This window comes from Burkholderia sp. A2 (assembly GCF_001729305.1).
In the GTDB taxonomy this organism is placed as follows: Bacteria; Pseudomonadota; Gammaproteobacteria; order Burkholderiales; family Burkholderiaceae; genus Burkholderia; species Burkholderia sola.
In genome coordinates, this window is record NZ_LZXX01000082.1 from 1 (window position 1) to 57,671 (window position 57,671).

A 57,671-nucleotide genomic window follows, 5' to 3' on the forward strand; every position below is an offset into this window, starting at 1 on the left:
GCGCGCTACAAGGTGCTGGTCGCCGCGAACGCGGTCAGCAAGCAGGACTACGACAACGCGGTCGCCACGCAGGGCCAGGCCGCGGCGGACGTCGCGGCCGGCAAGGCGGCGGTCGACACCGCGCAGATCAACCTCGGCTATACGGACGTCGTGTCGCCGATCAGCGGCCGCGTCGGCATCTCGCAAGTGACGCCGGGCGCATACGTGCAGGCGAGCCAGGCGACGCTGATGTCGACGGTGCAGCAGCTCGATCCGGTGTACGTCGACCTCACGCAGTCGAGCCTCGAAGGGCTGAAGCTGCGTCAGGACGTGCAGAGCGGCCGTCTGAAGACGAGCGGTCCGGGCGCGGCGAAGGTGTCGCTGATCCTGGAAGACGGCAAGACCTATTCGGAAGCCGGCAAGCTGCAGTTCTCGGACGTGACGGTCGACCAGACCACCGGCTCGGTGACGATCCGCGCGGTGTTCCCGAACCCGGGCAAGGTGCTGCTGCCGGGGATGTTCGTGCGTGCGCGGATCGAGGAAGGCGTGAACGAGAACGCGTTCCTGGTGCCGCAGATCGGCGTCACGCACGACCAGAAGGGGCAGGCGATCGCGATGGTGGTGAACGCCAGCAACAAGGTCGAGCCGCGTCCGCTGAAGACCACCGGCATGCAAGGCCAGAACTGGATCGTCGAAGGCGGTCTGCAGGCGGGCGATCACGTGATCGTGCAAGGCGTCGACAAGGTGCGCCCGGGCGCGACCGTGAAGACCGTTGCGGCCCAGCTTGCGCAGGCGCACGGCGCCGTCGCATCGAGTGCTCGTTAACAGGGGGCCTGCTTCATGGCAAAGTTTTTTATCGATCGCCCGATCTTCGCGTGGGTGATCGCGATCGTGCTGATGCTGGCCGGCGTCGCGTCGATCTTCACGCTGCCGATCGCGCAGTATCCGACGATCGCGCCGCCGGCCGTGCAGATCACCGCGAACTATCCGGGCGCTTCCGCGAAGACGGTGGAAGACACGGTGACGCAGGTGATCGAGCAGCAGATGAGCGGTCTCGACAACTTCCTGTACATGTCGTCGACGAGTGACGATTCGGGCAACGCAACGATCACGCTGACCTTCGCGCCGGGCACCAACGCCGACATCGCGCAGGTCCAGGTGCAGAACAAGCTGTCGCTCGCGACGCCGGTTCTGCCGCAGGTCGTGCAGCAGCTCGGCATGTCGGTGACGAAGTCGAGCAGCAGCTTCCTGCTGTGGATTGCGTTCAACTCCGAAGACGGCAGCATGTCGAAGGACGACCTGACGAACTACGTCGCGTCGCACGTCCTCGATTCGATCAGCCGCATCAACGGCGTCGGCCAGACACTGCTGCTCGGTTCGCAATATGCGATGCGCGTGTGGCTCGATGCGACGAAGCTGACGAACTACGGCCTCACGCCGTCCGACGTGACGGCCGCGATCAGCGCGCAGAACGTGCAGGTCGCGGGCGGCCAGATCGGCGGCACGCCGGCGAAACCGGGCACCGTGCTGCAGGCGACCATCACCGAGGCGACGCTGCTGCGCACCCCCGAGCAGTTCGGCAACATCCTGCTGAAGGTCAACCAGGACGGTTCGCAAGTGCGCGTCAAGGATGTCGCCAGGGTATCCCTGGGGACGGAAAACTATAACTTCGACACGAAGTACATGGGGCAACCCACGGCCGGGCTCGGCATCCAGCTCGCGACCGGCGCCAACGCGCTGGCGACCGTGAGTGCGATCCAGGCGAAGGTGGCCGAGCTGTCGCGATACTTCCCGCGCGGGCTGGTCGTCCACTATCCGTTTGATACGACGCCGTTCGTGCGCCTGTCGATCGAGGAAGTGGTCAAGACGCTGCTCGAAGGCATCGTGCTGGTGTTCCTCGTGATGTATCTGTTCCTGCAGAACCTGCGGGCGACGATCATCCCGACGATCGCGGTGCCGGTCGTGCTGCTCGGCACGTTCGCGATCATGGCAGCCGTCGGCTTCTCGATCAACACGCTGTCGATGTTCGGCCTCGTGCTCGCGATCGGCCTGCTGGTCGACGACGCGATCGTGGTGGTGGAGAACGTCGAGCGCGTGATGGTCGAGGAAGGCCTGTCGCCGAAGGAGGCGACCAGGAAGGCGATGGGCCAGATCACCGGCGCACTCGTCGGCGTGGCGCTCGTGCTGTCGGCGGTGTTCGTGCCGGTGGCGTTCTCCGGCGGCTCGGTCGGCGCGATCTATCGTCAGTTCTCGCTGACGGTCGTGTCGGCGATGGTGCTGTCGGTGCTGGCCGCGCTGATCCTGACGCCGGCACTGTGCGCGACGATCCTGAAGCCGATCCCGAAGGGCCACCACGAAGAGAAGAAGGGCTTCTTCGGCTGGTTCAACCGGACCTTCGACAAGAGCCGCGATCGGTACCACGTCGGCGTGCAACACGTGATCAAGCGCTCGGGCCGCTGGCTCATGATCTATCTCGCCGTGCTCGTCGCGGTCGGCCTGCTGTTCGTGCGTCTGCCGAAGTCGTTCCTGCCGGACGAAGACCAGGGCTACATGTTCGTGATCGTGCAGACGCCGTCCGGCTCGACGCAGGAAACGACCGGCAAGACGCTCGACAACATCAACGCGTACCTGACCACCGCGGAGAAGGACGTGGTCGACTCGGTGTTCACGATCAACGGCTTCAGCTTCGCGGGTCGCGGCCAGAACTCGGGTCTCGTGTTCGTGAAGCTGAAGGACTTCTCGGCGCGCCGGCGTTCGGACCAGAAGGTGCAGGCGCTGCTGCGAAGGACCGCCGCGCATTATGCGAAGTACAAGGATGCGATGGTGATTCCGTTCAACCCGCCGTCGATTCGGGAACTCGGCAACGCGTCCGGCTTCGACTTCGAGCTGACGGACAACGCCGGTCTTGGCCACGACGCGCTGATGGCGGCACGCAACCAGCTGCTCGGGATGGCGTCGAGGGACCCCCTGCTCGCGCTGGTGCGCCCGAATGGCCTGAACGACACGCCACAGTACAAGGTGGACATCGACCGCGAGAAGGCGGATGCGCTCGGCGTGACGCCGGATGCAATCGACCAGACGTTCTCGATCGCGTGGGCGTCGAAGTACGTGAACAACTTCCTCGACACCGACAGCCGGATCAAGAAGGTGTACGTGCAGGCCGACGCGCCGTTCCGGATGACGCCGGACGACCTGAACGTCTGGTACGTGCGCAACGGGTCGGGCGGGATGGTGCCGTTCAGTGCGTTCGCGACCGGCCGCTGGACCTACGGTTCGCCGAAGCTGGAGCGCTACAACGGCGTCTCGTCGTTCGAGATCCAGGGGCAGGCCGCGGAAGGCAAGTCGACCGGCCAGGCGATGGCCGCGATGGAAACGCTCGCGAAGAAGCTGCCGGAAGGCGTCGGCTATGCGTGGACGGGTCTGTCGTTCCAGGAAATCCAGTCGGGCTCGCAGGCGCCGATCCTGTACGCGATCTCGATCCTCGTCGTGTTCCTGTGTCTCGCGGCGCTGTATGAAAGCTGGTCGATTCCGTTCTCGGTGATCATGGTCGTGCCGCTCGGCGTGGTCGGCGCGTTGCTCGCGACGACGCTGCGCGGCCTCGAGAACGACGTGTTCTTCCAGGTTGGCCTGCTGACCACCGTGGGCTTGTCCGCGAAGAACGCGATCCTGATCGTCGAGTTCGCGCGCGAGCTACAGGTCGCGGAGAAGATGGGGCCGATCGAGGCCGCGCTGGAAGCGGCGCGCCTGCGGCTGCGTCCGATCATGATGACGTCGCTCGCGTTCATTCTCGGCGTGCTGCCGCTCGCGATCAGCAACGGCGCGGGTTCGGCCAGCCAGCACGCGATCGGCACGGGTGTGATCGGCGGGATGATCACCGCGACGTTCCTCGCGATTTTCATGATCCCGATGTTCTTCGTGAAGGTACGCCAGATCTTCAGCGGTGAGCAGGAAGATGCCGATCTCGCCCTGCGGCTCGCACAGGCGCATTCGCGTCACGAAGAGCGACCGCACGACGACGAAGACGCCGGCAACAACGGACAGTGATGATGCAAAAACACACTTTGAGTGCAAGTGCGATCGCATTTGCCACCGCGCTCTTCGCCACGGGCTGCACGATGGCGCCGCATTACCAGCGGCCGGCTGCGCCTGTTGCACAGGCGTTTCCGTCCGGCGGCGCGTACGCGACGCAGCCGACCGCGAAGGCCGGCGCGCGCAGCGCGAATGGCCAGGCGGCGACTGCCGTCGGCTGGCGCGAGTTCTTCGTCGATCCGCGCCTGCAGCGGCTGATCGAGATCGCGCTGAAAAACAATCGCGACCTGCGCGTATCGGTGCTGAACATCGAGGCGGCGCGCGCGCAGTACCAGATCACGCGCGCGGACTTGTTTCCGACGCTCGACGCGGTGGGCACCGGCAATCGCCAGCGGCTGCCGAACGCGCTGACGGCTGTCCCGGGACGCAACATCATGACGACCTACAACGTCGGGCCGCGGGCGTCATGGGAGCTCGACCTGTTCGGCCGGATCCAGAGCCTGAAGGAGCAGGCGCTCGCGCAATACCTCGCGACCGCGCAGGCCCGCAAGGCATCGGAGATCGCGCTGGTGTCGCAGGTGGCGGAGCAGTACCTGACGGTGCTGTCGACCGACGACCTGCTGAAGGTGACGGACGATACGCTGAGGACCGCACAGGCGTCGTACGACCTGACGAAGCTGAAGTTCGACAACGGCACGGGCTCCGAGCTCGACCTGCGCCAGGCGCAGACGATCGTCGAGACGGCGCTTGCGAACCGGCAGGCGCAGGCGCGCGCCCGCGCGCAGGCGGTGAACGCGCTGGTGCTGCTGATCGGCGAGCCGCTGCCGGGCGATCTGCCGGCCGGCATGCCGCTCGATGCGCAAGACTTCCTGACCGACATCCCGGCCGGGTTGCCGTCGGACCTGCTGACGCGCCGTCCGGACATCATGGAAGCGGAGCAGAACCTGCGCGCGGCCAACGCGAACATCGGCGCGGCGCGCGCGGCGTTCTTCCCGCGCATCTCGCTGACGGCCGCGTTCGGCACCGCGAGCCCGACGCTGGGCGGCCTGTTCAAGGCCGGCACGGCGGCGTGGTCGTTCGCGCCGAACATCGCGCTGCCGATCTTCGAGGGTGGCGCGAACCTTGCGAATCTCGATCTTGCGCACGTGCAGAAGCGCATCGAGATCGCGAACTACGAGAAGGCCATCCAGTCGGCGTTTCGCGAGGTGTCGGACGGGCTCGCCGCACGCGGCACGTACGACCAGCAGATCGCGGCGCTCGAGCGCGACGAGCACGCGCAGCAGCGTCGCTTCGATCTGTCCGACCTGCGCTACAGGAACGGCGTGGACAGCTACCTGACGGTGCTGACCGCGCAGACGGACCTGTACACGGCGCAGACGTCGCTGATCAGCGCACGTCTGGCGCGCTGGACGAACCTGGTCGATCTGTACCGCGCGCTCGGCGGCGGCTGGATCCAGCGCGCCGGCGAAGCGCCGCGCCCGGCCGACCAGCCGGTCGACGACGGCAAGGCGGCCGTACCGTTCGCATCGGCCACGGCGGCGCGCGCTAACTGACCGCGAGCATGACGAAAATGGTTCGCAAGACCAAGGAAGCGGCGCGCTTGACCCGGGAAGCCATTCTCGACGCGAGCGAGCGCCTTTTCGATGCATGCGGCTATGGCGCCGTGTCGCTCGAGGACATTGCCGAGGCGGCCGGAGTCACGCGCGGCGCGGTGTATTGGCACTTCAGGGACAAGAGCGATTTGCTGCTGGCGCTCTTTGTCCGGGTGCGGGAGTCGTTTCGCGACCAGTTGGCGGCACTTGCGCGGCGCGGCAGCCGGCGCGGGAGCATCCAGGCGTTCTGCCGCCTGTTGTTGTCGGGCGGCGCGCGCTGCGCCGAAGCGAAGGCGATCCGCCGACCCGGCGGCAAGCTGCTCCCGCACGACGAGATTTTCCTTGCCGAGCCGTTGACGGCGCATCTCGCGATCGAGCTGTTTCAGGAGATGCATGAGACGCTCGTCGCGATCCTGAACAAACCCGGCGACGCCGACGAAAACGGCGCGACAGTATCGGTGGGCGAAACCGAAACCGACGCCTATTTTCTCCAGGCATTGCTGGTGGGGCACGCGCGTCTGTGCGCATTTCATGCGGCGCCGCGCAAGATGGGCGACGCCACCGCGCAGATCGTCGGGCGCGGCATCGAAGCGGTCTGCACGCGCGCTCGCGCCGCGAATCGGGGCGGCGCGATGCCGATAGCCTGACCGCGGGCGGCGCGCCGGGCCGCCGACACGCAGGTCAGGCGACGATGGCGCGCCGCAGCCGCAGCACGGCATCCTGCATGTTGCCCGGCAGCGTCGCGCCAAAACCGATCACGAGCCCGGCCTCGCCGCCGCCGCGGTAGTGCGCAGACAGCGGCGGCGTCTGCAGTCCGAGCGCCGCCGCAGCTTTCCATACCGCGAGATCCGCGTCCGGTGCGGCCGCGCCACGCAGCTTCGCGACGAGATGCAGGCCGGCATCGGGCGCGTCTCCCCAATCGAGCACGTCCGCGCAATGGCATTCGAGCGCGGCCAGCAGCGCGTCCCGACGCTCCGCATAAAGCATCCGCATGCGGCGCAGGTGCGTCGCGAAATGCCCTTCGCCGATGAATTCCGCGAGCGTGACCTGCAACGGCGTCGGCGATTGCCGGTCAACCAGTGCGCGGGCGTGCGCAAAAGCCCCGGCGAGCCCCGGCGGGGCGATCAGGAAGCCGATCCTCAAGCCGGGCGCCAGGACCTTCGCGAACGTGCCGACGTAGATCACGCGATTCGCGGCCGATTGTCGGCCGAGCGCGCGCAGGGGGTGCAGCGGCCGCCCGGCGTAGCGGTAGTCGCCGTCGCAATCGTCCTCGACGATCCAGGCGTCCGTACGCTCGGCCCAGTCCAGCAGCGCGAGCCGGCGCCGCAGGCTCATCGTCACGCCGAGCGGGTACTGATGCGACGGCGTCACTACCGCGAGGCGCGCGTCCGCGGCCAGCCGTGCACCGGCCTCGACGTCGAGGCCCTCCGCGTCGACCGGCACCGGCACCGCACGTGCGCCCGCGCTTTCGACCGCACTGTGTCCCGCGACGAATCCCGGGTTCTCGATCCACACCGTGTCGCCCGCGTCGATCAGCAGGCGCGCGGCCAGCGCGATCGCGTGCTGCGAGCCGGACGTGATCACCACGTCGTCGGCATCGCACGGCAGGCCGCGCGTCACGCCCAGATGTTCGGCGATCGCCTCGCGCAGCGGGCGGTATCCGGCCGGATCGGCGTAGCCGAGCTGGTCGGCGGTCGGCCGGCTGCGCCAGAAACGGGCGGACAGGCGAGTCCACGTGTCGTACGGGAACGCATCGAACGCGGGGGTGCCCGGCGCGAGCAGGCCCGGCCCGCGCGGCACCGGCGTGACCGGCAGCCCGGCCAGGCGGCGGCCTCGCTCGGACAGCACCGGGTACGCATCGCCGCCCGCGGAGGTCACGGACAGCGGCGCCGTGGCGGCGGGCGGCGCCAGATCTTCCGGCAACACGTCCGGCACGTAGATGCCGGAGCCGCGCTGCCCGCGCGCATAGCCCTCCGCGATGAGCCTGTCGTACGCCAGCACGACGGTCTGCCTCGACACGCCCAGTTCGGCCGCGAACGATCGCGTCGACGGCAGGCGCGCGCCCGGACGCAGGTGACCGCGCAGCACCGCCTCGCGCAGGTGCCGGGCGATCTGCTCCTGAAACGGCAGCGCCGCGGCGGGATCGACAGCGAAAGCGCCCCAGACGGGTGGGGTGGCGCGTTTGCTCATGGCCTGAAAGTGGAGTGATCCGGTTTCCGAAAGTGGGCTTAGATAATAGTGCCACCTGTTGCTATCGTGCAAACCATGTCATTCCTTTACCGATTACGCGCATGACTCTCGAAGCGTCTTCCCTGCGCCGCGGCCTTGCGCTCGCGTCGCTCTATACAGGCGTATTCCTGCCGCCGCTGGATTACTTCATCGTCAATCTGGCGCTGCCTGCGATTCACGTCGGCCTGAAAGCCAGCGACGCGCAGATCCAGCTCACGGTCTCCGCCTACGCGCTCGCCTATGCCGTCGTCCTGATCACCGGCGGGCGCCTCGGCGATCTGTACGGACGCCGGCGAATCTTCATGATCGGCATGGCAGCCTTCGTCGTGGCATCGGCGCTGTGCGGCATGGCGACGAGCGGCGAGGTGCTGGTCGCGAGCCGCGTCGTGCAGGGCATCAGCGCGGCGCTGATCACGCCGCAGGTCCTCGCGTCGATCCGCACCGTCTTTCCGGTGCAGATGCAGCCGCGCCTGATGGGCCTCTACGGGTTCGTGTTCGGGCTCGCGTCGGTGGCAGGGCAGGTCGGCGGCGGCGCGCTGATCGATCTGCATCCCTGGGGACTCGACTGGCGCGTGGTATTTCTCGTGAACGTGCCGATCGGCATGCTCGCGCTGGCGGGAACCTGGCGATATCTGCCCGAGAGCCGCGCGGAGCGCGGCGCGCGCATCGACGTCCCGGGCATGGTCGCGCTGACCGTTGCGCTGATGCTGCTGATCTATCCGCTGACCGTCGGCCGCGAACTGCACTGGCCCGCATGGACGTTCTGGAGTCTCGGCCTGTGCATACCGGCGTTCGTTGCGTTCATCGGGATCGAGCGTCGGGTTGCGCGGCAGGCGCGCGATCCGCTCGTCGATGTGGCAGTGTTGAGCCAGCCGGTCGTGGCAATCGGCTTGCTGCTCGCGTTCCTCTTCTACAGCATCGCGGCGTTCTTTCTCACCTATGGCATCTACCTGCAGGAGGGGCTCGGCTGGACCCCGCTGCAATCGGGCCTCGGCCTCGCTCCCTACGGTGCCGGCTATCTGCTCGGGCCGCTCGCGACGCCATGGCTCGCCCGCCGCATCGGCGAGGGCCTGATGCCGCTCGGGTTCGGTTGCCTCGCCGGCGGCTTCGGGCTCTGCGCACTGCAACTGGGCCACGGCGCGCCGGAACTGCCGTTTTATATCGGTATCCTGATTGCCGGGACTGGACAAGGGCTGGCGCTGCCGTCGCTGCAGCGGATCGTGCTGGCGGACGTAGATGCGCGCCATGCCGGCATGACCGCCGGCGCGATCGTCGCGATGCTCTATATCGGCGCCGCTTTCGCGGCCGCCTGCATCGGCGGTGCGTTCTTCGGCGCGCTCGGCGAGGGTAGCGGCGCGGCAGCGCATGCGCACGCGATGCGCATCGGCCTCGAATGGATGCTCGTGCCGCTCGTCGCGGGGTTCCTGGTCAGCGTCTGGATGGTGCAGCGTCGCGATCGGACGACGAGCGCCGTGCGCGGCATTTGATCCGGGGCGCGGGGCGCATTTGCCCGCGTGCGGCACGGGGCGCTCACATCGTGTCCGCGACGCGATCCTTGCTGCCATACGAAGCGGCGATGACGCGCAGCGCCTGTTTCGCGCGCTCGTCCAGCGAGCCGCTGTGCAACATGACGTCGGAACTCGGCAGCGGCGGCAATCCGAACCGGGCGCCGACCTCGACGGATCCGGCCGGCGCCGCGGGCCGGGCCAGCGCTGCGACGGCCAGGCCCGCGGACACGGCGGCCGCGACCGTATTCACGCCCCCACCCACGAAGACCTCCAGCCAGGGAATGTCCGCGTCGTCGAGCGCCCGCGACGCCATCGCACGCACCCTGCACGTGGCGGGCAACGACGCAACACGCAGCGGCGTTCCCGGCTCGTAATGCAAGCTCGGCGCGGCGTACCAGCCGATCTGTTCGTTGGCGATCACGCAGCCGTCGTCGCGTCCCTCGACGCGCCGGACGATCGCGGCGTCGAGATTGCGGCCATCGAGCTCGGCGAGCAGCCGGCGGGAATTGTCGACGCGCACTTCGATCGTGAGTCCGGGATCGAACACATGAAGCATCGACAGCAATGCCGTCAATTCCGTGCCCACGAGATTGTGGCTCACGCCGAGCATCAGACGCGCGGGCGGCAGCGCCAGCCCACGCAGCGCGCGGTCATGCGCGGCGACGAATTCGCGCGCGGATTCGACGAATGCATTCCCTTCCCGCGACAGTCTCACGCTGCGCGGTGTGCGATCGAGCAACCGGTATCCCAGGCGTTCCTCGAGGCGTTTCAATTTCACGCTGACCACGCCCTGTGTCGTATCGAGAAAATCTGCCGCCTTTGTAAAGCTTTCCAATTCGGCAACCAGCAGAAATGCACGAACAGCATCGACGTCGAGTGTAGCCATGGTCAATCATCCAGAATTGTTGTGATTGAAATAATCATTTCGATATTCAACACATACTCGGGGAACTCCATAATTCTGTCAACTCGCCACACGTGAATAGCGATTCAGAACGGATATTATTGAGAGGGCCACATGAATAACTCCATCTGCGCCGGCATCCGACCGGTTTTATCGCAACCGGGCCTCTTTCGCACCGGGTAAGCCGCCGGCGCGGGTTTGCGCCGGGCATGCCATGCGCACGCCGGCAGCCATAGCGAAGCTGGTCCGGCGACAGGGCGCAGACCGATCTTCCTTCCGGGATCCAGCAATCGAGATCGCGTGATTCACACTGTTCCGGCACTTTGCCAGGACGGCGGGGCGCGCTTTTTGATTACATTCGTTTTTGACGAATTGCATTCAAAAAGCTTTCGAATTGCACTTGCCACTCCATCGAATATTCATGGGGGTGGATTGGTGTGGCCAGAATTTCGCCAAATTACGCATCGGATGGATTTAATCGATCAATAAGCCAGCCGGAATGTATTGCCGGATTTTTGAGAATGCGACGTAACGCGATCCGACTACTTCGGTTCGATAGCCTATTGATCAATTTGCAATACCAATGATTAGCGAGGAAGCCATGAACGAGCAATACGATCCCACCGTGTTCGTCTCCCATCCGGCACGCCTGCGGTGTGAACTGCCGGCCGATCGCGACGAGATGTGCTTCGTCGCCGAATCGCGGGATGCGATCCGCCGCATTCTGGATGGAGACGACGACCGGCTTCTCGTGATCGTTGGCCCCTGCTCGGTGCACGAGCGCACCGCTGCGCTGGACTATGCGGCGCGCCTGTCCGAGGTTCGGCGCACGCTGCATCGCGACCTGGAAATCGTGATGCGCGTCTATTTCGAGAAGCCGAGAACCTGTCTCGGCTGGAAAGGCCTGATCAACGATCCGCATCTGGACGAATCGCACGACATTGATGCAGGGCTGCGGATCGCGCGCCAGCTGATGCTGGACGTCACGTCGCTGCGTTTGCCGGTTGCCACCGAGTTCCTCGACGTCCTGAGCCAGCACTATCTTGCGGACCTCGTATCGTGGGGCGCGATCGGCGCCCGCACGACCGAATCGCAGATCCACCGTGAAATGGCGTCCGGGCTGGCCTGCCCGATCGGATTCAAGAACGGCACCGACGGCGGCCTGAAGGTTGCGATCGACGCGATCCGTTCGGCACGCAGCCGCCATCGTTTTCTCGGCGTCGATGGCGATGGCCGCTTCGTCAGGCAGTCGACGGACGGAAATAGCCACGGCCATCTGGTCCTGCGCGGCGGCAAGGTCCCCAACTACGACGCGCAGAGCGTGGCTGCTGCCTGCGAGTTGCTGGTGGCGCACGGGCTCGCGCCCCGCGTCGTCATAGACGCGAGCCACGGCAACAGCGGCAAGCAGCACGAGAACCAGTTGCCCGTGTGCGCATCGATTGCCGCGCGCGTCGCGGCCGGCGACACCGGTGTCGCTGGCGTGATGATCGAGTCGAACCTCGTCGCCGGCAGCCAGTCGCTCGGCGACAGCGCCGGGCTCGTCTACGGCCAGAGTGTGACCGATGCCTGCATCGGCTGGGACGACACGGTCACGACGCTCGAGCGGCTCGCTGCCGCGACCCGCGCTCGCCGGCGTCCGTCCGACGGCGAGTGCGCCGATCTGGCGCCCCTCTCTTCGACCGCATGATCGATGGTCACCGTCCGTCGCGTCGCTCGGCCGCCGGGCCGGATACGCGCCCGCGGTGCGGCACAACCCGACACACTCTCTTTTCGCTCCATGGACAACCTCACGCACGCACCCCATGAACGCGAGGTCGACCGGCATCGCCGGTCGATCAACGCGATCGACCAGGAATTGCTCCGGTTGCTCAATCGCCGCAGCGAGCATGCGCAACAGATCGGCTTGTCGAAGCGGTGCGCGGGGCTCGCGATTCTGCAGCCGTTGCGAGAGCAACGGATTCTCGACGAACTCAAGCAGCTCAACCCGGGGCCGCTGCGGCCTGCGCAGGTCGAACGGATCTGGGGAGAGATATTCTCCGCATCGAGGAGCCTGCAGCAGGCCGCACCGATTGCCTTCCTCGGGCCCAGCGGGACGTATAGCGAAGACGCGGTGATCCGGTTTTTCGGCGACACGGCCTTGCGCATCGGCTGCGCGACGCTCGGTGACGCATTCGACGCGGTTGCGTCGGGTGCGGCACCCAGCGCAGTCGTGCCGTTCGAGAATTCCGCACACGGCTGCATCGCGGACACGCTCGACCTGCTCGCCCGCACCGGCGTGCCCGCCAGCGGGGAAGTTGTCCTGCCGATCGTGCACTGTCTTCTGTCGCATGCGCGGGATCTGAGCGCGGTGGACTGCGTGCTCGGGCATGCGCAGGCGCTCGCGCAATGCAGGAACTGGCTCGATCGCCACTTGCCCGGCGTCGAGCGACGCGCTGTCTCGAGCAACGCCGCGGCGGCGAAGGCGGCCAGCGAAAACGCCACGTACGCAGCACTCGCCGGCGAGCGCGCCGGGCAGCTATACGGCGTTGCGGTGCTGCAGCGCGCCGTTCAGGACCAGCCGTCGAATCGCACACGGTTCCTGATCATCGGCGACGCGCCGCGCGTCGAGGCGAGCAACGGCAAAACGCTGATACGGGCCGAGATCGAGCATCACGCCGGCAGCCTCGCCCGCTTGCTCGCCCCGCTGCAAGCCCACGGCGTCTCGATCGATTTCCTTGAAACGCGCCCGCTCGGCAACGATGCATGGACGTATTGCTTCTATCTCGAGCTTGCGGGCTTTCCACACGAGGCGCCGGTCGCGGCAGCGCTGGCGGAGATGACGCGACAGGCGTCGGCGGTTGCGGTGCTCGGCTCGTATGGGCGCTCGACCGCGTGCGCGGCACCCGCCGCACCGCTCCCCACCGACCCTGCCAGGGAGCGCGCGCAATGAACTGGCCCGCTGACCATGCAATGCATCGCATCAAGCGGATCTTTGCATCGCTGGACGACCGCCTGATCGTGCTGCTTCGCTGCACGCCACACGTGCTCGCGCGTCGCGACACGGTGAAGTGCCTGCACACGCTGCGCACCGCTTACGAGGACGACCTGGAAATCGTACCGTTTCTCGCGGCGAGTTGCCGGCGCACGTTGCCGGAGGCCGTCGAACGAACGCTCGGCCGCCGGGTGCGCCGCACCGGCTTCTCGCTGGCCGTCGAGCACGACGCCATGAGCGGGTCCGGCTTGCCGACCGCGTGGTGGCTGTGGGACGGCCGCGCGCCGCTGCGAATCCCGTCCGATGCGCCGCTCGTCGCGACGCTGTGTCCGCCTGCTCCCCTGCCGGAACTCGGCTGGGCACTGCCGCTCGCCGAAGGCGATTGCCTGACGGAACGCCTGGCCGCGCTCGACGACGGCGCGCTGCCGGCCGGCGGCCGGCGCGTGCTGGTCGACCTGCGCGCACACGGTGCGAGCGGCGTCGGCATGCTCCGGCATACCCGGCTGGCGGCCGAAACGATCGGCTCGCATCGCGACCTGCTGGGCGGCGCGGTGCTCGATCTGCGCGAATTGGTCGACCTGCGCATGCCGGCCCCGCCCTCATCGCGCGACGCGTGCATCCATCTCGATACTACGAAGGCGCTGCTCGACGAACTGGCGAACGTCGTTACGCACTGCCGCATCGCGACCTACACACGCGCAGGCCGATCGCTATGGCGGCGCTTGTAGTCCCCGGAGGCGGACAGGCGGACACAGATGATCCCGCTGCCGCTCCCTTTCACCTCTCGATTCACGTCTCTATCAAGGATTCGACAACATGACGACGACCAAGGCAAGGGTGAAATTCGATTCGCTCGATCCGCTGCTGCTTGCCCGCGAACTGTCGGACGACGAAAACACGTATCGCACGCGGGTGCGTGCGTTCGCGACCGACGTACTGATGCCGCGCGTGCGCAACGCGTTCCGGCATGAGCATGAGGACCGCGCGATCTTCCGCGAAATGGGCGCGCACGGCCTGTTTGGCTGCATGGTGCCCGAGCAGTACGGCGGCGAAGCGCGCAATGCCGTCTGCTACGGCATTGCCTCGCACGAAATCGAACGCGTGGATTCGGGCTACCGGTCGCTGCTGACGATCCAGGCATCGCTCGTCATCTTCCCGATTCTGCATTTCGGTTCCGACGCCCAGCGGGAGCGGTATCTGCCGAAACTCGTATCCGGCGAATGGGTCGGCTGCTTCGGGATGACCGAGGCGAACCTCGGTTCCGATCCCGGTGCGATGCAGACGCGCGCGGTCAAGGTGCCGGGTGGCTATCGCCTGAGCGGCGAGAAGAACTGGATTACAAACGCACCGATCGCGGATGTGCTGATCGTCTGGGCGAAGGCGGAGGACGGCAGCGTGCTCGGATTTATCGTCGAACGAAATGCCGTTGGGCTGTCGACGCCCGTCATCGAAGGCAAGATGGCACTGCGCGCGTCGACGACAGGCAAGATCGTGCTGGACGACGTTATGATCCCCGATGCACAGGTGCTGCCCGGAGTGAAGCGCTTGTCCGATCTCTTCAGCTGCTTGAATTCCGCACGCTATGGGATCTCCTGGGGCGCACTTGGCGCCGCAGCTGCCTGCTACGAGACCGCGCGCGATTACACGCTCGCCCGCAGCCAGTTCGGCAGGCCGCTCGCCGCCAACCAACTGATCCAGAAGAAGTTCGCCGACATGTTGACCGAAATCTCGCTCGGGATGCTCGGCTGCCTTCGTTTCGGCCGAATGACCGACGACGGCATCGCGAGCGTCGAACTGACGTCGATCCTGAAGCGCAACTCGTGCGGCAAGGCGCTGGACATCGCCCGCGTCGCGCGCGACATGCTCGGCGGCAACGGCATATCCGACGAGTACTGCGTGATCCGTCACTTGCTCAATCTCGAAGTCGTGAATACGTACGAGGGCACGCATGACATCCACGCGCTCGTGCTGGGCAAGGCGATCACCGGCCTGAGCGCATTCGCGAACTGAGCGTCTCGATCCATCCCGACTGGAGATCAACATGCACCCCATGCAAGCGCTGCTCGTCGTCGCCGAACGGATCGGTCGGGTTGCCCATCTGCAACTCAACCGGCCGACGAAGGCGAACGTACTCAACACGGAATTGATGGCGGCCCTGTCTGCTCACCTGACGCACCTCGATGGCGATGATGAAGTCAGCGTGATCGTCATCTCGGGGCATCCGAAGTTCTTCGCCGCCGGCGCGGATGTTGCCGCGATGGTCGAGCTCGACGCCGCGGACGTGGTGCGCGAACGCTTTCTCACCGGCGCGTGGGAATGCGTCGGGCGCGTACGCAAACCGGTCGTCGCCGCGGTGACGGGCTATGCGACCGGAGGCGGGTGCGAACTCGTCCAGGCCTGCGACGCCATCATCGCGGGCGAGTCGGCTCGCTTCGGACAGCCGGAACTGGCTCTCGGCACAATTCCCGGGCTCGGCGGCACGCAACGCCTGCCGCGCTGGATCGGCAGAATGCGCGCGCTGGATTGGTGCCTGCGCGCCCGCATCGTCACGGCACGGGAAGCGCACGACGCCGGCCTCGTCACGCAGGTGGTCGCGGACGAGAACGTCGTCCCGCACGCGATCGCGTACGCCCAGGAGGTGGCGGCCCATTCGCTTCCGGCACTGATCCTGCTGAAGGAAGCGATCAACCGCACGGCCGAGATGCCCTTGTCGGCCGGCCTCGATTTCGAAAAACGCCTGTTCTACTCGACCTTCGCGTTCGAGGACAGGCGAGAAGGCATGGCCGCGTTTCTCGCGAAGCGAGCGCCCGTGTTCCGGCATGCGTGACGCACACGCCATTTCATTTTCACGAGGAGCAGGTCGAGCATCATGACGAAACGCTATTTCACTCAGCAGATCGTCGTCCGCTATTCGGACATCGATTACATGGGGCACGTCAGCAACGCAGTCTATTACCAGTACCTGCAGGACGCGTACGTGAAGTTCATGTACGGGTTGCTCGACGCACCGTTCAGCGAACGCATCTCGCAAATCACCGTGAAGACGGTATGCGAGTACGTCGATCAGGTGCGGCTCGGCGAGGTGCTGAATCTGCGCGCAAGCGTCGTCCGGTTCGGCACGCGGAGTTTCGACATCGAGTATCTGCTGGCGCGCCGGGACAACGACGAGCATGTGGTCGCACGCGGCCTGTCGACCCACGTCACGTTCGATTACGCAAACAACGTATCGATTCCGCTGCCGGGCGACCTGAAGGCGGGCGTGCTCGCCTATCAGGGCAGCCTGTAATCGCAGCCGTCGATTCGGCCGACCTGACTGGCGGTACGCCGGTGTGCGTCCGCCAGACGGTCGGCCGCCGTGCCACGCCGGCTCGATCCCGATCGCTGACGCAGCGTTTCGGAATCGGGCCGCCTTACCGACAAGGCCTGAACATGGCTCACGCTTCCCGGCCGCACGACGGCCTAGCCGCCGCGAACGCGGTGGCGCCGAATCACCCTGGTGTGCCCGGGACGGACCGCGAAAGCGGCCGCCGGTTCTGTCTCGTCGGCCTGATGGGCACCGGCAAGACGACGGTGGGACGGCATTTGGCAGAGCGCCTGTCGATCGACTTCGTCGACGCCGACGCCCTGCTCGAAGCGCGGCTGGGCTACCCGATCCGGGAATGCTTCGCGCGCGACGGTGAACAGGTCTTCCGCGCCCGGGAGTCGGAGGTGATCGAGGAAATCGCCGGCAGGCCCGATGTCGTGCTTTCGACCGGCGGCGGCGCCGTGCTCTGCGCACGCACCCGCTCGACGCTGAAGCGCCGCTTCACGGTCGTGCATCTGACCGCCACCGTCGACGAAATCCACGCCAGAACGCGGCACGACCAATCCCGCCCGCTGCTGCAGACCGACGATCCGGTTGCTACGCTTCAAAGTTTGATACAGCAGCGGCATCCGCTCTACGAAGCCTGTGCTGATCTCACGGTCGACACGACCCACCGCTCCGTCGCAGCAATTGTGACGCATCTGGCCCGCGTGCTGATGCCGGTCGACGTACGTCGCGCGCTTTCGAACCCTTCGCGCTGAAGCACCGTCCAGTTGACGTTCTATCGGTAGGTGCTGGATTGTTACCCAGTTATGTGAGAACGCCAACAATTGGTATTGCCTGTCTTTTGCGCAGCGAGACAGGACGGGAGACGAAAGCGCTACTAAGAAACGGGTTTCAAAAAGACTGTTTTGGGTAGCTAACTTTCACGGCGAGCTGTTAACCTCTGGTAGACGACGAGTACACCTTCAGCGCGGGCGACGGCTACAGGAAGCGCACCGATGGTGGACGTTGATCGACGACGAACAGCAGTCGACCGTGAGTCTTGAGCTCGGAGATGAGGGCTCGCAGCTTGACCTCGTCGTTGGGTAGCGACTTGTTGTACAGGCGATTGCCTTTGGACCAGCGGCGGACATCATCACGGCCGACTCGGAAGAATTCAAGAAATTTTCCAAGTACCGTTATCCGGCTATGTCATCGGATACAACTGGCTCACAGTTGGAGAATCCGCGGATCCGGAAGTATGTCTGCGACATCTTGGAAGGTAGAGAGCGAGCTTTCAAGGAGCGGGCCAAACGCCTGCGAGTTACGATCTAGCCACGGTAGATCGTGCATGGCACGGGTTTCGGGTGAATTTCCGTTTGCCTATATTCGAGCCCATGATGTCGCGAGTAGCACGGCTTTCTTTACAATGAAGCGTCATAACCAAGCCGTCATCACACTGGCACGTCGACGCTGCGACGTCCTGTTCGCCGTGCTGCGCGACGTCGCTATTGACAACCAAAATCAGCCCCTAACAGGCTCACGGTATCCGTTCAATGGAATCACGACGCAAGACAGTGCGCGTTGTCGCGCCCGCAGGTGTGCCCGATCCGCAAGGAATCGAGCGCGGCATCGCGCTCGTCGAAAGCTGGGGCTTCAAGGTCACGACGAGCGCACATCTCGGCAGCCGGTACCGCTATTTCGCCGGTATCGCCGAGGAGCGCGCGGACGATCTGCGGTGCGCGTTGATGGATCCGTCAATCGATATTGTCTGGCTCGCGCGAGGGGGATTCGGTTGCGCGCATCTGCTCGAGCACCTGCCCGACGAGATCGCGACGCCGAAGACGATCGTCGGTTTTTCCGACGCGACGTCGCTATTCTGCGCGCTTGCAGACCGGCCCGGCGTGCGTTTGTTGCACGGTCCGACATTCCACAGCCTGGCGACCAAGGTCGACGACGCGACGCGTGCCGACATACGCGCCGTGCTGACCGGCGGCAAACGCGCCCCGCTGAGCCTGCGGCATTTGTCCGGCGCCGCTGGTGCGGTGCGGGGACGTCTGTGCGGCGGCAACGTGACGGTGCTCGCGAGCGTCGCGGGTACACGCTGGTCGCTTCGCTCACGCGACGCGATCGTACTGCTGGAGGACGTGACGGAATTCGGCTACCGGCTCGACCGCAGCCTGACGCAACTGCGTCTGAGCGGCGCGTTCGACGGGGCCCGCGCGTTCGTGCTCGGGCAATTCACGCGCTGCCCGATCCCGGACGGCGCGGATTTCACGCTCGAGCAGATGCTTGTCGACGTGCTGGGCGGCTCCGGCCTGCCGATCTACTCGGGTCTGCCGATCGGACATGAACACCGCAACATCACTTGGCAATACGGCCACCAGGCTGCCATCGAGAACAGCGCGATCCGGTTCGTCGCGTAGCGTCGAATCTAGAAGGACAGGAACGCCAGCAACCCGAGGCAACCCATGCACACGGACAGCACCATGATCACCGTGTCGGGTCCGAAACGCGTCGAGAACACGCCTACCGCGATGCCCGCGAGCGGCTGTGTCATGTTGTTGAGGAGGATGACGACGCCCGTCGTCTTGCCGTAGTCGCGCGCGGGGATGATCTTCTGCCGCGTGCTCCGGATGTATACGTTGAACATCTTGTCGAACCCGACGATCAGCAGGAAGCCGAACACGTACCCCGCAATTCCTGGGCTGGCTGCCGCGATAACGCCGCCGACGCAGATCGAACCGAAGCCGACGAGGCCGAGGATGCGCCGCGGGACATGCAACCTCGCCGTCATCAGCAGAATCGCGATCGTCACGCACGCGCCTGCCGTTTGCAATCCTGCGTAATAGCGTCCGCTTTCGTGATGAAAGCCGGTGACCATCGCGGCGGATGTCGCGAGCGTGACGCCGATCACGAGGTTCTCGGCGGCAGCCAGCATGATGACGGACTTGAGACCCGGGAGATGGACGACGTGAGACAAGGCCGTCTTGATCGGCGTGAACCAGGTGCCGTGCGTACCTTCCGGCATCGTGAATTCGAACGCGCTGGCCTTTTGCCAATAGGCGAGCGCGACGTCGGCCGTGACGAATAGCACGGCCGCGGCCGCCACGACGAATTCCCAGCGCCACCAGGACAGCAGGATCGCCGCGAGCATGGGGCCGAGCACCAGGCCAAGCTGGTCGGCCAATTGCGAATACGACAGCACTTTTTCGAAGCGATGGCTGCTGAATATCTGCGGCAGCATCACCTCGCGCGCAACGATGCCCTGACTCGTCAGCATGCCGCACAACGCGGACAGCGCGATCAGCCATCCGATGCCGCCGACGAGGTCGTAGGCGACGACGCCCGCGACGCATACTGCCGCGCGGAGAACCTGACTGACGCGCATCAGTTTCGTGGGCGAATACCGGTCGCAAAGCGCGCCGAGAAACGGGAAGCTCAGGTATCTCGGCAGTGTTTCGAGCGAAAACGCGATGCCCGACCAGGACACGCGCCCTGTCATCTGAAAAATGACCAGCGGCACGAGGAACAACAGAATCTGGTCGGCGAGGCGAGCGAGGAAAAGCGAATGAAAAAAGGCTTGATGCTGGGCACGCACGAACAGTCGCCTTTCTTTTGCGCGGAGCACGCGATGCATGCGCGCTCCGGCCGACGTTGCCGGGAGGGCTGGTACCGCGGGGCCTCCCTGAATGAGCGTATCGAGCCTCAGTAAGCGGACGCTTCCGCAGACTCGAGGTTATGCCGTTCGTGTCCCTTGAGCGGAGGATTGAAGACGCTGACAAGCACCAGATCCCCGTCTTTGCCGCCGCGCAGGTAATGCTGGTCGTGTCGATCGAGCACGTAGATGGTGCCCGGGCGGATCGGAAAGACGTTACCGTTCATGTCCTCGACCTCGCCTTCGCCTGCAATGCAATAACAGGCTTCGAGATGGTTGCGGTATTGCAGGAGCGATTCCGTACCCGCGCGCACCACCGTATGGCACACGCCGTAGCCCATGCCGTCCTTTTCCGTCAACAAGCGATGGCTGGTGCCGGAGCCCCATTCGACAAGCAGTCCATCTTTTTCGACATTTCTCAGGTTCCTGACGAACATATTCGCACTCCTTTATTTTTTGTAAGAAATTATTGTCCTGCTCTCGGCGGAAGCGAAGCCACGAAAAAACAAGCCGGTGCCCGTCACAGAATGGCCGGCTAAATCATGTAGTTTTTCAACATTAACCGTTGATGGCGTGGCTGGTCAAGGGGCGAGATACGGGAGAATTTCGGGTGACTATGTAATTCTGCCCGGTAGGTATTGAAGGCGAGCTGGATAGACGCAATGTAGTTTATCTACATATTTTTGTGGATTGCCTGGCTGCGCGCACGATTTTGCTATCAAGTTGTAAAGGATGATGCCCTGACGTATTCGATATTGAGGTTAATCTAAAGCCATCTTGGCGAGGAGCGTTTTAATAATTTGGGAAGGGTTGGGTGTTCTATCTTCGATGGATGTATTAAACCTGCCACTTCTGCCAGGTTTGTGATCTTTAATCATCGAATTGACGCTGATTGGTAATTGTAAAAAACGTGAGGGCATCGTTCCGCTGTTTACATGGCCGCCGACGGATTCCCTCGCTACCGTGGTCGTAAGCGACGCCATGCTGTACCACAGTGCCAATGCCGTTCAGCAAGCCAACCCGGACGAACTCGCGTTCCGGTACCTGGCCTACAAGCGCGTATTCCTGATCGATTCGATCACGTTTGCGGTTTCCGCCATTGCATTCCTGATGCTGGTGGGCAGCATGCCGCGCCGACATCGACCGGCCGAGGCGGCACACGTTGCCGCCGAGGCCGGCGCACTGCCAGGCGCGGCGCCTTATCTGTCGGCCATCGTGATGCTGGTGATCGGCGCGCGCTTCGTCGAGGCGTTCGGCTCCGGTACGCACAATGTCGGCTTCCCGATCAAGTCGCAGCTGTTCGACGCGAATCAGCCCGCGTTTCTGTACGGCTGGCTGATGGCGGTGTGGGGCGTCGGACGGCTCGCTTCCGCGGCTGTGACGCCGCGCTTGCTGGAGCGTCTCGAATCGCGTCACCGGCCGCTCGAGCCGTATTTCATCGTGTTGCTGATCCTGACCTTCGCGTGCTTCCTCGGCGTGTTCGAGGTGCGCGGCATGCCGGGCATGTTGGGCTTCGTCTTGCTGGCAGGCGTTTTCGACGCCGCCACGGAGACAATCTACTATTCGCTCCTGCAATCGACACCGGCCGCTTCACGCGATCGCGTGATCGGTATCTCGTACGTCGCGGAGCGCGCTGGCCTTGGATTGGGCATGCTGGCGGTCGGGTCCGTGTTCTCCCGGCTGGGAACGGATGTGACGGCGCTGCTGTTCTATGGTGGATCCATCGCGCTGGCCGGCCTGGCGTTCGTGGGCGTCAAAAGACGGCGGGCGCGGGGGGTAGCGGTCCGGCAGATCGGCTGATTCCGGGTGTTTTCCCTGATCCGTCCAGGCGGGCAAGGACATCTTCTCCGAGAGCCCGCAACGGGCCGATGAGCGTTGAATGATGAAAGAGGCTTCCGATCACCGGCGGACGGTAGATCGCTAATCTTCCGGCGATTCGTTGGGCGCTGACGTCACGGCTGGCGGCAACGGGCGATTCGCAATCTCTATCGCTTCACTCCGCGGCAAACCCAGCGTCTGCAAAAGGGATGACGCTGCACGCTCGGCAAAGCCGCTCCGACTGTACCCGATCATGTTCAACATGTCGGTAACCGGCTTCTCGTCCGCATCGAATCGTAGTTCGATTGCAATGGCGGTCAGTACCGCGCCCCCGACCGTGATGACGCTCATCAGCGGGTCACCTGCCGAGAATCTCCCGGCGAGGATGCCTTTCTGAATATCCCTCAACAACCGCGGTCCCAGGCCGCGGCTGAGTGCTCGCATGGACAGCCCTTCGCGGAGGAGAAATTGCCCCCAAACCGGCTCACTTCTGGCTCGCAGCAACGTATGGCGCAGCGACACGGAAATGATCTCGGCGGGGTCGGTGAGGTTGCCTGCGATGCGGTCCAGGGTATCCGCGAACTCCTCGAACACGATTTCCAGAACCGCGGCATGAATCGCTTCTTTCGATTCGAAGTGGTTATAGAACGATCCGAACCCCACGTCCGCGGCTTCCGTAATTTCATTGATCGCGACGCCTTCCATCCCCTTTTGCGCCATGAGTACAAAGGCGGCATCCAGCAAGCGTGCCCGCGTCTCGCGCTTTCGGCGCGCGCCTCGCGGCTCGCGAACCTCGGGGCTCGACGGCGCTTGCCCGTTCGAGGCGGCCGGCGACGGTGTTCTGGTGCGGCGGGAGGAAGTGTTGGGCATCGGCGTGCACATGGGTTGGATGTTTGAGTATACGTTCGAACATCAAAATTGACAAAATCATCAGCTATGATTTTAATGTCATCAAGGCGGCCCGCAGCGGCCAGTCTGAAGAATTGGAGGCAGAACGGTGGTGGAGACAAACCTGACGCGCGAATCTGGCGTCCGTGAAGGCAACGACGACGCGAGCTCTTCCGGCGGCCGCGACTTGCCATCGGATGTAGACGTGCTTGTTGTGGGTTGCGGTCCCGTCGGCGCGGCGATCGGCGCGCTTCTTGGCCGGGACGGCGTGCGTGTGCTTGTCGTCGACCGGGCGGCGGAGATATTCATGGCGCCGCGTGCGATCGCGCTCGACAACGACGCGCTTCGCATCCTGCAGTACATCGGGGTGAACGAAGCCGACCTCGATACGGTGGCGATCCCGTACGTCCGGATGCGCTCTCCCTGGTTCGGCGAGTTCGGGCGCATCAACACGCTCGGGAGCATCGATGGCCATCCGAAGCTCGTGACGTTCTATCAACCGGACCTGGAGCGATGCTTGCGTGCCCGACTGACCGCGCATCGCACCGCCCGAATGGCGCTCGGTGTGACGCTCGTCTCGCTCGACGAGCACGCCGATCACGTCGCCGCCACGCTCGACGGCGGCCAGGGCGCGCGGCACGTCGTGCGCGCTCGCTACGTCGTCGGTGCCGACGGTGCCAGTTCGATTGTGCGCCAGTTGACCGGACAGGATTTCAAGGGCAAGACGTTCGCGGAAGACTGGTTGATCGTCGACGCGCGAAACGTGCGCCGGCCTATCGACCATGTCGAGTTCATCTGTGACCACCGGCGGCCGACACCTCATATGACCGCGCCCGGTGGCCGCGAGCGTTGGGAATTCATGCTCCATCCCGGCGAGACGCGAGAGGAGATGGAATCCGACGAACGCATCCGCGAGCTGCTCGCGCCGTGGGGCGACATCGAGGACATGGTGATCGAACGCAAGGCCGTATACCGTTTTCACGCCCGAACCGTCACGACATTCAGCAAAGGACGCGTTTTTCTTGTAGGTGACGCCGCCCATATCACTCCGCCCTTCGTCGGCCAGGGGCTCGTCGCCGGCCTGCGTGATGCCGCGAATCTCGGCTGGAAACTCACGTGGGTCGTCAAAGGCCATGCAACCCCGCAAATTCTCGACTCCTACGATCAGGAACGCCGACCTCACGCCAAGGCGATGATCGGCGTCGCGAAATTCATGGGGAAGCTCGTGATGCCGCGAAATGCCGGGGTCGCGTTGTTTACGCACGGTCTGATGCGATTGACGCGGCTCGTTCCAGTGCTGCGGAATCACTTCGACGAGCTCGGGATCAAGCCGAAGAATGCGTTCCGGAGAGGCCTGTTCGTCCCCGGCTATTCGTCCACGCGGCTCGTGCGCGGAGCCGTCCTTCCGCAGGGATGGCTGCGCAAGCACGATGGGGCGATCCGCCTGAGCGACGACGTGTTCGGCAGCGGTCTCGCGTTGATCGGATTCGGACGGGATCCGGGCGTCGAACTCGACGCTGGCGCGCGAGCCGCATTGATTGCGGCGGGTGGTGTCGTGGTGCAGGTCGTGCACCGCGGACAGCGCCTTCATCGCATCGACAGCGACGGATGGGAGGACCTGGACGGCACGTTCATGCCGGGTGTCGTGCGGTTTGGCTGGGCGGCCGTGATTCGGCCGGACAAAACCGTCCTGCACGAAGGCCCGGTGGCCGAGTCGACCCGCCTCGTCCTCGAATCCCTGCAATTGCTTGGCGCGCGTACCTCCTTGCCGTCGCTATCCGGCCACATTGTTCAGCCGACTTCCTGAGGCCCCCATGAAGCTCACTACTGCACAACCCGCGCGGAATTCCCGGCCGACGACGAAGGCTCGGGCGCTTTCCTATTTGATGTTCGAGCGTCCCGATCTCGAACGGGCCGAACGATTTCTCAACGATTTCGGCCTGCGGACGGTATCCCGTGACGGCGAACATCTGTTCCTCCGAGGCACGGCCGCCACACCGTTCTGCTACGTCGTCCGGCGGGCGGAAAAAAGCCGCTTCGTCGGCTTCGGGCTCGAAGTTGACGATATCGACGCACTGCGCAAGCTTGCCGACGTGCCGGGCGCGTCGAACGTGGAGCCGTCGCCGTGGCCCGGCGGCGGGCATCGCGTCACGCTCGTCGATCCGTCGGGTTTTCGTGTCGACGCAGTCGCGGGACAAGCGCGGGCCGGCGCCCTGCCGCACCGGACGGCGTTACCGTTCAACTCGCCCGATTCCGTCGTTCGCGTGAACGATACCCAGCGTCCGCCGCTGGAGGCGCCGGAAGTGATTCGCCTTGGTCATGTCGTGCTCGAACTCGCCGATTTCCAGGCGACCTGCGCGTGGTACACGTCTCACTTCGGCTTCATCCCGAGCGACGTTCAGGTGCTGCCGGATGGATCGCCCGCCGTCGCGTTCCTGCGACTCGATCGCGGAGCGACGCCCACGGATCACCATACCCTGGCGTTGGCGCAGGGGTTCGCAGCGCTCTACAGCCACTCGGCATTCGAGCTGGTCGACGCGGACGCGGTAGGCGTCGGGCAGCGTGTGCTGAGCGAAAAAGGATGGACGCACGCGTGGGGGATGGGGCGGCACATTCTCGGCAGCCAGGTCTTCGACTATTGGCAGGACCCTTGGGGCGACAAGCACGAACACTATTGCGATGGGGACATGTTTACCGCGGACGTGGCGACGGGCATCCACGAAGTCAGCCGTGAAGCGATGTCGCAGTGGGGCCCGCGGATGCCGCGCAGCTTCACCAAACCGAAGATCACCGCCGCGAGCATCGCATCGCTGATCCGAAACCTCCGGAGCAGTCCGGACGTCACGTTCGCGAAGCTGCGCACGCTCGCGAAACTGTTTGCGTGACCTTCATCTTCACTCAGACCTGTTCGAGGCATCTTCATGGCATTGCACGTCTTGCACTATCGGCATCAGGGGCGCGCCCAATGGGGCGTGGTGAGCAATCACCGGATCACACCGATACCGGGCGACTACCCGACGACCGGCGAATTCGTGCGAGCACATCGGATCGATGAACTCGCCTCGCTCGGCGGAGAAACGATTCCCGAGTCGGACGTCGAGTGGCTGTCGCCGGTCACGCGCAATCAACGGTTCGTTTGCCAGGGCGCCAACTATCGCCAGCACATGATCGAGTCCGGCATGAATCCGGACGCGAAGTCGTTCAACATGATCTTCACGAAGGCGACCAGCTGCATCGTCGCCGCCGATTCCGACGTCATCCGGCCGCAACATGTGCGGTTCCTGGACTACGAGATCGAACTGGGGCTCGTGCTTCGCCGCGATATCACGTCCCGGCAAGCCATCACGGACAAGAACCTGCACGAGTACGTGGCCGGCCTCGTGATCGTCAACGACTATTCCGCACGCGATATCCAGATCCCCCAGATGCAGTTTTACAAGGGGAAAAGCTATCGAACGTTCGGACCGGTGGGGCCGTATCTGTGCCTGCTGGAGACAAGCGATATCGCGCGGCTGCGCGCGCTGACCCTGACACTGACCGTGAACGGGGAAGTGCGGCAGAGCGATTCGACCGGGAACCTCGTGTACGGTCCGGCCGAAACGCTCACGGAGCTTTCGGGCGTTCAGGACCTGAACGCCGGCGACTTGCTGGCAACGGGCACGCCGTCCGGATGTGCGCTCAGCATTCCGTCGCCGGCGAAGCAACGGATTGCCGCGTTACTGCCCGAGCACATGAAGTGGCGGATGTTCACGAAGGTTCAGGCCGCGCGCCCGCAGTACCTGAAGGCCGGGGATCTGGTCGAGTCGCGCATCCGGAGCAGGGACGGGGCGATCGACCTCGGTGTGCAGCGCAACCGAATCGTGGACGAGCTCGCATGAACGCCATCGCAACCGAAGAGGACGTGCTTCGGATCGAAAATCAGGGGCCGCCCGCCGACCTCCCGGCCAGCACCTACGAAATGATCGGCCGTGGTGCGGCGATCGACCCGACCGCGCCAGCCTTGTCATTTTTCCTGCGTACCGACGATCATCGCAAGCCATTGCGCTGGACGTATGCGGAGCTTCTGCGGGATATCACCCGGACCGCGAACATGTTTTCGCGCCTCGGCATCGATCGCCGCTCGGTGGTCGCCTACGTGCTGCCGAACTTGCCGCAGACGCATTTCGTCATCTGGGGAGGCGAAGCGGCCGGGATCGTATGCGCGATCAATCCGTTGCTGGAGGGGCCGGCAATCGCGTCGCTGCTCAAGGCCGCGAACGCAAAAGTGCTGGTGACGCTGGCGCCCTTTCCGGGAACGGATATCTGGTCGAAGATCCAACCGATCCTGAGCCAGGTGCCGTCGCTGCAAAGCCTCGTCCTGATCGACCTGGCCGAGCGCGTGCAGGGGTGGCGCCGAATCGCGGCACGCATGATGCAGCGTCGCGAATGCAAACGGCTGCACGGGCGCGCGGGCGTGCGCGGCGCCGTTCCGCGCCACGTCGCGATCCACGATTTCGACTGTGCGATGTCGCGTGAATCCGGTGATTCGCTGCTGATCCGCCGGCGTATCGAAGCCGACGACATATCGTCCTACTTCTGCACGGGTGGCACGACGGGATTGCCGAAAATCGCGATTCGCCGGCACGGCAACGAGGTAGCCAATGCCTGGAGCGTCGGGCAGGTCGTCGGTGCCGGGATGGGCCCGGGGAAGACCGTTTTCTGCGGACTGCCGCTGTTCCATGTCAATGCCGTGCTGGCAACGGGCCTGGTGCCGTTCTCGCGCGGCGCACATGTGGTGCTGGGTACGCCACAGGGCTATCGGGGCGACGGAGTCGTCAAACGATTCTGGGAAATCGTCGAAGAGCACAGGATCAATTTTTTCAGCGCGGTGCCGACCTTGTATTCGGCGTTGCTCGACGTGCCCGTCGACGGCCGGAATATCGACTCGCTCGAGTACGGGCTTTGCGGTGCCGCGCCGATGCCCGTGGAAGTATTCCGCACGTTCCAGGATCGCACCGGGGTGCGGATCCTCGAAGGTTACGGGCTCACCGAGGGTGCATGCGTAAGCAGCGTCAATCCCCCGGGCGGCGAACGGCGTCTCGGTTCGATCGGTTTGCGCATCCCCGGCCAAATGATGAAGGCGGTGATACTCGACGACGCCGGCCGCTACGTGCGCGATTGCGTCGAGGACGAAGTCGGTGTGCTGACGATTTCGGGGCCGAACGTTTTCGCGGGTTATCTTCAGGAAGACCAGAACAAGAGCCTGTGGCTCGATCTCGGCGACGGCCGGCAGTGGCTCAACACAGGGGACCTCGCGCGACGCGATGCGCAGGGCTACTTCTGGCTCACGGGCCGCCGCAAGGAACTCATCATCCGGGGCGGTCACAACATCGACCCGGCGACGATCGAAGAACCGCTGCACCGCCACCCGGCAGTGCAAATTGCGGCGGCAATCGGACGTCCCGACGTGCATGCAGGCGAGCTGCCAGTTGCCTACGTGCAGTTGAAAGCCGGCGCGACAGCAACCGAGGCGGAACTCGACACATTCATACGCGGCTCGATCGGCGAGCGTGCCGCTATACCGAAGCGGATTCATATCGTCGATGCGATGCCGCTCACGGCGGTCGGCAAGATCTTCAAGCCCGAACTCAAACGACGGGAGACGCTCGACGCGCTGATCTCCGCGCTCGAGGATGCCGGCGTCGAGGGCGCTCGAGTCAGCATGGTGGACGACCCGTCGCGCGGACTCGCCTTGCACGTGGCGCTGAGCGACCGTGCGCAGCTGGCAAACACCAATACGGTGATGGGCCGCTTCCCGTTTGCCTTTTCAACTTCGGTCGAACCCGAACATCACTGATCGTCGATTATCGGAACGTTTGACGTTGAAGCAAGTAAATAACTTCGGAATGCGAAGTTGTGGAGAGGGGGCTTGGATTAACGGCGAAGCATCCGATGCCTTTGGCGTCGCGCTTCATCAGCGCAGGAACAGCCCGCGAGTCACGTCTGGTGCTCGGGGATGAAGGCAGGTTTCACGATTCTTGAACACCAACACCAAAATAGGGAGACATTCATGAAACGAGTCAGCGCAGGAACCGTCGTACTGCTCGCGGCCATCTCCGGCGCGCATGCGCAATCAGCCGGCCAGTGGGTAGTCAATGCCGGCTGGTCCCACTTTGCCCCGCAAGGGTCGGCGGATCCGCTGACCGTCAATGCGCTCGGTCGGTCTCAAGTGATGACCGGCAGCGGTGGCGAGATCGCAAGCGGCGATACGTTCGGACTGACCGCAACGTACTTCGTGACCGACCATATCGCGGCGACGACGGTCATGGGTTTTCCGCCGACATGGCACTTGAACGGCGCAGGTACGCTCAGCGGCTTCGGCGAGCTGGGGACCGCGCGGGCCTGGAGTCCGGCGATCATCTTCAACTACTACTTCGGCCAACCGAATGCGCGGTTCAGGCCGTATCTGGGCGCCGGCGTCACCTACACGTGGTTCAGCAACGTCAAGCTCAGCAACCCCGTTTCCACTGGCCAGATCTATTTCTCGCCGACCGTCGGAACAGCGCTCGAGGGGCCGACATCCGTGTCACTCAGCAAATCCTTCGCGCCAGTCGTCAACGGCGGCCTGACCTACAACATCGATTCTCGCTGGTCGATCAACGCGTCGGTGGCGTATTCGTGGGTATCGACGCGCGCCACGCTGACTACGCGGTCCTCCGTCGGCACGGTCACGAGCACCAGCAAATTCCGGGTCAATCCGATCGTGACGTTCCTTTCGGTCGGATACCGCTTCTGAGCCGCATTGACGTGGATATGGCACTTGCGTGTTTCAATCCGCGCCCGTGTGCGGTCGTACGGACGACGAATGTGACATCGACGTTAAGAAATATTCGAGAACACGCTCGATCAATATAAGTGACGAAAATATCAGTATTGAGTTTAATGTCACACGATGCCGCGGCCGGCCTTCGTGAGGGCTCGTGATAACCGGTCTCGGCGTCGAGGGTTGCTTGATTCCAATGGAGCCCACTTGCAGCAGAGGCGTCTCGAACCTCTTGCACTGGTGTTACCCCCGGGAGGGAAATGTGAAGTCGATTAGCTGTGCTTACGCCATTGCACTCATCGCGGGATTGGCGATGCCATGTGCGCATGCCGAATTGGGTGGCGCACCGATGTCGTTGTCCGCCGCCGATCATGCCGCGAAAGTGCGCGTGATACGGCCTGCGAATCGAGCGGCCGATGGCCTGACGGCGAACCCGGCCGCTTACATCATCCGTGAATCTACGCTCGCATCGGGAACCGTGATTCGCGAATACACAACGGGCGACGGAATCGTCTTCGGCATAGCGTGGCAAGGGCCGACGGTTCCCGATCTCGCGTCGGTGTTCGGCGGTTATCTTCGCGATTACAGCGCAGGCGTGGAAGCCGCGCATGCGCTTCGTGGCTGGCGTACGCCGGTATCTGTATCGACGAGCAATGTCGTGATTAAAACAGGAGGGCACATGGGGGCATTTTCCGGGCAAGCCTGGTTGCCGCCTGCGCTTCCATCCGGCCTGACCGGCAACGATATCCTGTAACCCCGATGAGAATGATCATGAGCATTTTTCGTACTGTCGTGCGGTGGTCGAGCCTATTCAGCTTGATGACCGTCTCGACAGCCTTCCTCGTTGCGTGCGGCGGCGGCGATTCAGGTTCCGGCGAAACGGGCGTCAGTAGTTCGGGTGCGTCGGACGGCAACACCGGAAATACCGCAATCGTTACGGTCGCGCGAGGCGTTGCACGCATCGTCAACATTCCGACCGTCAACATCAAGATTTGTGCGCCTGGAACGTCACGCTGCCAGGTGGTGTCCAATGTGCTCGTCGACACGGCATCGTATGGCTTGCGGATCGTACGCGATGCAATTCCAGGCGTCATCGACAGCCTGCCTAAAACGATCACAAGCGACGGATCGACGCTTTCCGAATGCGGCATGTTCGTGTCGAGTTATACGTGGGGCACGGTTCGGACGATTGACCTGTCGATTGGCGATGAACGTGCGAGTTCCTTGCCGGTGCAGATCATCGGCGATCTCGGAACGGACAACGTGCCAAGTTCCTGTACGAACGGGAACAAGGCTGTGAACTCGGCCACCGACCTTGGTGCGAACGGCATTCTTGGAATTGGTCCGGCGCCCTATGATTGCGGCGCAACCTGTGTGAAGGTCGCGTCGTTGAGCAACTACTACGCGTGCATGGACGGAAACGCGAGTTGCGCACAAGTCACCGTGCCGCTATCGCAACAGGTCAGCAACCCCGTCAGTCAGTTTGCCGCAGACAACAATGGCGTGATCGTACAAATGCCGCAGATTTCGGCAGACGGTCAGGAAAGCGCGACGGGCTCGTTGATTTTTGGCATCGGCACTCGAAGCAACAATGCATTTCGTGCCACCACGAAGCTGATGTCGACGACGACGGGTGATGTGCCGGGAGCGTTTCTTTCCAGAAAGGTCACCGCGTTCTTTGATACGGGATCCAATGCGAATTTCTTCGATGACTCGTCGCAGATCACGTGTACCAGGAACACGCAATTCTATTGCCCGTCGACGACGACCACTTATGCCGCGACTCTGGTTGGTCTCGATGGCACGGCGAGCATGGTTTCCATCTCCGTCGCAAATGCAGATACGTTGTTCTTAAGTTCGACATATGCATTCAATGACGTCGCTGGTCACTTCGGATCGTCCTCCTGGCTCGATCTCGGCTTGCCCTACTTTTACGGTCGGACAATCTATTTTGGCCTGGATCGTTCGGCGGAAGGCGGGTCTGCGCCTTACGTCGCATACTGATGCGTTGAGAGGGGCCGCCACTGATCACGAACAAAAATACGACCACTCGCCCCTTCGCCACCTCAATCCTTGCACTTATGCTGCGGCAGCACCCAAAGCATCCGTCCGACCGCCTCGGCCTGATTCCGCGAATGGGTCTTTTCATAGATCGCCCGCAATTGAGTACGCACCGTCGCCAGCGACACACCCGCGCCGGCCGCACATTCATCAGGCGTCTTGCCGTTGATCAGCGCCTCGGCCACCGCGGCTTCGGCGCTCGACAAACCGAACGACTGCCGCAACTGTTGCGCGACGACGAGCGGGGCCGCGCCGCGTCGCCTGACCGTGACCAGCATCGTCGCATCGCCGAACGTCGCATGGAGCGCCTGTCCGGACAGCGCCGCGATGCTGAGAAAGACTTCATGCGCGGCCACCAGCGTGCCCGAAAGTGCAAGGCTCTCGCTCTTGCGGGTCTTCGCGACACGCGCCAACGCCGCCTTGAGTGCATCGTTCTGCGGCGCGCTCGTCGCGCTCAGGTATCCGTTCTCGAGCTTGAGACAGGTGGTGGCGCGCAGCATCGACTCTGCCGCCCGGTTGACGAAGACGACATGCGCGTGCCTGTCCAGCGCAAAGACGGAGAGGCCCAGCTCCTCCATCAGTTCGGCGCCGAGCGTGGCGTCGCGATGCAGCACGCGCGCGTCTCGCCACAGGTTGATCGAGCGTTGCAGATGCCTGGCCATACCGGTCAGCGTCGCGCGTTCCTCCGGCGAATACGGCGTGCGGCCGTGCGCTCGCAGTAGCCCGAGCAGAATGTTGTCGCTGCCGGGGCGCGCGAAGCGAATCCCCATCAGGTAGCGAAATCCGGACGGAATCTGAAAGTCCTGGAAGAACTCGCTGCGTTCGACGTCGCGGTCGGTGAGGTGATCCTGACAGCAAACGAATTCGCCGAGCGGCGCATTCTCGACGAAGCCGCGGCGTGGATCGAGCGCGCCGTAATACTGGTCGTAGAGGGCGATGATCTCGTCGAATTCCGCGCGCGGCGAATAGATCGAGAATTGCGGGGCATTGCGCGCGGCGTCCCAACTGAACATGTGAAAAACGTTTGCGCCGAGCGATTCGGATACCCGATGAAAAACTTCGAGAAAACCGTCCGGCTGCAGCGCGGCCTCATAGAGGTCCCCGATGAGTTGGTCCCGTTGCATGCTTCCCCCGTCGCTTCGCGATCTTCGTATGCGGTTTTTGTCTGACGATATTGCTTCGAATACCGAATTTTCAGGATTTGTTTTCAGGCTAACACAGGTTGTTTGTGTTTCATGCGATGTTATTTCCCGATTTTCATCCACGTGAATGATGATCGTCAAAATCGGCTTTGCGAGAATCCTCGCCATCCAGCGTGCATGAGCGGTGCATATGACACGCATCAACCAGAAGGATGTCGGGGGAAATGCAATGAAACTCACGCCTGTCGTATCCGGTATTGCAGCGCTCGTCCTGTCGGCTTGCGGTGGTAGCGACAGTTCTTCGCCACCGCCCGCGCAGCCGGCGGCTCAGACAGTCAGCGGCGTCGCCGCGGCCGGCGCGGCGATGCAGGCCGCCACCGTGAAGCTGGTCGATGCGACCGGCAAGACGGTCGACTGCCCGGCCGATGCGTCAACCGGCGCGTTTCATTGCGCGGTGACCGGCTTGACCGCGCCTTTTGCGTTGTCCGCATACGGCAACGTCGCCGATTCGCAGGCCACGCTGATCGCGCTCAGCGCCACGGCGGGCACGCAGACGATCAACATCACGCCGATCACGAACGCGATCGCCGCCACGATCGTCGGCGGCGACCCGACGAAGCTGCTGGCCGACACCGGTTTGCTGCAAAGCAAGGTCACGGCCCAGGCCGTTGCCGGCACGGTGCAGGCTTATTCGACGGCGTTGGCCGACCTGCTGACCGCCACCGGCAATACGGGCGTCGACCTGATTTCCGGCCCGTTGACCGCGGGTGCGCCGGGGCTCGACCGGTTGCTCGACCAGCTGAAGATCAACGTGCTGCCGGATGGCGGTGTCCAGATCAGCTCGGTGGCGGGCGCGTCCAGCGATACGCCGGTGCAGCTTCAGCTCGCGCCCGGCGTCGCGCCGCAGGCGAGTGACAAGGCCAGCCTGCCGGCTGCCGCGACGATCAATGGCGCGGTGGTGTCGAACCTGCCGAGCGCCAGCGATCTGGCGGCATTGCAGCGCGCGCTCAACCAGTGTTTCGCCGGGTCGACCGGCGCTGCGCGCACGGGCGGCAGCGTATCGGCGTGCGGCCAGATCTTCGTCGACGATGTCGCGTCCGGCGCGCTCAATGCTGGCGTGCCCGCCGCGTATCTGAACAACGGGATGTCGGTCGACCAGGAGTTCGGTGCGCCGGCCGGCGGCGCGCCGGGCATCGTGGCCGACGATGCGATGAACAACGCCAGCTTCAGCCTGCCGGAAGTCATCCGCGTCGTCGCCGGCGACACGATGTGGATCAAGCTCGCGTGGACACGCAGCGACGGCATTCGCGACGGCATGCAGCAACATGTGCAGCTCGCGGTGAGGCCGGGCAGTCTCGCGAATGGCGATACCGGCTGGCGCGTGATCGGCAACCAGCGCGCGGTATTGAGCAAGGTCAACGCGAACGCGCAGAAGTGGGACTGGTTGAACCCGGCCAATCCGTCGACGGGGACCAACGCGTTCGTCGATTCGCTCAACCTGCAGGTGGGCGCCGTCGACGCGGCCGGCACGGCGGTGGACTTCGCGATCGTCAACGGCCCCGGCTTGCGCAACGGCGTGTTTCTCCAGCCGTCGAGCGGCACCTGCGACACGCTGAACATCCGTGCGCAGATCGCCAGCGGGCAGACGCCGGCGCAGCTGGCCGTACTGACGAAGACTGCGCAGTGCCGCAACAACTTCCGCCTGGCCGGCGTCGCGCAGGATCCGGCGAACCAGGGCCTGTTCACGTGGCCCGGCGACGCGCCGCGCAACAATACCGCGTGGGCGAAGCCGCAACTGAGCGCCGCCGAGCTGGCCGACATCAAGCCGTTCAGCGCCTATACGATCGATGTCTACCAGAACGGCAACACGTCGACGCCGGCCAGGCACTACACGGTGCGCTTGCGTACGCCGTCGCCGTCGCCCGACGCGCTGCGTCAGTACGCGTGGCACGACCTCGCACAGTCCACGCGCGACAAGCTGACGCCGGGCTCCGCCGCCACGTTCGCGGGCGGCGCGACTTTCCCGCTGGGCTGGACGTCGAAAGCGGGGCTGCCGTTCGTCAAGCGCGGCAACGTGCAGATCCGCGCAACCGCGACCGGGCAGACAGTGGCGACGTTCGTCAACGGGATTGCATCGGCGCCGGCGGTTCAGCCGGGTGCTGCGGTGACGCTCAACGTGCCGGGCGATCAGGGCGTCGCGTTCCCGTCGGTGGCCGGCTGGGGCGGCAGCACGGACTTCTCGTTCGTGAGCCTGAACTGGTCCGATTCGATCGACACGGTCTTCACCGAGTCCTTCGAGTACGACCGGTAACGGTCGGTCGGACCGAGGCGTGCGGCGAACACGTGGCCGGCGGGACGATGCGCGACCCGTCGGCGCGTTCCCGCTCGCCGGCCTGGCGCGACCGCGGGGCCCGTTCGTGCTCATGCACGGCATGGACGGGTATCGAGATGTCGGCGGATGTGCCGTGCTCCGGCGCATGCACCGGCGACAATGCGCGCTACCAGCCCGCCGCCGCCCGTGCCTTCAGACACTTGAACCCCAGCCTCACGGCTCCGACGCCGCCCGCGACCGGAATTCGCGGCAACAGAAACGGATCGTCGTTCGCACCGGCACATCCGCGCCGGGTCGTCGTCGCATTGCCGTAACCGGCAGCGATGACCTGATCGCGCACGCGCGCATCCAGATCACCGTACGGGTAGCAGAACGATTCGACGCATTGACCGCTCAGCTTTTCGAGTTTCCGCTTCGATTCGGTCAGCTGAAAGTTCGAGACAGTCGACGGCACATACGACAGCGCGACGTGATCGAGCGTATGCGAGCCGATTTCATGACCGTGATCGCGCCACGCGAGCATGTCCTCGCACGTCATCAGCGGCGAGCGCGCGGTCGGCGCGCCCGCGTCCCAGTCGTTCGCGCCCCCGAACCGGCCGGCGACGAAGTAGCACGTCGCGGTGAATCCGAGCGTGTCGAGCACGGGCATCGCGTGCGTGAGCACGTTGAGAAAGCCGTCGTCGAACGAAATGCCGAAGACCTTGCCCTGCCGCTCCCCGCGCAGGTACGGCTGCAGTTCGCGCACGCTCAGGCCGCGATAGCCGAGCCGCCTGAACAGCATCATCTGGCGGCGGAACGCGTCGGGCGCGACGCTCAGGCCGCGCAGCCGGTCGGTCGGCGGCGGCAGCGGGCGGATCTGGTGATACATCAGGATCGGATAGCGGGAGATGCGCGCAAGCATGGGCGGATCGCAGGAAAGCGGGATTACGCGGCCTTGCGGAAAATCCGCAGGGTCTTGAAGTCGCACTCCTGCGTGCGCAGGTCCCAGTATTTCTTCCAGATATTCATTGCCATTTCGTGTTTCTCAACGAGGTCACCCAGCGCGACGGGTTGTGTCGAACCGATTTCTGATAGACGGACAAGGTCGCGTCGATGAACGCGTCGAACGAGAATTCGCGGCGGCCTTTCAGCCGCGCGCTGCGCCCCATCGCCCGGATGCAACCGGGCGCCTGCACGATCGCGCGCAGGATCGCTTCGATCGCCGCGGGCTCGCGCGGCGGGACGACCCAGCCGTCCACGCCCGGTTCGACGTTTTCGGGCAGCCCGCCCACGCGCGTCACGATCGCGGGGCAGCCGAGCGACATCGCTTCGCGGCACGCATACGACAGGCTCTCGTGGTACGACAGCACGAACGACACGTCGATGATCGAGAACGGCGCCCGCACATCGTCGAGCCGCCCGGTGAACGCGGTGCGCGACGCCATGCCGTGCCGCGCGAGCTGCTCGCGCTGCTCGCGGGACGGCTCCGCGCCGACCAGCAGCACGCGAAACCGCTCGCGCTCGGCTTCGGGCAGGCGGCCGAGCGCCGCGATCAGGTCCATCCAGCCTTTTTCGGGCGCGGTGCCGGCGCTGCTGCCCAGCACGATCGCGTCCGCGCCGGCCGCCCCGAACAGCGCGATCTTGCGGCGGCGGATCTCGTCGGCCGCCAGTCGTTCGGCAGCCGGCCGGCGCACGCCGTGCTTGACCACGGTGACGTTTCCGTACGGCGAGCGCAGCGCGAGCATGCTTGCGACGTAGTCGCTGACCGCGATCGTGTGGTCGGTGGCGAGCCGCGCGCGCAGCAGATTGCCGAAGCTGTCGGCGCGATAGGTGTTGTGCTTGGTCAGCACGACCGCGGGTCGATACCGGCAGCCGAGCAGCGCGAGCATCACCTGCCGGTGATCGGCGGACCCGTTCACGTGGATCACGTCGAAGCGCTCGGCGGCGATCCGCCGGCGCAGCCGCAGAATCTCCCGGCACAGCCGGTTCCAGCGCGGCTTGAATTCCATGTCGAAGATCGCCACGTCGGGACTGTCCCGCAGGAGCCGCGACAGGCGGCTGCCTGCCGGCGACGCCACGGTCACGCGGTGATGGCGGCTCATCGCGACCGCGAGATCGCGGACGTAGGTGTCCTGGCCGCCGCCGTAATCGCCGTGGAAGTTGGTGTACAGAATGTTCATCACGATGCGGCTTTTTCCCGGTCATTCATTTCAAAGGATTGCTGATGAAATGAATGACTCGACCTGATGGAAGCAATGACGTGAACGCGGTGCCGCGTTTCCGGCTCGAGATTGCGTGTTGGCGTCAAGCGCCGGCGTCAACGCGAATCATTTCCAAATATTACAGATCGGTTACGTGCCGTAGTGTCGATGTCTGCGCATCTTTGTGAGAATGTGTCGCGATCGCTGCATCGTGTCGCGTCGTGCGCGCCGACACGTCCTTTCCCGACGACATCAGGACGCAAATCAACCCGCGCCGCTTTCAGAATTGAAAGCTGGTGCGCCATTTGCGTTAGAATGCCCCCCCTGTCCGCCCGGGTGACCGCCGGAGACCGCCCGCAGCAGACGGATCGCCCGGATGGCGACACAGGTTTCGATTCGCCGCCGGACGCGAATGATCGGCCCGCCGTTAGCAACATACGCTTTGTAATTTGGACGACTAATGAAGAAGAAACACAACATTACCGGGTACATCGTTGTCGCGATGATTCTTGGTATCGCCGTGGGTTACGCCTGCCATAGCGCGTTTCCCGACCCGAAGATGGCGAAGGAAGTCGCCGGCTACGTGTCGCTGCTGTCCGACGTGTTCCTGCGCTTGATCAAGATGATCATCGCGCCGCTGGTGTTCGCGACGCTGACCGTCGGCATCGCGCAGATGGGCGACGGCGGCGCGGTGGGCCGCGTGGGCGTCAAGGCGTTCGGCTGGTTCTTCATCGCGTCGTTCACGTCGCTGCTGCTCGGTCTGCTGGCCGCGACGATCCTGCAGCCGGGCAGCCACCTGAGCCTGCCGCTGCCGCCGTCCGATGCGGCGCTGAACCTGAAGACGGGCGCGTTCACGCTGAAGGATTTCGTCGTGCACCTGGTGCCGAAGTCGATCGCCGAGGCGATGGCGAACAACGAGATCCTGCAGATCGTCGTGTTCTCGATTTTCTTCGGCACCGCGCTGTCCGCGCTCGGCGAAGCGGGCAAGCGCCTGACCGGCGTGATCGACGATCTCGCGCAGGTGATGCTGAAGGTGACGGGCGCGGTGATGTGGTTCGCGCCGGTCGCGGTGTTCGCGGCGCTCGCGTCGACGATCACGACCGAAGGGCTCGGCATCCTGCTCACGTTCGCGAAGTTCATGGCGAGCTTCTATCTCGCACTCGCGCTGCTGTGGGCCGTGCTGACGCTCGCCGGCGTGACGTTCCTCGGCAAGCGCGCGTTCACGCTGCTTCGGCTGATCCGCGAGCCCTTCCTGCTGTCGTTCGCGACGGCGAGCTCCGAGGCCGCGTATCCGAAGCTGCTGGACGCGCTCGACCGCTTCGGCGTGAACCGCAAGATCTCGAGCTTCGTGCTGCCGATCGGCTATTCGTTCAACCTCGACGGCTCGATGATGTACTGCACGTTCGCGGTGCTGTTCATCGCGCAGGTGTACGGGATCCATCTGCCGCTCGGCACGCAGATCACGATGCTGCTGATGCTGATGGTGACGTCGAAGGGGATGGCCGGCGTGCCGCGCGCATCGCTGGTCGTGATCGCGGCGACGCTCAACCAGTTCAATCTGCCTGAAGCCGGGTTGCTGCTGATCATGGGCGTCGACATGTTCCTCGACATGGGGCGCTCGGCCACCAACGCCGTCGGCAATTCGATCGCGGCGGCCGTGGTCGCGAAGTGGGAAGGGCAGCTCGGCGCGCCGCGCGACGACGACGATTCGGACGGCGCGCGCGTGGCCGAGGTGAAGGTGCGCGAAACGTCGGCATGATGTGTGACAATGCGGCGGTGCAACGCCGCGTTGCCCGACCCGCGGCAAATGATATTCGCCGACCTGGACGCGATACGGATCAGGCCGGCGATTTGCGTCGGGCGCAGTAGCTTTTCCGATACTTCCGAAATGGCATTCGCCGTTTCAATTGATCGACGTCGAATGGGCGGCGATATTCCGGCAGGCGAGTGCCTGATGCTCCCGATTCCCGATTCGCCGCGTAAGTGACCGTTCACTGACGCACGGTGAGCGCGTCGCAAGCGCGGGCGATTCGCAATTTTTTTCGATTTATATAACGCTATTCTCGCCCTGCGCATGATCGAATGCATGCCGTATGTCATACCGACCGCACCGGATGATTCGGGGAAGAATTTACATCTCGCGGACTTCAAGCCATCTGGCCGGCCGATCCCTCGTGTGAACGATTACCCGATTCAGGAGAGCATCCGTCATGGTCGCCAGAAAACGCATCCAGGCTGCGGTCGTCGCCGCGGCGATCGCCGCGCTCGCGCCGGCCGCGCACGCAGCCAACACCACCGACTGGATCGCGAACACGTACGGCACGCTCGCGGCGCACGTCGGCAACGTCGCGCGCGCGATGTGGGTTGCGCCCGAAGGCGTGATCTACACGGCGTCGATGTGGGACGAGGATGAAGGCGGCGTCGCGATCTACCAGAACGGCAAGAGCATCGGCTCGATCGGCGCGCATTCGGAATTCCAGGGCAGCGCGATCACCGGCAATGCAACGTCGCTGTTCGTCGCGCTGCAGCCGGGCAAGACGTACGGCAGCGGTGCGGTGGGGCGCTACAACCGCGCGACCAAGTATCGCGACCTCGTGATCCAGATCAGCGCGGCGACCAACCAGCCGCGCATCGACGTCGTCACCGGGCTCGCGACGGCCGGCTCGCTGCTCTATGCAAGCGACTTCTACGGCAATCGCGTGCGCGTGTTCACGACCGATGGCGTGTGGCAGCGGGACATCGCCGTGTCGGCGCCGGGCGCGCTCGCGGTGGACGGCGCGGGCAACGTGTGGGTCGCGCAGAAGCGTGCCGGCTCGATCGTCGCCTTCAGCCCCGCCGGCGCGTTGCTGAACACAATCCGGATGCCGACCGGTTCGCAGCCGTCGGCGCTGTATGTCGATGCGGCGGCCGGGCAACTGCTGGTGGGCGACGAAGGCCCCGACCAGAACATCAAGCGCTATTCGATCTCGGGCCGGCCCGCGCTGGCCGGCACGTTCGGCGTGCGCGGCGGCTATCTCGACACGACGACGGGCATCAAGGGGCAGGTCGGCGCGCAACGCTTCACGCGAATCGTCGGGATCGGCAAGGACACCGGCGGCAACCTCTACGTGCTCAACAACCCGTGGGGCGGCAGCTGGGATCTCGGGCGCAACGGCGCGACCGACATTCATGCGTACGGCAGCAGCGGCAACCTGCGCTGGACGCTGCAGTCGCTGAACTTCGAAGGCATTGCCGCGCCGGATCCGGTCACGGACGGCGCGCTGTTCTACGGCGGTACGCACATCTACAGCGGCAGCGCGGGCGGCAAGTTCGTCGCGAACACCGTCGATCCGTTCACGTATCCGTCGGACCCGCGCATCGACATGAGCGACACGCAGCGCGACGAGCACTTCGGGCTGCTCACGTCGGTCGGCGCGAACCGGATCCTCGTCGCGGCCGGCCAGAATCCGCCCGTCTTCTACTTCTATCACTTCAACGCGGCGAACGGCTACATCGCGATTCCGGACGGCTCGATTCCCGGCCCCGCGTTCAACACGACGCAGCGCGTGACCGGCGGCTTCAGCGTCGACAGCCAGGGCGGCGTATGGGCCGGGCTCGACAAGACCGGCGCGATCACGCATTACCCGCTGACCGGCTTCGACGCGAACGGCAAGCCGTCGTGGGGGCCCGGCGTCGCGACCCGCATTCCGGCCAGCATCCAGCCGCTGACGCGCATCGTCTATCTCGCGGACAGCGACACGATGGTGCTCGCGCAGGGCGCGGTCGGCAGCAACGACTGGACGTCGATCGGCACGCGCATCGAGGTGTACCACGGCTGGCGCGCGGGCAACACGACGAAGCCGGACCCGGTGATCACGCTGCCGCACAGCGGCGCGAAATCGATCGATGCGGCGGGCAACCACCTGTTCGTCGGCTACTGGTTCAGCAGCAGCGGGCCGCTGTGGCCGAACGTCGACGCGTTCAACCTCAGCACCGGCAATCTCGACACGACGCTGGTCAACGCGAGCCCCGCGACCGTCGATACCAGCAGCGCGATCGATGCGATGTACAGCATCCGCGCGTATCGCCGCTCGAACGGCGAGTACGTGGTGATGAAGAACAACGTGAAGGGAAACAGCATCACCGTGTACCGGTGGACGCCCTGACGGTTTGAACGTGCGGCCGTTTCGGGCAGCGGCCGTACTCGCGAAGTCGTGAAAGCAATCGTGCGCATTTCGCGGGATTGTTGCGCAATGCGCGTGCAATGAATCGCACGCACCCTGCGTGCCGCGCCGTGTCGGGCCGCGTTCCCGAACCTCCCGACGTGGAAATGCGGTTCCGTGCACAATGGCGGCGGCTCCCGCAGACGGTGTGCGGGCGTGCACGATGAACCGGCGCGGCTGCCCCTGCCGCGTTTCTTATGCTCGAAGCGACCCAACGATGAAAATGAAAACGACACTGAACCGCCTGTTGACGATCGCCGTGCTGGCCGGCGCACTGAGCGGCCCCGCCTACGCGCAGACGGCCGCGACCGTCGCGACCGTCAACGGCACGCCGATCACGCAGGCCGACGTCGATACGCTGCTGCGCGCGTCCGGGCAGCCCGATTCGCCGCAGATTCGCCAGGCGATCAAGAATCAACTGATCACGCGCGTGCTGGTTCAGCAGGCGGCCGAGAAGGCGAACTACGCGGACAAGCCCGAGGTCAAGGCGGCGATGCAGCAGGCGAAGGTGACGGCCGAGGTTCAGCTGTACCTGCGCGACAACGTGAAGCCGGAGCCGGTGACGGACGAGCAGGTCAAGGCGCGCTACGACGAACTCGTCGCGGCGCTCGGCAAGAACGAATACAAGCCGCGCGTGATCGTCGTCAAGGATGCGGTGGCAGCGGCGACCGTGCTGAGCGAGCTGAAGGCGGGCAAATCGTTCGACGGGCTGGCGCGCCAGTACAGCCTGGCGCCGAGCCGCGATACCGGCGGCGAGCTGCCGTGGGTGAGCTTCAATACGCCGGCGGCGGAGGGCAAGACAGCCGGGTTGCCGCTGCCGGTCGCGCAGGCACTGGAGAAACTGCCGGTCGGCGCGGCGACGAAGGACTCGATTCCGGTCGATGGCGCGCGGGTGATCGTGAAGCTGGATGCGAAGCGGCCGACGCAGGTGCCGGGTTTCGAAACCGCGAAGCCGACGCTTCAGCAGCAGTTGCAGGCGATCGCGGCCGAGAAGGCGAGTGCGCAGATGATCGGCAATCTGCTGAAGGACGCGAAGATCACGCAGTAACGCGAAGGCGTCGAATCGCCGCGCGTCACGCGCGCCAGATCATGTTCGCGCTGGTGTCGGTCTCGGATGCGACGCGGAAGCCGAGCCGTTCGTAGAGCCGCCGCGCCGGATTGCCGTGCAGCACGCTGAGCGACACCGGCACGTGCATGCGTGCCGCGTCGGTCAGCAATGCGTGCAGCACGGCCTCGCCGATTCCGTGGCCCTGGCGCGCGGGGAGGATCTGGATCTGATGGACGTGCCATTCGCCGGCGTCGCGCGTCACCTTCAGCAGGCCGATGGGGGCGGCGCCTTCGCAGACGATCATCGCATCGTCGAAATTCGCGCGGATGCGCCGGTCGTGCGCTTCATCGTCGATCGGCGCGCCGACGCGCTGCAGGTGCTCGGTCATCGTGAGTCGACGGAGCGTCAACAGGAACGGGAGGTCTTCCCGAGACGCAGCGCGCAGATGGATCGCCGGTTTCATGAGTGGTGAGCGGTTGCGTCGGGCGCGAGGCCACGGCGTGGATCACAGGCCCGACAACGGAATCTGCAGGCCGGCCGGACGATGTTCGAGGACATTGGTGACCTCGTATTCGGTTTTTGCTCCGTCCGAAGTTTGCCACTGCTGCATACGGACATTGCACAACAGCACGTCACCCTTGCTGAAACTGATCTGGCTGTTGTTCACGCGCGACAGGAAGCCGGCATCGGTGATCGTCGCGTGAATCGTCGACGTGCCGTCGTACAGGCGCCACTTGTTATCGTCCGTGAATGCGAGCGACACGATCGAGAACGCCATCTTGCGATGCTCGTCGAGCAGGAGCGCATCGGTTGGCTCCGGCGCGTGAAACCATGCGATCTCGTTGCGGGCGACCGTCTCATACACCTCGGTATCGGTGCCGGCCGCGAAAATCTCGATGCCTTCGTGCGCGAGCGGCGCAAGCACTTGCGCGGTTGCGCGGCGAACGCGGACGTCGCGTAGCAGCGTGAGCACGGACAGATCGATTTCGAGTGTGTCGCCGTCGACGTGCAGCACCGCGGTGTGGTCCTGCATCCGCACGTGCGTGATCTCGCGCCCACGCAGCCATTTGAGGACGGCGAAAAGCCCCTTCCTCGCCCTGGGCGCGGCGATGCCGAGCGCGGTCAGGATCGTCACCGCATTGGCGAGCGCCGTGCCTTCGCTGCCGCTCAGCATGTCGCGCATGCGGCCGAGCAGCGACGTCGCGAGCGTGAAGTCGACGCCGAAGCTGCCGGTCTTGAAGCTGCCGCGCACGTTGACCTGCGGCCGGACCCGATCGCCGCATAGTGCGCGCGTCGACGCGTCGAGCAAATCGCCGAAGGCGAGCAGCGCGGGCGCGAGTTCGCGCACGTCCATCTCGGACGATTCGAGCGTGGGTCCGTCGTACGTGATGCGAAATCGGCTCATGGCGTCGAAGGGGTCGATATCGGCCGGGTCGGTACGGTTTCCATTGCGTTCGGTCATGTCGAGTGCTGGCAGGAGAGGGGGACGATACCCGAAACGAAGACTTTCGGATGTCCTTCATGTTGAACGCGAATGACCGTTTGTGCGCGATTTTGGCCATCCGGGCAAGGCGGCTTTCCGACATGTCCCGATAGCGCCAGGCAAGCAACGAACTTTGCCGATCCCGGGCATGCGGTGAGGCCGGCGATGGCGCGGAGGAGGGCGTGGCGGGATCTGGATGCGAATCGATGCCAGATTGCTGCAACCAAGAATCAGCTGGAAGCGCTGTGCGCGCGGATCGAACACGGTGAATCATCCGATCGCTTGCTGGCGGGGCAGCAATCACGTGCCGTTACGCACGTTCATCGTGAGCGGCCGAATCTTGCGGCGCGCGGCGAGTTCGATCAATCGTACTCGACCCGGGATGCGAAGGCCGGATATTGCCGCGCCATGTCCTGCAGGCAGTCGCGCATCAGCTTCGCGTCGCGGGGAAAGCGGCGTTCGAATTCCGACCAGCCTTTCAGTCGAAGAACGAGCGGCATATCGACCAGCGCGGTAATGGCGTCCCGGAACGCATCCCAGTTTCTTCCATACCAATCCGGGAAACTCAACTGCTTCATCAGCCGCACGTGCAACTGTTCGGTCGATTCGATATCGTCGAGTTCGATTTCCACCCGCGTGTCGCGTGCCATCATGTTCTCCGACGGACAGTCGCGAAACATTCAATTCATTTCGCGCTCCGTACCGAGCATCATAGCGCGCGCTTCCGGCGGCCGTGCAATCCGCTCCCGAACCGCCGGCGCCGCCAGGCACGTGGCGACGGCCTCATACCCCGGCGCACCGGGGTAAGGCGCCACGCGCGCAGGCGGGCTGTGGTTGGCCGGGCATAACAGGATGGTTTCGTCGGGGCCGACCGCAGCGAGATCGAGGATCGCCGACGAGCGCGTCAGCAGGAACAGCGGACGCATGCCGGCGGCCGCGCATGTGCGCAGATGCGCAATCAGCGCCCGTTGCGTGGCCTGATCGAGGCCCTGCTCGATCATGTCGACGATCCGCACGCGCGGGCCTTCCGCTTCGAGGCTGACGAGCAGGGCGGTCAGCGCCGCCGACGGCGTCGCGCCGTTGCCGGCGAGTAACGCCGCGGTGCGGTCGACGCGCAACTTCAGTTCCGGATCGGCGCGCAATGCATCGAATGCCGCGGCACAGTCGTCGTCCAGCCGATCGAGGCCGACGAACACGGCGCCGGGCAACGCATCGGCCAGCCGAAGCGCGAGCCGCGTCTTGCCGCTTCCCAGCGAACCGATGATGTAGTTCAACGGCCGGATATCGCGACACTCGAACCGTTCGCCACCCCAGGGCCACGGCAGGTCGAACGCAACACCCGCGCTGCCAGGGTCGACCAGCCGCGTCAGTTCGCCGTCTGTCGGCATCCGCCCCCGTGCCAGGCCGGCACGCATCGCGCGCACGCTGTCGAGCTTGCCAACGAGATCCCGAATCCCGCGATCGAGCGCCGTTTCGTGAGCCGCCAGCGCGGCATCGAGACGGCGCGCGTCGCCGTCGAGCACGTTCGCCACCTGCGCGAGACCGAGGCCGAGCTTGCGCAGCGCCGCGATGTCGGCGGCGCGGGCGAGATCGTCCGGGCCGTACGCGCGGTATCCGGCCGGCGTGCGTTCGGGCATGACGAGGCCGTGCCGCTCGTACAGCCGCAGCGCCTTGATCGAGATGCCGAGTCGGGCGGCGGCGGCCGATGCGTTCAAGCGGAGTGTGTCCGTACCCATCCGTCACCTCTTTGCTGTCGATTCGTTGCGGTCAGCATAAAGGCGATCCCAAGGGCCGGGTCAAGCGCGATCGCGCTAACGCTCAATCGGCGGCCGCGAATTCGTCGCGCAGCGCGCGATACAACCGTCGATAGCGCGCGAGCCGCCCCGCGAGCAGATCGACCGACGCGGGATCGGGCGCGACCGTCTCCGTGACGGGCGGCGCGACACAGACTTCCTCCAGGCTGTCGTTCGTCGCAGCCAGCCGTGCGAGCCGCGCGGCGCCGAGTGCCGCGCCGACCGCGCCATCCGCATGGCGCTGCATCGCGAGCCCGGTCGCATTCGCGCACAACCGCGCCCAGAACGCGCTCTTCGAGCCGCCGCCGATGAACGACACCGCGTCGAGCGTCGTGCCGGCCGCGCGCAGTGCGTCGTAGCCGTCGGCCATCGCGAACGCGACGCCTTCCATCACCGCATACGCGAGGTCGTCCGCATCGTGCTCGTTCGACAGTCCGAAGAACACGCCGCGCGCATGCGCATCGTTGTGCGGCGTGCGCTCGCCGCCGAGATACGGCAGGAACAGCGGCGCGCGGGCCGGATCGGCGTGTTCGGCGCGCGCGGCCAGCGCGCCGGGCGTCGTGCCGTGCGCACGCGCGAGCCAGTCGAGGCTCGCGGCCGCTGACAGGATCACGCTCATCTGGTGCCAGCGCCCTTCCACGCAGTGGCAGAACGCGTGCACGGCGGCGTCCGGGTTCGGCGCGAAGCGGTCGTTGCCGGCGAACAGCACGCCCGACGTGCCGAGCGACAGGAAGCCGCTGCCGGCGCCCGTGGCGCCCATGCCGATCGCGGACGCCGCGTTGTCGCCGGCGCCGCCGGCGATCGTTACGGGCTCGGCGATCCCCCATTCGCGCCGCAGCGCGTCGCGCAACTGCGCGGCGGCCGCGTTGCCTTCGACGAGGCGCGGCATCTGCGCGCGCGACAGCTCGGTCGCGGCGAGCATCCGGTCGGACCAGTCGCGGCGCGCGCAGTCGAGCCACAGCGTGCCCGACGCGTCGGACATATCGGACACGAACTCGCCGGACAGGCGCCAGATCAGATAGTCCTTCGGCAACAGCACCTTGTGCACCGCACGAAACACGGCCGGCTCGTATTTCGCGAGCCACAGCAGCTTCGGCGCGGTGAAGCCGGGCATCGCCATGTTGCCGGTGATCGCGCGCGATTCCGGCACCAGCGCCTCGAGCTCGACGCATTCGGTGCCGGCGCGCGTGTCGTTCCACAGGATCGCGGGGCGCAGCACCTGGTCCGCGCGGTCGATCAGCGTCGCGCCGTGCATCTGCCCGGACAGCGCGATGCCGCGCAGCGCGGCGAAGCCGGCCGGATGCGCGGCGCGCACCGACGCGATCGCGTCGAGCATCGCGTGCCACCATGCCTGCGGGCTTTGTTCGGACCAGTGCGGATGCGGCCGGCTGATCGACAGCGTGGCCGCGCCGGTCGCGAGGGGGACCGATCGGGAATCGGTGAGCAGAACCTTGACCTCGGACGTGCCGAGATCGATGCCGAGATATGTCACGTATGAAGCGTCCTGTCTGGGGCGCGCGGCGGCGCGCGTCGCGGGGGCGGCGCGTCGTCGCGGCCGTGCGGTTCGTTGAGCCGGTGCAGCGCGCGGAACTTCGACGGCGGCACCTGCTTCATCGCGAGAAACTGACGGTTGAAGTTCGACAGGTTGTTGAAGCCAACCCGGTAGCAGATGTCGGTCACCGTCAGGTCGGAAAACATCAGCAGCTCGCACGCCTCGTTGATGCGCAGCCGGTTCAGGTAGCGCACGAACGACGAGCCGGTGTGGCGCCGGAAAAACCGCGTGAAGGTGCTGACGCTCATGCCGGCGAACGCGGCGACGTCGGTTTCGCGCAGCATGCCGGGCAGGTTCTGCTGCAGGTACGACAGCACCTGGTTGATGGTCGACGACATGTAGTGCTGCGCGTCGCTGCGATAGCCGGGCCCCGCGAGCACGCGCCGCTCGCGGCACGACGACAGCCGGTCGAACAGCGACATCAGGATCTCGACGCGCCGGCAGCCGTGCGCGTTGGCGAGCTCGAGCATCAGCGGCGCGACCTCGAGGCCGATGCGGTCGGGAAACTGCACGCCGCGCGCCGCGTCGTCGATCAGCTCGATCACCGGCTGCAGCTCGCTGAATGCGTCGACCATCTTCTCGATCGCATCGCGCGAGAACTGCAGCACGACGTCGCGCGACGGCACGCGTTCGCCGTCGGCGAGCTCGCTGACCCAGTTGTGCGGCAGGTTCGGCCCGGTGACGATCAGGTTGCCGGGCCCGAAATCGCCGATATGGTCGCCGACGAACACCTTGCCGCGCGACGCCTGGATCAGGTGAATCTCGTACTCGGGATGGAAGTGCCACTTCGCGACCGAATGCGGATAGTCGTGGACCCACGCGCGGAACGATTCGTCGCGGTGGGTGGGAACGATCTCGAGATCCGGGTTCATCGTGTGCTCCGTCGGGGCGTGCCGGCGTGCTACGGACGGGACATCGACCAGCCCGTCGCGGCAGGCGGCGTGGCGCGCGTCGCGGCCGCCGGCGGCGACGCGTGCGCGATCGGGTTCGCGTTCGCGTCCGGCAGCGTGACGTTGCGCTCGGTGCCGGCGTCGAACAGATGCAAGGCTTCTTCGTCGAAGCGGAACGCTACCACGGCGCCCGGCGCCGGGGCCATCGGGGCCGGCACGAGGGCCGCGCACGGCTGGCCGCGCCAGTCCAGCGTGACGAGCGCCTCGGCGCCGAGCAGCTCGACGAGTTCGACCGTGCCGGTCAGCGTGAGCGTGCCCGGGGTCGGATCGCCTTCGGCGACGAGTTGCAGGTGGTTCGGGCGGATCGCTGCCTTGACCTGCTGGCCGTGCTGCAGCCGCGCGAAGCGTGCAGACGCGAGCGGCCAGCGTGCGCCATTGCAGTCGAGCAGCACGTTCGTGCCGATGCGCTCGATCGTGCCGTCCGCGAAGTTCATTGCCGGCGTGCCGACGAACCCCGCCGCGAATACCGTGTGCGGCTGGCCGTACAGCTCGGCCGGCGTGCCGATCTGCTCGATGTGGCCACCGCGCATCAGCACGACGCGATCGGCGAGCGTCATTGCTTCGAGCTGATCGTGCGTGACGTACAGCGTGGTCGTCTTCAGTTGCCGATGCAGCCGCTTGATGTCGCCGCGCAACTGCGTGCGCAGCTTCGCGTCGAGGTTCGACAGCGGCTCGTCGAACAGGAACACGGCCGGCGTCTTGATCATCGCGCGCGCGATCGCCGCGCGCTGCTGCTGGCCGCCCGACATCGCGCGCGGACGGCGGTCGAGCAGCGCGTCGAGGCTCAGGATGCGCGCGACGTCGCGCACGCGGCGGTCGATCTCGCCGGCCGGCACCTTCAGCCGCCGCAGGCCGAACGCGATGTTGTCGTACACCGTCATGTGCGGGTACAGCGCGTAGTTCTGGAACACCATCGCGACATTGCGCTCGCGCGACGGCAGGTCGTTGACGACCGCGTCGCCGATCACGAGCTCGCCGCCGGTGATCGCCTCGAGGCCCGCGATCATCCGCAGCATCGTCGACTTGCCGCAGCCGGACGGGCCGAGCAGCACGATGAATTCGCCGTCGGCGATCTCGAGGTCGAGCGGATGCAGCACGGCGGGGCCGCCGTCGTAGTGCTTCGACAAAGCGTGGCAGACGATTCGGGCCATGGCTCAATCCATTTCGATCTGAATCTTGACGTCGCTGGGCTGCCCGCTCGCCGCTTCCTCGAACGCGCGCACGCCTTCGGAAAACGGGAACGTGCGCGAGATGAACGGCTTCACGTCGATCGCACCGGATGCGATCAGCGCGAGCGCGCGCGGGAAGATGTTCGCGTAGCGGAACACCGATTCGATGCGGCCTTCCTTCGCCTGCAGCGCGACCACGTCGAGCGGTACCGGTGCGACCGGCATCCCGATCAGCACCGCGCAGCCGCCCGGGCACATCAGGTCGACGAGGCCCGCATACGCGTTCGCGCTGCCGCTCGCCTCGAACACGACGTCCGCGCCCCAGCCGCCGGAGGCTTCGGCCACCGCGTCGGCCAGCGGCCGCGTACGCACGTCGACGGTCGTGACGGCCGGGTTGCCGGCGAACAGCGCGAGCTTGTCCGGCACGACGTCGGCGAGGATCACGCGCGCGGCGCCGCCGGCGAGCGCGGCGAGTGCCGTCATCGCGCCGATCGTGCCCGCGCCGATCACGACCGCGAGGTCGCCCGGCTTCATCGCCGCCTTCTTCGCGGCCTGCAGGCCGATCGACAGCGGCTCGACGATCGCGCCTTCGGCGAACGACACGTTGTCGGGCAGCCGGTACGTGAACGCGGCCGGATGCACGACGAACGGCGTCAGGCAGCCGTGGATGGGCGGCGTCGCCCAGAAGCGCACGTCGGGGTCGAGGTTGTAGAGCCCGCGCAGCGTCGCGGGCGAATCGAGGCGCGGCACGCCCGGCTCCATGCACACGCGATCGCCGACGCGCAGGTGCGTGACGCCGGCGCCGGTCTCGACGACGGTGCCGGACGCTTCGTGGCCGAGCACCATCGGCGCGTCGACGCGGAACGGGCCGATCCCGCCGTGCACGTAGTAATGCACGTCGCTGCCGCAGACGCCGACCGTATGAACCTTGATCCGGACGTCGCCGGGGCCGACCGCCTGCGGCAGGTCGATGTCGCGCAGCGCGAGTTCGCGCGTGCGTTCGAGGACGAGTGCTTTCAACGTGTTCTCCTTATTTTCCCTTGACGATCGAATTGAGCAGCCGGCTCAGCATGCCGACGAAGACGAGCGGCGGCAGCGCGAGCAGTACCGTCGACGCGTTGATCACGCCCCACGGCACTTCCTGGCCGAGCGACGTGAACGCGGACGCGACCACCGGCAGCGTCGCGCTGCGCGACGAAGTCAGCGCGAGCGCAATCATCAGCTCGTTCCACACCAGCACGAAGCTGAACACGATGCCGCCGAGCAGCGTGCTCGCGCACACCGGCAGCGCGATGTGCCAGAACACCGCGTACGGGCCGTAGCCGTCGAGCGCGGCGGCTTCCTCGATCTCGCGCGGCAGCCGGCGGAACACGGGAATCGACAGCCACGTGATGGTCGACAGCGTGACGAGCAGGTACGTGACGATCATCGACAGCTTCGTGTCGTACAGCCCGAGATCGACCCAGATCGCGATCAGCGGCAGCGCGACCGCGACGGGCGGCAGGAAGCGCAGCGACAGCAGGAAGAACTGGATGTCGCGCTTGCCGCGTATCGGGTAGCGCGCGATCGCATACGCGGCCGGCACGCCGAGCACCGCGCCGATCAGCACGGCCGCGCCGACGATCGCGATGCTGTTGCCGAGCCCGATCAGGACCTCGGGGCTCGACAGCACCTGCTCGTAGTTCGCGAGCGTCGGCGTGAAGAAGAAGCGCGGCACGGGCGTGACGATGTCGAGCAGGTGCTTGAGCGAATTGAGCACGGCCCAGAACAGCGGGAACGCGGCGACGAGCAGGATCGCGCCGGCGATCGCGACGGTGGAAACGTTGGCGGCACCGCGCCGGGCCATCAGTCGTCCCATTTGTTGACCCTCTTCCAGATGAGCGTGAACACGAGCGTGGTCGCGACCATCATCAGCACGGCCATGCCCGACGCATACGACACCTTGCCGGCGAGGCCGATGCCCTGCTGGTACGCGTAGAGATCGAGCGTCTCGGTCGCGATGCCCGGGCCGCCCTTGGTCATCACGTAGATCAGGTCGAACGAGCGCAGCGACTCGACCATCTTGATGAATACGAGGCTCACGAGCGGCGCCTTCAGCATCGGCAGCGCGATGTACGCATGCACCTGCCACGTCGTCGCGTAGTCGAGCCGCGCGGCCTCGAGCGGCTCGGGCGGCAGCGTTTCCAGCAGCTTCAGGATCACGACCGCGAAGAACAGCCCCCACTGCCACACGTCGACGAGCGCGACCGCGTACAGCGCGAGATGCGGATCGGCGAGAAACGCGGTGTGCTCGACGCCGAGCGTGCCGAGCAGCCAGCTCAGGATGCCGGTGAGCGGCGCATACATGAACTTCCAGATGAACGCGGCCGACACGCGCGGCAGCAGCACCGGCATGATCAGCACCAGCGACGCGAGGCGGCGCCAGGGGCCGTGCACGCGCTCGAACAGGAACACCGCGAACGCGATCCCGACGAGCACCGCGCCCGCGACCGTCACGACTTCCCACAGCACCGACACCTCGATCGCGTTCAGGAAGCGCCGGTCCGACGCGAGCCGCACGAAGTTGCGCAGGCCGACGTATTCGCTGTCCGGGTAGCGCAGCACGCGGTTGCGCAGCGCGAGGTTGATCGCGGCGATCGTCGGGACGAGGCTCAGGACCGCGAGCAGCGCGAGCGTCGGCGCGAGGAACACCCACGGCAGGCTCGTGCGGTCGCGGCGCGCGCGGCGGTGCGGCGCCGACGGTGTGGAAGGGGCCGGGCGGACGCCGAGCGCGCGTCCGCCGGCGCCGTCATTTGCGAGCGCCATGTTCGAGCGCGTCCTTCGCGTACTGGTCCGCGTCGTCGAGCGTGCCGCGGATATCCGTCTGCGTGCCGGTGAATACCTGTTCGAGCGCGATGCCGAGGTTGTCGCCGATATCCGGCCACTGCGGCGTGCGCCAGATCGTCACCTGCGTGACGGGGTTGGTGTCGTTCAGCCCGGCCTGGATCTGCGGCGCGACGTGCTGCTTGAAGTACGGGCTGCCGATCGTACTCGAGCGGTTGTAGTCGCTGAACACGCCGTTGCGCAGCCGCGCCTGTTCCTGGTCCTTGCTGGTCGCCCATGCGATGAAGCGGCCGGCGGCCATCCGCGTGCAGTCGTCTTTCGCGCCGACCGCCGAGATCGCGAAGCCGTGCCCGTACGCGGCCGACGGCAGCGGTGCGGGGGGGCGTGTGTAGCCCACCTTGCCGGCCACGCTCGACTTGCTCGTATCCTCCATCCAGTCCGCGAACGGCGTTGATTCGATCATGAACGCGACCTTGCCCGAGCGGAACGCTTCGAGCGCGTTGCTCCAGTCGTAGGTCGCCGAGCCCGGCGGCGCGTACTTGAACAGGTCGCTGTAGAGCTGCGTGGCCTTCACCGCGCCCGGCGAATTGAACGCGGGCTGGCCGCCCTTGTCGGTCCATGTGCCGCCCATGCCGAGCATGAACGGCGACCAGCGCCACACGTTCATCCCCGAGCCGCGCTGGCCGCGTGCGACCCAGCCGTACAGCTTCGGCGGTGCGTTGAGCTGCTTGATCGCGGCGACGAGCTGGTCGAGCGTCTTCGGCACCGGAATGTGCGCGGCGTCGAGCAGGTCGCGGCGATAGAACAGGAAGTCGCCGCCGCCGATCAGCGGCGCGAAGTACGCGACGCCGTTGTAGCTCGCGACCGCCCGGCGGCCGGGCAGGAAGTCGTCGTAGTCGTATTCCTTCGGGTAGTACTTGAGGAGCGGCGCGATCCAGTTGGCCGACGCGAATTCGGCGACGTTTGCCTCGTCGACGTAGTAGATCTGGTAAGAACCCGCGCCGGTCGACGCGTCGAGCCGCGATTTCGCGCGGCGGTCGTTCTCGCCGAAATAGTTGATCTCGACCTTCGTGCCGCTTTTCTTCTCGTAGTCGGCCAGCGATTTCTCCATCACCGACAGGCCGAGGCTCTTCTGCGCGAGCACGCGGAGGGTTGGTACCTTGCAGGTTTGCGCGGCCGCGACGCCCGGCAGACAGGCGCCGAGCAGCAGGCCGGCTGCGACGATTCGCATCTTGTTCACCCGTGTCTCCTTGATTCTGCTTGTTCGAATGCCGCCGATGACGGCAGGAACAATGGTGTGACGCGGGCGATGCGATCACCACATCAAAAGAGTTCGCGGACCGATACTTTTTGCTCAGGGTTCGTCGTGCGATGCACAAAATGTGGTGGTCGGGCGGCGATGGGCTGTTTCTCACCGTGCCGTGTATCTGGGAGAGATGCCGGGTTCAGCCCGCCGCGCGAACAGGTCGGGCTGAACCGCGCGCGTGAGCGGCGAGGCCCGCGCGTTACGCCGGGAAGCGCTCGCCTTCGGGCGCCGGCGCGAGATCGTCGGGCCACCGCACCTCGAACCGCGTGCCGCCCGCGCCGGTCGGCACGCACAGCGCTTCGCCGCGATGCGCATGCGCGATCGCCGCGACGACCGCGAGCCCGAGGCCGGTGCCGGTGCCGCCAGGTTGCGATTCGTCGACGCGCCGGAACGCCTGGAACACGTGCGGCGCGAACTCGGCCGGGATGCCCGGGCCGTCGTCCTCGACGCGCAGCCGGCACATGCCGTCTTCGATGTGCGTCTGGATCCGGATCGCGCCGGGCACCGCGTGGCGGCGTGCATTTTCCAGCAGCGCGAGCAACGCCTGGCGGATGCGGACCGGGTCGCAGCGCATGCGCCGCGGGTCGAGATCGAGCACCGGATGCTGGCCGGCGGCCAGCAGCGCGTGCGCGAACACGTCGACCACCGCGCGCACGTCCGCGGCGAGGTCGGTGTCGCGGATCTCGATGCTCAGGTGGCCGCTGTCGGCGAGGCTGACCACGCGCAGATCCTCGATCAGCCGCGTCAGCCCTTCGACCTGCGCGAGCAGGCTGCGGTACAGCGTGTCGCTCGGCGTGAACACGCCTTCGGCGAGCCCCTGCAACCGGCCGCGCAGCACGGTCACCGGCGTGCGCAGCTCGTGCGCGATCGCCGCGTTCCAGAAGGTTTGCTCGTCGGTCACGCGCTGCAGTTCGCTCGCGAGCGCGTTGAAGTTGTCGGCGAGCAGCGCCGCTTCCTTCAACGACCGGTCGCCGGCGACGGCGCGCGCGCCGAGATCGCCGCGAGCCACGCGGCGGATGCTGTCCGTCACCGAATTCAGCGGCACGAGGATGCGGCGCGACAGGTTGATCGCGACGATGACCGCGATCAAGAGGCCGACCAGCGTGGTCGAGATGATCCACACCCACTCCGGCCCGCTCGGGAGCCAGCTTTGCGGTTGGAACGACTGCGGCGAGTACTGGTACAGCAGGTAGTAGAACGCATAGGCCGTCACGACGATCAGCACCGTGATGCCGAACGCGATCGCGCCCATCGTCAGCGCGATCTGGCGGCTCAGGCCATCGAGTCTCACTCGCCGCTCCACAGTTTGTAGCCGACGCCGCGCACGCTGGCCGGCACGCCCGCGACGCCGAGATCGTCGAGTTTCTTGCGCAGCTTGCTGACGTGGCTGTCGACCGTGCGCTCCAGCGCGTCGCCTTCCGGCAGGCAGGTCGCCATCAGCTCGGCGCGGCTGAACACGCGGCGCGGGGCGCGCGCGAGTTGCGCGAGCAGCTTGAATTCGGTGAGCGTCAGCACGAGCGTGTGGCGCGCGCCGTCGACTTCGACCGTCGCTTCGTGATGCTCGAGATCGATCTCGAACGGCGCGGCGCGCAGCACGCGCTGCTCTTCCTGGCGCGAGCCTGCCATCGACCGGCGCAGCACCGCTTGCGCGCGCGCGACGACTTCGGCAGGGTTGAACGGCTTGACCACGTAGTCGTCGGCGCCGATGCGCAGCCCGGTCAGCTTGTCGATGTCCTGGTCGAGCGCGGTCAGCATGATGACGGGCGTGTCGCCGCGGTGGCGGACCTCGGCGAGCACCTTCCAGCCGTCGACGTGCGGCATCTGCACGTCGAGCAGCACGAGGTCGGGCTTCAGCGACAGGTGGAGTTCGAGCGCACGGCGGCCGTCGGCGGCGTGCACGGTGCGCAGGCCGCTGCGCGCGAAATAGGCGGTCAGGATCTCGGCGATCTCGGGTTCGTCCTCGGCGATGAGGACGAGCGCTTGCGCGCCTTGGCCGGCGCCGGGAGAAGAAGAAAATTCGGGCATGGCCACTCGTTCGGATTCAGCGGGGTTCCATCGAATCGCCATACTACCGTACGGTTCCGGCGGTCGAATGGAGACGGGCGGCCACGCCCCGGCGAGACGCCGCCCAGGGCGGCGCAGCCCCTCAGTGCCCGACTTCCTTCAGCAGCGCGGCGGCCGCGAGCTTGCCGATGCCGTTCGACGCGAGCGGGCTGTCGCCCGTGATCAGTTTGCGGTCCTGATGGCAGCGCCCGGTCATGTCCTTGTTCAGCACGCGCGCGCCGAGCTTTTCGAGGCTCTGCGCGACGAGCCACGGCAGCGGGCCCGGCATGTAGCCGATGTCGAGGTTCGGCCCCGTGTCGAGCGCATCCGGAAACACGCAGAGCTCGTAGTCCTTGAACGGGTAGTCCCGGGGATCCTCGTCGACGGCGGCCGACAGCAGGCATGCGGGCCCGTGACACAGCGTGATGATGTGCCGGTCCTGGTCGAGCGCCCAGCGCAGCATGCGCTTGACGTCCTTGCTGTGCGGAATGCCGGCAAGCACGCCGTGGCCGCCGGGAATGAACACCGCGATATACGGCGAATCGGCGCCGGGATGCTGGTCGAGCACGTCGGACAGCTTGAGCGGCGTCTTCAGCTTCGGCAGGTACTTGCGGTAGGTGCTCTGCACGGCCTCGTCATCGCTCGGCATCGCCCAGAGTTCGAGCTTGGCCGGATTGCCCGACAGCGTCGCGATGTCGATCTCGAAGCCGGCCTTGTCCATGTGGTGCATCGGCAGCAGCATCTCGACCGGATGGTTGCCGGTCGAGAACATCTTGCCGTTCGTCATCAGGATGTAGCGCTCGTCGGTCGCGATCATCAGCACTTTCCACTTGCCGCCGGTGTACGGATTCGGGTAATCCGCGCCGTCGAAGTCGGTCTTCGACGACGTGTATTGCGACAACGAATACGGCGACGGGAAATACGCGTTGTTCTCCGCCGGGTCGGCGGCGGGCGTGCGGTCCGTCTGCGTCGTGTCGGAAGTCATGGCTGCTCCTTGCTCGGGGGATGGGTTCGGGCGGGGCGGGCGTGGCCGGTGAGATGCAGGCGCGAGCCGGTGCGGGGATTCCGCAGCGGCGGAGCGGCTTTCCGGTCATGTCCCGGCCGTGCGGACAGGAGGGATACGCGCTGCGATGCATCCTACGACGGCGTGTCGCGGCGAGGGCCTCCCCGAACGGGTGGGTATCGCGCGCGAATCGCCGTGATACGTATCCGGGCGGCCCGCCGCCGGCGCCGACAAGCGGACCCGCTCCCCCCGGACAGGGGGGGCGCGAAAGCCGGCCGGCGCGGTATCGTGGCCGCACGCTCGACGACCCGACCGGTCGCCCATGGAGACATTCATGAATTCGTCATACCCGTATCCGCAGGACGAATCGGCCGCGGCCGCCCACGCGTATCCGCTGCTGATCAAGCAGTTGCTTCACGCGCCGCTGGCGACGCGGCCCGAGCAGGAGATCGTGTACGGCGACCGGGTTCGGCACGATTACTGGACGTTCCGGCATCGCATCGGGCAACTCGCGAGCGGCCTGGCGTCGATCGGCGTCGGCGCGGGCGACGTCGTCGCCGTGCTCGACTGGGACAGCCATCGCTACCTGGAGTGCTATCACGCGATTCCGATGATGGGTGCGGTGCTGATGACGGCCAATGTCCGGCTGTCGCCCGATCAGTTGCTGTATACGCTCAACCATTCGGGCGCGCGCATCGCGCTGGTGCACCGCGACTTCCTGCCGTTGTGGGCGGGCATGCGCGACCGGCTCGACACGGTGCGGCACGTCGTGCTGATCGCCGACGGCGCCGAAGCCGGTTTGCCGGATGGTTTTACCGACGAATACGAGGCGCTCGTCGCGGCCGGTTCGCCCGATTTCGTGTTCCCCGATTTCGACGAGCAGACCCGCGCGACGACGTTCTATACGACCGGCACCACCG

At 65.5% G+C, this 57,671-nt stretch carries 47 protein-coding genes and 2 pseudogenes (1 of these 49 running past the window's edge); 26 read left to right on the forward strand and 23 right to left on the reverse strand.

Annotated elements, in window-relative coordinates; all coding sequences use genetic code 11:
- The 4 genes and pseudogenes from A9Z05_RS07215 to A9Z05_RS38305 form a co-directional block, all read left to right on the forward strand.
- Positions 1–798 (forward strand): annotated as a pseudogene (locus A9Z05_RS07215) (efflux RND transporter periplasmic adaptor subunit); the annotation flags it as partial.
- Between the two features lie 21 nt (positions 799–819).
- A complete protein-coding gene (locus A9Z05_RS07220) occupies positions 820–4,023 on the forward strand; it encodes an efflux RND transporter permease subunit (protein ID WP_069617495.1) in 3,204 nt (1,067 codons plus the stop codon).
- Complete coding sequence (locus tag A9Z05_RS07225) at positions 4,023–5,561, forward strand: efflux transporter outer membrane subunit (protein WP_069617496.1); 1,539 nt, start codon at positions 4,023–4,025, stop codon at positions 5,559–5,561. Before A9Z05_RS07220 ends, A9Z05_RS07225 begins: the two co-directional genes overlap by 1 nt.
- Positions 5,562–5,569: 8 nt before the next feature.
- Positions 5,570–6,247: a TetR family transcriptional regulator gene (locus tag A9Z05_RS38305; RefSeq protein ID WP_371090710.1), complete on the forward strand. Its 678-nt coding sequence runs from the start codon at positions 5,570–5,572 to the stop codon at positions 6,245–6,247.
- A gap of 34 nt (positions 6,248–6,281) precedes the next feature.
- Here A9Z05_RS38305 and A9Z05_RS07235 read toward each other — a convergent pair whose 3' ends face one another.
- On the reverse strand, positions 6,282–7,790 hold the full coding sequence (locus A9Z05_RS07235) for a PLP-dependent aminotransferase family protein (RefSeq protein ID WP_069617498.1): 1,509 nt from the start codon (positions 7,788–7,790) through the stop codon (positions 6,282–6,284).
- Positions 7,791–7,804: 14 nt separating this feature from the next.
- On the opposite strand from A9Z05_RS07235, the gene A9Z05_RS07240 reads away from it, so the two are divergent.
- Positions 7,805–9,316: an MFS transporter gene (locus A9Z05_RS07240; protein WP_124504659.1), complete on the forward strand. Its 1,512-nt coding sequence runs from the start codon at positions 7,805–7,807 to the stop codon at positions 9,314–9,316.
- Positions 9,317–9,359: 43 nt separating this feature from the next.
- Here the strand turns inward: A9Z05_RS07240 and A9Z05_RS07245 are convergent, their stop codons facing one another.
- The gene (locus A9Z05_RS07245) at positions 9,360–10,223 is read right to left on the reverse strand and encodes a LysR family transcriptional regulator (RefSeq protein WP_069617500.1); all 864 of its coding nucleotides are present in this window, start codon (positions 10,221–10,223) and stop codon (positions 9,360–9,362) included.
- 619 nt (positions 10,224–10,842) lie between these two features.
- Here A9Z05_RS07245 and A9Z05_RS07250 point away from each other — a divergent pair.
- The 7 genes from A9Z05_RS07250 to A9Z05_RS07280 all read left to right on the forward strand — a co-directional run bounded on the left by A9Z05_RS07250 (position 10,843) and on the right by A9Z05_RS07280 (position 17,277).
- Entirely contained in the window at positions 10,843–11,928 is a 1,086-nt protein-coding gene (locus A9Z05_RS07250) for a 3-deoxy-7-phosphoheptulonate synthase (RefSeq protein WP_069617501.1), read from the forward strand.
- Positions 11,929–11,931: 3 nt separating this feature from the next.
- The gene (locus A9Z05_RS07255; protein WP_084044155.1) at positions 11,932–13,170 is read left to right on the forward strand and encodes a bifunctional chorismate mutase/prephenate dehydratase; all 1,239 of its coding nucleotides are present in this window, start codon (positions 11,932–11,934) and stop codon (positions 13,168–13,170) included.
- A complete protein-coding gene (locus A9Z05_RS07260; protein WP_124504656.1) occupies positions 13,167–13,940 on the forward strand; it encodes a hypothetical protein in 774 nt (257 codons plus the stop codon). Before A9Z05_RS07255 ends, A9Z05_RS07260 begins: the two co-directional genes overlap by 4 nt.
- Before the next feature lie 88 nt (positions 13,941–14,028).
- A complete protein-coding gene (locus tag A9Z05_RS07265; protein WP_069617504.1) occupies positions 14,029–15,222 on the forward strand; it encodes an acyl-CoA dehydrogenase family protein in 1,194 nt (397 codons plus the stop codon).
- Positions 15,223–15,262: 40 nt separating this feature from the next.
- Positions 15,263–16,039, forward strand: coding sequence for an enoyl-CoA hydratase-related protein (locus A9Z05_RS07270; protein ID WP_069617505.1), 777 nt, complete (start codon positions 15,263–15,265; stop codon positions 16,037–16,039).
- Between the two features lie 42 nt (positions 16,040–16,081).
- Positions 16,082–16,498: a thioesterase family protein gene (locus A9Z05_RS07275; protein WP_069617506.1), complete on the forward strand. Its 417-nt coding sequence runs from the start codon at positions 16,082–16,084 to the stop codon at positions 16,496–16,498.
- A 143-nt stretch (positions 16,499–16,641) separates the two neighbouring features.
- Positions 16,642–17,277, forward strand: a complete 636-nt coding sequence (locus tag A9Z05_RS07280) for a shikimate kinase (RefSeq protein WP_084044156.1) — start codon at positions 16,642–16,644, stop codon at positions 17,275–17,277.
- 188 nt (positions 17,278–17,465) lie between these two features.
- On the opposite strand, the pseudogene A9Z05_RS36000 reads toward A9Z05_RS07280, so the two are convergent.
- Positions 17,466–17,632: pseudogene (locus tag A9Z05_RS36000) on the reverse strand (transposase); the annotation flags it as partial.
- 422 nt (positions 17,633–18,054) lie between these two features.
- On the opposite strand from A9Z05_RS36000, the gene A9Z05_RS07285 reads away from it, so the two are divergent.
- Positions 18,055–18,924, forward strand: coding sequence for an LD-carboxypeptidase (locus tag A9Z05_RS07285; protein WP_069617507.1), 870 nt, complete (start codon positions 18,055–18,057; stop codon positions 18,922–18,924).
- An 8-nt stretch (positions 18,925–18,932) separates the two neighbouring features.
- Here the strand turns inward: A9Z05_RS07285 and A9Z05_RS07290 are convergent, their stop codons facing one another.
- Positions 18,933–20,099, reverse strand: coding sequence for an MFS transporter (locus A9Z05_RS07290; RefSeq protein WP_069617601.1), 1,167 nt, complete (start codon positions 20,097–20,099; stop codon positions 18,933–18,935).
- Positions 20,100–20,206: 107 nt separating this feature from the next.
- Complete coding sequence (locus A9Z05_RS07295) at positions 20,207–20,593, reverse strand: ectoine synthase (protein ID WP_069617508.1); 387 nt, start codon at positions 20,591–20,593, stop codon at positions 20,207–20,209.
- 544 nt (positions 20,594–21,137) lie between these two features.
- Between A9Z05_RS07295 and A9Z05_RS07300 the strand changes: the two genes are divergently transcribed.
- Positions 21,138–21,956 (forward strand): hypothetical protein, encoded by an 819-nt coding sequence (locus tag A9Z05_RS07300; RefSeq protein ID WP_256121883.1) that lies wholly within the window; start codon positions 21,138–21,140, stop codon positions 21,954–21,956.
- A 120-nt stretch (positions 21,957–22,076) separates the two neighbouring features.
- Here the strand turns inward: A9Z05_RS07300 and A9Z05_RS07305 are convergent, their stop codons facing one another.
- Positions 22,077–22,856 carry a TetR/AcrR family transcriptional regulator gene (locus A9Z05_RS07305; RefSeq protein ID WP_069617509.1) on the reverse strand — a complete coding sequence of 260 codons (780 nt, stop codon included), beginning with the start codon at positions 22,854–22,856 and terminating at the stop codon, positions 22,077–22,079.
- A gap of 118 nt (positions 22,857–22,974) precedes the next feature.
- Here A9Z05_RS07305 and A9Z05_RS07310 point away from each other — a divergent pair, with 118 nt between their 5' ends.
- From A9Z05_RS07310 to A9Z05_RS07335, 7 genes are all read left to right on the forward strand, one after another.
- The gene (locus tag A9Z05_RS07310) at positions 22,975–24,669 is read left to right on the forward strand and encodes a bifunctional 3-(3-hydroxy-phenyl)propionate/3-hydroxycinnamic acid hydroxylase (protein ID WP_256121909.1); all 1,695 of its coding nucleotides are present in this window, start codon (positions 22,975–22,977) and stop codon (positions 24,667–24,669) included.
- Positions 24,670–24,676: 7 nt separating this feature from the next.
- The gene (locus A9Z05_RS07315) at positions 24,677–25,747 is read left to right on the forward strand and encodes a VOC family protein (protein WP_069617511.1); all 1,071 of its coding nucleotides are present in this window, start codon (positions 24,677–24,679) and stop codon (positions 25,745–25,747) included.
- A 36-nt stretch (positions 25,748–25,783) separates the two neighbouring features.
- Positions 25,784–26,740 (forward strand): fumarylacetoacetate hydrolase family protein, encoded by a 957-nt coding sequence (locus A9Z05_RS07320; protein ID WP_069617512.1) that lies wholly within the window; start codon positions 25,784–25,786, stop codon positions 26,738–26,740.
- The gene (locus A9Z05_RS07325) at positions 26,737–28,698 is read left to right on the forward strand and encodes an acyl-CoA synthetase (protein WP_069617513.1); all 1,962 of its coding nucleotides are present in this window, start codon (positions 26,737–26,739) and stop codon (positions 28,696–28,698) included. Before A9Z05_RS07320 ends, A9Z05_RS07325 begins: the two co-directional genes overlap by 4 nt.
- A gap of 213 nt (positions 28,699–28,911) precedes the next feature.
- On the forward strand, positions 28,912–29,637 hold the full coding sequence (locus tag A9Z05_RS07330) for an OmpW family protein (protein WP_069617514.1): 726 nt from the start codon (positions 28,912–28,914) through the stop codon (positions 29,635–29,637).
- A 340-nt stretch (positions 29,638–29,977) separates the two neighbouring features.
- Positions 29,978–30,418, forward strand: coding sequence for a DUF2844 domain-containing protein (locus A9Z05_RS34275; protein WP_176730175.1), 441 nt, complete (start codon positions 29,978–29,980; stop codon positions 30,416–30,418).
- Positions 30,419–30,435: 17 nt separating this feature from the next.
- Positions 30,436–31,668, forward strand: a complete 1,233-nt coding sequence (locus A9Z05_RS07335) for a DUF3443 domain-containing protein (protein WP_069617602.1) — start codon at positions 30,436–30,438, stop codon at positions 31,666–31,668.
- A gap of 62 nt (positions 31,669–31,730) precedes the next feature.
- Here A9Z05_RS07335 and A9Z05_RS07340 read toward each other — a convergent pair whose 3' ends face one another.
- Positions 31,731–32,849, reverse strand: coding sequence for a helix-turn-helix transcriptional regulator (locus tag A9Z05_RS07340; protein WP_069617515.1), 1,119 nt, complete (start codon positions 32,847–32,849; stop codon positions 31,731–31,733).
- A 247-nt stretch (positions 32,850–33,096) separates the two neighbouring features.
- Between A9Z05_RS07340 and A9Z05_RS07345 the strand changes: the two genes are divergently transcribed.
- Entirely contained in the window at positions 33,097–35,178 is a 2,082-nt protein-coding gene (locus A9Z05_RS07345; RefSeq protein ID WP_069617516.1) for a hypothetical protein, read from the forward strand.
- A 187-nt stretch (positions 35,179–35,365) separates the two neighbouring features.
- Here the strand turns inward: A9Z05_RS07345 and A9Z05_RS07350 are convergent, their stop codons facing one another.
- Both A9Z05_RS07350 and A9Z05_RS07355 read right to left on the reverse strand, forming a co-directional pair.
- Complete coding sequence (locus A9Z05_RS07350) at positions 35,366–36,100, reverse strand: polysaccharide deacetylase family protein (protein WP_069617517.1); 735 nt, start codon at positions 36,098–36,100, stop codon at positions 35,366–35,368.
- A gap of 103 nt (positions 36,101–36,203) precedes the next feature.
- Positions 36,204–37,358, reverse strand: a complete 1,155-nt coding sequence (locus A9Z05_RS07355) for a glycosyltransferase (protein WP_069617518.1) — start codon at positions 37,356–37,358, stop codon at positions 36,204–36,206.
- Positions 37,359–37,839: 481 nt separating this feature from the next.
- Here A9Z05_RS07355 and A9Z05_RS07360 point away from each other — a divergent pair, with 481 nt between their 5' ends.
- The 3 genes from A9Z05_RS07360 to A9Z05_RS07370 all read left to right on the forward strand — a co-directional run bounded on the left by A9Z05_RS07360 (position 37,840) and on the right by A9Z05_RS07370 (position 42,629).
- A complete protein-coding gene (locus A9Z05_RS07360) occupies positions 37,840–39,138 on the forward strand; it encodes a dicarboxylate/amino acid:cation symporter (RefSeq protein WP_069617519.1) in 1,299 nt (432 codons plus the stop codon).
- A gap of 451 nt (positions 39,139–39,589) precedes the next feature.
- The gene (locus tag A9Z05_RS07365; protein ID WP_069617520.1) at positions 39,590–41,524 is read left to right on the forward strand and encodes an SMP-30/gluconolactonase/LRE family protein; all 1,935 of its coding nucleotides are present in this window, start codon (positions 39,590–39,592) and stop codon (positions 41,522–41,524) included.
- A 274-nt stretch (positions 41,525–41,798) separates the two neighbouring features.
- Positions 41,799–42,629 carry a peptidyl-prolyl cis-trans isomerase gene (locus A9Z05_RS07370; RefSeq protein ID WP_069617521.1) on the forward strand — a complete coding sequence of 277 codons (831 nt, stop codon included), beginning with the start codon at positions 41,799–41,801 and terminating at the stop codon, positions 42,627–42,629.
- 25 nt (positions 42,630–42,654) lie between these two features.
- Here A9Z05_RS07370 and A9Z05_RS07375 read toward each other — a convergent pair whose 3' ends face one another.
- From A9Z05_RS07375 to hchA, 14 genes are all read right to left on the reverse strand, one after another.
- Positions 42,655–43,092 (reverse strand): N-acetyltransferase, encoded by a 438-nt coding sequence (locus A9Z05_RS07375; protein WP_069617522.1) that lies wholly within the window; start codon positions 43,090–43,092, stop codon positions 42,655–42,657.
- 42 nt (positions 43,093–43,134) lie between these two features.
- Positions 43,135–44,091 carry a hypothetical protein gene (locus tag A9Z05_RS07380; protein WP_084044159.1) on the reverse strand — a complete coding sequence of 319 codons (957 nt, stop codon included), beginning with the start codon at positions 44,089–44,091 and terminating at the stop codon, positions 43,135–43,137.
- Positions 44,092–44,474: 383 nt separating this feature from the next.
- Positions 44,475–44,744: a barstar family protein gene (locus A9Z05_RS07385; protein ID WP_256121884.1), complete on the reverse strand. Its 270-nt coding sequence runs from the start codon at positions 44,742–44,744 to the stop codon at positions 44,475–44,477.
- Positions 44,745–44,792: 48 nt separating this feature from the next.
- Positions 44,793–45,848 carry a MerR family transcriptional regulator gene (locus A9Z05_RS07390; protein ID WP_069617523.1) on the reverse strand — a complete coding sequence of 352 codons (1,056 nt, stop codon included), beginning with the start codon at positions 45,846–45,848 and terminating at the stop codon, positions 44,793–44,795.
- Between the two features lie 82 nt (positions 45,849–45,930).
- A complete protein-coding gene (gene xylB / locus A9Z05_RS07395) occupies positions 45,931–47,397 on the reverse strand; it encodes a xylulokinase (protein WP_069617524.1) in 1,467 nt (488 codons plus the stop codon).
- The gene (locus tag A9Z05_RS07400) at positions 47,394–48,329 is read right to left on the reverse strand and encodes an AraC family transcriptional regulator (protein ID WP_069617525.1); all 936 of its coding nucleotides are present in this window, start codon (positions 48,327–48,329) and stop codon (positions 47,394–47,396) included. The genes xylB and A9Z05_RS07400 overlap by 4 nt, the downstream gene beginning before the upstream one ends.
- Positions 48,330–48,358: 29 nt before the next feature.
- Positions 48,359–49,558 (reverse strand): ABC transporter ATP-binding protein, encoded by a 1,200-nt coding sequence (locus tag A9Z05_RS07405; RefSeq protein WP_069617526.1) that lies wholly within the window; start codon positions 49,556–49,558, stop codon positions 48,359–48,361.
- 3 nt (positions 49,559–49,561) lie between these two features.
- Complete coding sequence (locus tag A9Z05_RS07410; protein WP_069617527.1) at positions 49,562–50,596, reverse strand: NAD(P)-dependent alcohol dehydrogenase; 1,035 nt, start codon at positions 50,594–50,596, stop codon at positions 49,562–49,564.
- Positions 50,597–50,606: 10 nt separating this feature from the next.
- Complete coding sequence (locus A9Z05_RS07415) at positions 50,607–51,434, reverse strand: carbohydrate ABC transporter permease (RefSeq protein ID WP_069617528.1); 828 nt, start codon at positions 51,432–51,434, stop codon at positions 50,607–50,609.
- Entirely contained in the window at positions 51,422–52,381 is a 960-nt protein-coding gene (locus A9Z05_RS07420) for a carbohydrate ABC transporter permease (protein WP_256121888.1), read from the reverse strand. The genes A9Z05_RS07415 and A9Z05_RS07420 overlap by 13 nt, the downstream gene beginning before the upstream one ends.
- Entirely contained in the window at positions 52,365–53,630 is a 1,266-nt protein-coding gene (locus tag A9Z05_RS07425) for a sugar ABC transporter substrate-binding protein (RefSeq protein ID WP_371090735.1), read from the reverse strand. Before A9Z05_RS07425 ends, A9Z05_RS07420 begins: the two co-directional genes overlap by 17 nt.
- A gap of 274 nt (positions 53,631–53,904) precedes the next feature.
- On the reverse strand, positions 53,905–54,996 hold the full coding sequence (locus tag A9Z05_RS07430; protein ID WP_069617530.1) for an ATP-binding protein: 1,092 nt from the start codon (positions 54,994–54,996) through the stop codon (positions 53,905–53,907).
- Positions 54,993–55,730 carry a response regulator gene (locus tag A9Z05_RS07435; protein WP_069617531.1) on the reverse strand — a complete coding sequence of 246 codons (738 nt, stop codon included), beginning with the start codon at positions 55,728–55,730 and terminating at the stop codon, positions 54,993–54,995. Before A9Z05_RS07435 ends, A9Z05_RS07430 begins: the two co-directional genes overlap by 4 nt.
- A gap of 121 nt (positions 55,731–55,851) precedes the next feature.
- Positions 55,852–56,733, reverse strand: coding sequence for a glyoxalase III HchA (gene hchA, locus A9Z05_RS07440; protein WP_069617532.1), 882 nt, complete (start codon positions 56,731–56,733; stop codon positions 55,852–55,854).
- Between the two features lie 352 nt (positions 56,734–57,085).
- Between hchA and A9Z05_RS07445 the strand changes: the two genes are divergently transcribed.
- Positions 57,086–57,671 carry the beginning of a fatty acid--CoA ligase gene (locus A9Z05_RS07445; RefSeq protein WP_176730171.1) on the forward strand. It continues 1,082 nt past the right edge of the window, so the window shows 586 of its 1,668 coding nt (coding positions 1–586); its start codon is at positions 57,086–57,088; its stop codon lies beyond the right edge, outside the window.

Bases quoted from the DNA above. Each gene is read 5' to 3' on its own strand.
- A9Z05_RS07295 (WP_069617508.1), bottom strand. From the start codon at position 20,593: ATGTTCGTCAGGAACCTGAGAAATGTCGAAAAAGATGGACTGCTTGTC.
- A9Z05_RS07220 (WP_069617495.1), top strand. From the start codon at position 820: ATGGCAAAGTTTTTTATCGATCGCCCGATCTTCGCGTGGGTGATCGCG.
- A9Z05_RS07390 (WP_069617523.1), bottom strand. From the start codon at position 45,848: ATGGGTACGGACACACTCCGCTTGAACGCATCGGCCGCCGCCGCCCGA.
- A9Z05_RS07345 (WP_069617516.1), top strand. From the start codon at position 33,097: ATGAAACTCACGCCTGTCGTATCCGGTATTGCAGCGCTCGTCCTGTCG.
- A9Z05_RS07300 (WP_256121883.1), top strand. From the start codon at position 21,138: ATGCTGTACCACAGTGCCAATGCCGTTCAGCAAGCCAACCCGGACGAA.
- A9Z05_RS07330 (WP_069617514.1), top strand. From the start codon at position 28,912: ATGAAACGAGTCAGCGCAGGAACCGTCGTACTGCTCGCGGCCATCTCC.
- A9Z05_RS07280 (WP_084044156.1), top strand. From the start codon at position 16,642: ATGGCTCACGCTTCCCGGCCGCACGACGGCCTAGCCGCCGCGAACGCG.
- A9Z05_RS07315 (WP_069617511.1), top strand. From the start codon at position 24,677: ATGAAGCTCACTACTGCACAACCCGCGCGGAATTCCCGGCCGACGACG.
- A9Z05_RS07235 (WP_069617498.1), bottom strand. From the start codon at position 7,790: ATGAGCAAACGCGCCACCCCACCCGTCTGGGGCGCTTTCGCTGTCGAT.
- A9Z05_RS07265 (WP_069617504.1), top strand. From the start codon at position 14,029: ATGACGACGACCAAGGCAAGGGTGAAATTCGATTCGCTCGATCCGCTG.
- A9Z05_RS07420 (WP_256121888.1), bottom strand. From the start codon at position 52,381: ATGGCGCTCGCAAATGACGGCGCCGGCGGACGCGCGCTCGGCGTCCGC.
- A9Z05_RS07425 (WP_371090735.1), bottom strand. From the start codon at position 53,630: ATGCGAATCGTCGCAGCCGGCCTGCTGCTCGGCGCCTGTCTGCCGGGC.
- A9Z05_RS07380 (WP_084044159.1), bottom strand. From the start codon at position 44,091: ATGACCGAACGCAATGGAAACCGTACCGACCCGGCCGATATCGACCCC.
- hchA (WP_069617532.1), bottom strand. From the start codon at position 56,733: ATGACTTCCGACACGACGCAGACGGACCGCACGCCCGCCGCCGACCCG.
- A9Z05_RS07360 (WP_069617519.1), top strand. From the start codon at position 37,840: ATGAAGAAGAAACACAACATTACCGGGTACATCGTTGTCGCGATGATT.
- A9Z05_RS07355 (WP_069617518.1), bottom strand. From the start codon at position 37,358: ATGAACATTCTGTACACCAACTTCCACGGCGATTACGGCGGCGGCCAG.
- A9Z05_RS07415 (WP_069617528.1), bottom strand. From the start codon at position 51,434: ATGGGACGACTGATGGCCCGGCGCGGTGCCGCCAACGTTTCCACCGTC.
- A9Z05_RS07260 (WP_124504656.1), top strand. From the start codon at position 13,167: ATGAACTGGCCCGCTGACCATGCAATGCATCGCATCAAGCGGATCTTT.
- A9Z05_RS07285 (WP_069617507.1), top strand. From the start codon at position 18,055: ATGGAATCACGACGCAAGACAGTGCGCGTTGTCGCGCCCGCAGGTGTG.
- A9Z05_RS07365 (WP_069617520.1), top strand. From the start codon at position 39,590: ATGGTCGCCAGAAAACGCATCCAGGCTGCGGTCGTCGCCGCGGCGATC.
- A9Z05_RS07375 (WP_069617522.1), bottom strand. From the start codon at position 43,092: ATGAAACCGGCGATCCATCTGCGCGCTGCGTCTCGGGAAGACCTCCCG.
- A9Z05_RS07305 (WP_069617509.1), bottom strand. From the start codon at position 22,856: ATGTGCACGCCGATGCCCAACACTTCCTCCCGCCGCACCAGAACACCG.
- A9Z05_RS07340 (WP_069617515.1), bottom strand. From the start codon at position 32,849: ATGCAACGGGACCAACTCATCGGGGACCTCTATGAGGCCGCGCTGCAG.
- A9Z05_RS38305 (WP_371090710.1), top strand. From the start codon at position 5,570: ATGACGAAAATGGTTCGCAAGACCAAGGAAGCGGCGCGCTTGACCCGG.
- A9Z05_RS07225 (WP_069617496.1), top strand. From the start codon at position 4,023: ATGATGCAAAAACACACTTTGAGTGCAAGTGCGATCGCATTTGCCACC.
- A9Z05_RS07320 (WP_069617512.1), top strand. From the start codon at position 25,784: ATGGCATTGCACGTCTTGCACTATCGGCATCAGGGGCGCGCCCAATGG.
- A9Z05_RS07325 (WP_069617513.1), top strand. From the start codon at position 26,737: ATGAACGCCATCGCAACCGAAGAGGACGTGCTTCGGATCGAAAATCAG.
- A9Z05_RS07270 (WP_069617505.1), top strand. From the start codon at position 15,263: ATGCAAGCGCTGCTCGTCGTCGCCGAACGGATCGGTCGGGTTGCCCAT.
- A9Z05_RS07405 (WP_069617526.1), bottom strand. From the start codon at position 49,558: ATGGCCCGAATCGTCTGCCACGCTTTGTCGAAGCACTACGACGGCGGC.
- A9Z05_RS07250 (WP_069617501.1), top strand. From the start codon at position 10,843: ATGAACGAGCAATACGATCCCACCGTGTTCGTCTCCCATCCGGCACGC.
- A9Z05_RS07400 (WP_069617525.1), bottom strand. From the start codon at position 48,329: ATGAACCCGGATCTCGAGATCGTTCCCACCCACCGCGACGAATCGTTC.
- A9Z05_RS07370 (WP_069617521.1), top strand. From the start codon at position 41,799: ATGAAAATGAAAACGACACTGAACCGCCTGTTGACGATCGCCGTGCTG.
- A9Z05_RS07350 (WP_069617517.1), bottom strand. From the start codon at position 36,100: ATGCTTGCGCGCATCTCCCGCTATCCGATCCTGATGTATCACCAGATC.
- A9Z05_RS07335 (WP_069617602.1), top strand. From the start codon at position 30,436: ATGAGCATTTTTCGTACTGTCGTGCGGTGGTCGAGCCTATTCAGCTTG.
- A9Z05_RS07245 (WP_069617500.1), bottom strand. From the start codon at position 10,223: ATGGCTACACTCGACGTCGATGCTGTTCGTGCATTTCTGCTGGTTGCC.
- A9Z05_RS34275 (WP_176730175.1), top strand. From the start codon at position 29,978: ATGCCATGTGCGCATGCCGAATTGGGTGGCGCACCGATGTCGTTGTCC.
- A9Z05_RS07435 (WP_069617531.1), bottom strand. From the start codon at position 55,730: ATGCCCGAATTTTCTTCTTCTCCCGGCGCCGGCCAAGGCGCGCAAGCG.
- A9Z05_RS07255 (WP_084044155.1), top strand. From the start codon at position 11,932: ATGGTCACCGTCCGTCGCGTCGCTCGGCCGCCGGGCCGGATACGCGCC.
- A9Z05_RS07275 (WP_069617506.1), top strand. From the start codon at position 16,082: ATGACGAAACGCTATTTCACTCAGCAGATCGTCGTCCGCTATTCGGAC.